Source organism: Bifidobacterium oedipodis (assembly GCF_012932425.1).
Lineage (GTDB): Bacteria > Actinomycetota > Actinomycetes > Actinomycetales > Bifidobacteriaceae > Bifidobacterium > Bifidobacterium oedipodis.
Window position 1 is genome coordinate 284,142 of record NZ_JAAIII010000003.1, and the last position, 57,671, is coordinate 341,812.

General features: G+C 58.4%; 44 protein-coding genes, 1 tRNA gene and 1 pseudogene (2 of these 46 cut by a window edge). 13 read left to right on the forward strand and 33 right to left on the reverse strand.

The features are described 5' to 3' along the window. On the reverse strand, window positions 1-1,422 hold the 5' portion of the coding sequence (locus G1C95_RS06285; protein ID WP_240947457.1) for an LTA synthase family protein. It extends 741 nt beyond the left edge of the window; 1,422 of the gene's 2,163 nt are visible here — the first part of the coding sequence; it begins with the start codon at window positions 1,420-1,422; its stop codon lies off the left edge, out of view. A 290-nt stretch (window positions 1,423-1,712) separates the two neighbouring features. Here G1C95_RS06285 and G1C95_RS06290 point away from each other — a divergent pair, with 290 nt between their 5' ends. Further along, window positions 1,713-2,996 (forward strand): alpha-amylase family protein, encoded by a 1,284-nt coding sequence (locus G1C95_RS06290; RefSeq protein ID WP_240947458.1) that lies wholly within the window; start codon window positions 1,713-1,715, stop codon window positions 2,994-2,996. A 92-nt stretch (window positions 2,997-3,088) separates the two neighbouring features. Here G1C95_RS06290 and G1C95_RS06295 read toward each other — a convergent pair whose 3' ends face one another. The 5 genes from G1C95_RS06295 to G1C95_RS06315 form a co-directional block, all read right to left on the reverse strand. Then, complete coding sequence (locus G1C95_RS06295; RefSeq protein WP_169172109.1) at window positions 3,089-4,012, reverse strand: metal ABC transporter solute-binding protein, Zn/Mn family; 924 nt, start codon at window positions 4,010-4,012, stop codon at window positions 3,089-3,091. A gap of 538 nt (window positions 4,013-4,550) precedes the next feature. Further along, entirely contained in the window at window positions 4,551-4,958 is a 408-nt protein-coding gene (locus tag G1C95_RS06300; RefSeq protein ID WP_335341409.1) for a Fur family transcriptional regulator, read from the reverse strand. After that, complete coding sequence (gene purK / locus G1C95_RS06305) at window positions 4,955-6,130, reverse strand: 5-(carboxyamino)imidazole ribonucleotide synthase (protein WP_169172110.1); 1,176 nt, start codon at window positions 6,128-6,130, stop codon at window positions 4,955-4,957. Before purK ends, G1C95_RS06300 begins: the two co-directional genes overlap by 4 nt. Then, entirely contained in the window at window positions 6,114-6,614 is a 501-nt protein-coding gene (gene purE / locus G1C95_RS06310; RefSeq protein WP_169172111.1) for a 5-(carboxyamino)imidazole ribonucleotide mutase, read from the reverse strand. The genes purK and purE overlap by 17 nt, the downstream gene beginning before the upstream one ends. A gap of 70 nt (window positions 6,615-6,684) precedes the next feature. Further along, window positions 6,685-7,677, reverse strand: a complete 993-nt coding sequence (locus G1C95_RS06315) for a zinc-binding dehydrogenase (protein ID WP_169172112.1) — start codon at window positions 7,675-7,677, stop codon at window positions 6,685-6,687. Window positions 7,678-7,782: 105 nt separating this feature from the next. Here G1C95_RS06315 and G1C95_RS06320 point away from each other — a divergent pair, with 105 nt between their 5' ends. Beyond that, entirely contained in the window at window positions 7,783-10,023 is a 2,241-nt protein-coding gene (locus G1C95_RS06320) for a 1-deoxy-D-xylulose-5-phosphate synthase (protein WP_169172113.1), read from the forward strand. Window positions 10,024-10,252: 229 nt separating this feature from the next. Here the strand turns inward: G1C95_RS06320 and G1C95_RS06325 are convergent, their stop codons facing one another. Genes G1C95_RS06325 through G1C95_RS06335 form a run of 3 tightly spaced genes read right to left on the reverse strand, consistent with a single transcriptional unit; the run spans window position 10,253 to window position 13,860 of the window. Continuing rightward, the gene (locus G1C95_RS06325; protein ID WP_169172114.1) at window positions 10,253-11,785 is read right to left on the reverse strand and encodes an ABC transporter permease; all 1,533 of its coding nucleotides are present in this window, start codon (window positions 11,783-11,785) and stop codon (window positions 10,253-10,255) included. Window positions 11,786-11,800: 15 nt separating this feature from the next. After that, window positions 11,801-13,075 carry a COG1361 S-layer family protein gene (locus G1C95_RS06330; protein WP_240947476.1) on the reverse strand — a complete coding sequence of 425 codons (1,275 nt, stop codon included), beginning with the start codon at window positions 13,073-13,075 and terminating at the stop codon, window positions 11,801-11,803. Window positions 13,076-13,095: 20 nt separating this feature from the next. Next, window positions 13,096-13,860: an ABC transporter ATP-binding protein gene (locus G1C95_RS06335; RefSeq protein WP_169172222.1), complete on the reverse strand. Its 765-nt coding sequence runs from the start codon at window positions 13,858-13,860 to the stop codon at window positions 13,096-13,098. A gap of 328 nt (window positions 13,861-14,188) precedes the next feature. Here G1C95_RS06335 and G1C95_RS06340 point away from each other — a divergent pair. Together G1C95_RS06340 and G1C95_RS06345 are read left to right on the forward strand one after the other, a co-directional pair. Beyond that, window positions 14,189-14,265: transfer RNA gene (locus tag G1C95_RS06340), tRNA-Arg, on the forward strand. 100 nt (window positions 14,266-14,365) lie between these two features. After that, window positions 14,366-15,406, forward strand: a complete 1,041-nt coding sequence (locus G1C95_RS06345) for a threonine aldolase family protein (protein WP_169172115.1) — start codon at window positions 14,366-14,368, stop codon at window positions 15,404-15,406. Here the strand turns inward: G1C95_RS06345 and G1C95_RS06350 are convergent. Further along, entirely contained in the window at window positions 15,390-16,532 is a 1,143-nt protein-coding gene (locus tag G1C95_RS06350) for a glycosyltransferase (protein ID WP_169172223.1), read from the reverse strand. The genes G1C95_RS06345 and G1C95_RS06350 overlap by 17 nt on opposite strands. 178 nt (window positions 16,533-16,710) lie before the next feature. On the opposite strand from G1C95_RS06350, the gene purT reads away from it, so the two are divergent. Then, a complete protein-coding gene (gene purT, locus G1C95_RS06355) occupies window positions 16,711-18,000 on the forward strand; it encodes a formate-dependent phosphoribosylglycinamide formyltransferase (protein WP_169172116.1) in 1,290 nt (429 codons plus the stop codon). 112 nt (window positions 18,001-18,112) lie between these two features. Beyond that, window positions 18,113-19,567 (forward strand): NADP-dependent phosphogluconate dehydrogenase, encoded by a 1,455-nt coding sequence (gndA, locus tag G1C95_RS06360; protein WP_169172117.1) that lies wholly within the window; start codon window positions 18,113-18,115, stop codon window positions 19,565-19,567. A gap of 335 nt (window positions 19,568-19,902) precedes the next feature. On the opposite strand, the gene pgl is transcribed toward gndA, so the two are convergent. The 4 genes from pgl to G1C95_RS06380 form a co-directional block, all read right to left on the reverse strand. Continuing rightward, window positions 19,903-20,697 (reverse strand): 6-phosphogluconolactonase, encoded by a 795-nt coding sequence (pgl, locus tag G1C95_RS06365; RefSeq protein WP_169172118.1) that lies wholly within the window; start codon window positions 20,695-20,697, stop codon window positions 19,903-19,905. 22 nt (window positions 20,698-20,719) lie between these two features. After that, entirely contained in the window at window positions 20,720-21,772 is a 1,053-nt protein-coding gene (locus G1C95_RS06370) for a glucose-6-phosphate dehydrogenase assembly protein OpcA (protein WP_169172119.1), read from the reverse strand. Further along, window positions 21,769-23,331 (reverse strand): glucose-6-phosphate dehydrogenase, encoded by a 1,563-nt coding sequence (gene zwf, locus G1C95_RS06375; protein WP_169172120.1) that lies wholly within the window; start codon window positions 23,329-23,331, stop codon window positions 21,769-21,771. The genes G1C95_RS06370 and zwf overlap by 4 nt, the downstream gene beginning before the upstream one ends. Before the next feature lie 152 nt (window positions 23,332-23,483). Then, window positions 23,484-24,767, reverse strand: coding sequence for an MFS transporter (locus G1C95_RS06380; protein ID WP_169172121.1), 1,284 nt, complete (start codon window positions 24,765-24,767; stop codon window positions 23,484-23,486). A 721-nt stretch (window positions 24,768-25,488) separates the two neighbouring features. Between G1C95_RS06380 and purC the strand changes: the two genes are divergently transcribed. From purC to G1C95_RS06405, 5 genes are all read left to right on the forward strand, one after another. Next, entirely contained in the window at window positions 25,489-26,238 is a 750-nt protein-coding gene (gene purC / locus G1C95_RS06385) for a phosphoribosylaminoimidazolesuccinocarboxamide synthase (RefSeq protein WP_169172122.1), read from the forward strand. A 63-nt stretch (window positions 26,239-26,301) separates the two neighbouring features. Beyond that, complete coding sequence (locus tag G1C95_RS06390; protein WP_169172123.1) at window positions 26,302-30,054, forward strand: phosphoribosylformylglycinamidine synthase; 3,753 nt, start codon at window positions 26,302-26,304, stop codon at window positions 30,052-30,054. A gap of 235 nt (window positions 30,055-30,289) precedes the next feature. Next, a complete protein-coding gene (locus tag G1C95_RS06395; protein ID WP_169172124.1) occupies window positions 30,290-30,559 on the forward strand; it encodes a FitA-like ribbon-helix-helix domain-containing protein in 270 nt (89 codons plus the stop codon). Beyond that, window positions 30,556-30,984, forward strand: a complete 429-nt coding sequence (locus tag G1C95_RS06400) for a type II toxin-antitoxin system VapC family toxin (RefSeq protein WP_169172125.1) — start codon at window positions 30,556-30,558, stop codon at window positions 30,982-30,984. The genes G1C95_RS06395 and G1C95_RS06400 overlap by 4 nt, the downstream gene beginning before the upstream one ends. Then, complete coding sequence (locus G1C95_RS06405; protein WP_240947460.1) at window positions 30,981-31,196, forward strand: hypothetical protein; 216 nt, start codon at window positions 30,981-30,983, stop codon at window positions 31,194-31,196. The genes G1C95_RS06400 and G1C95_RS06405 overlap by 4 nt, the downstream gene beginning before the upstream one ends. Before the next feature lie 15 nt (window positions 31,197-31,211). Here G1C95_RS06405 and G1C95_RS06410 read toward each other — a convergent pair whose 3' ends face one another. From G1C95_RS06410 to G1C95_RS06455, 9 genes are all read right to left on the reverse strand, one after another. Beyond that, window positions 31,212-31,517 carry a HigA family addiction module antitoxin gene (locus G1C95_RS06410; RefSeq protein ID WP_240947461.1) on the reverse strand — a complete coding sequence of 102 codons (306 nt, stop codon included), beginning with the start codon at window positions 31,515-31,517 and terminating at the stop codon, window positions 31,212-31,214. A 53-nt stretch (window positions 31,518-31,570) separates the two neighbouring features. Then, on the reverse strand, window positions 31,571-31,789 hold the full coding sequence (locus G1C95_RS06415; protein ID WP_169172126.1) for a hypothetical protein: 219 nt from the start codon (window positions 31,787-31,789) through the stop codon (window positions 31,571-31,573). Further along, window positions 31,786-33,501 carry a Y-family DNA polymerase gene (locus G1C95_RS06420; protein WP_335341410.1) on the reverse strand — a complete coding sequence of 572 codons (1,716 nt, stop codon included), beginning with the start codon at window positions 33,499-33,501 and terminating at the stop codon, window positions 31,786-31,788. The genes G1C95_RS06415 and G1C95_RS06420 overlap by 4 nt, the downstream gene beginning before the upstream one ends. Before the next feature lie 517 nt (window positions 33,502-34,018). Further along, window positions 34,019-35,512: a glycoside-pentoside-hexuronide (GPH):cation symporter gene (locus tag G1C95_RS06425; RefSeq protein ID WP_169172127.1), complete on the reverse strand. Its 1,494-nt coding sequence runs from the start codon at window positions 35,510-35,512 to the stop codon at window positions 34,019-34,021. Between the two features lie 111 nt (window positions 35,513-35,623). Continuing rightward, window positions 35,624-36,760 carry an ATP-binding cassette domain-containing protein gene (locus G1C95_RS06435; protein ID WP_417852261.1) on the reverse strand — a complete coding sequence of 379 codons (1,137 nt, stop codon included), beginning with the start codon at window positions 36,758-36,760 and terminating at the stop codon, window positions 35,624-35,626. 109 nt (window positions 36,761-36,869) lie between these two features. Continuing rightward, the gene (locus G1C95_RS06440) at window positions 36,870-37,694 is read right to left on the reverse strand and encodes an ATP-binding cassette domain-containing protein (protein ID WP_169172128.1); all 825 of its coding nucleotides are present in this window, start codon (window positions 37,692-37,694) and stop codon (window positions 36,870-36,872) included. After that, complete coding sequence (locus G1C95_RS06445) at window positions 37,684-38,553, reverse strand: ABC transporter permease (RefSeq protein ID WP_169172129.1); 870 nt, start codon at window positions 38,551-38,553, stop codon at window positions 37,684-37,686. The genes G1C95_RS06440 and G1C95_RS06445 overlap by 11 nt, the downstream gene beginning before the upstream one ends. Next, complete coding sequence (locus G1C95_RS06450; RefSeq protein ID WP_169172130.1) at window positions 38,553-39,533, reverse strand: ABC transporter permease; 981 nt, start codon at window positions 39,531-39,533, stop codon at window positions 38,553-38,555. The genes G1C95_RS06445 and G1C95_RS06450 overlap by 1 nt, the downstream gene beginning before the upstream one ends. A 184-nt stretch (window positions 39,534-39,717) precedes the next feature. After that, window positions 39,718-41,367 (reverse strand): ABC transporter substrate-binding protein, encoded by a 1,650-nt coding sequence (locus tag G1C95_RS06455; protein ID WP_169172131.1) that lies wholly within the window; start codon window positions 41,365-41,367, stop codon window positions 39,718-39,720. A 181-nt stretch (window positions 41,368-41,548) separates the two neighbouring features. Here G1C95_RS06455 and G1C95_RS06460 point away from each other — a divergent pair, with 181 nt between their 5' ends. Beyond that, window positions 41,549-42,337 (forward strand): type III pantothenate kinase, encoded by a 789-nt coding sequence (locus G1C95_RS06460; protein ID WP_169172132.1) that lies wholly within the window; start codon window positions 41,549-41,551, stop codon window positions 42,335-42,337. Window positions 42,338-42,506: 169 nt separating this feature from the next. Here the strand turns inward: G1C95_RS06460 and G1C95_RS06465 are convergent, their stop codons facing one another. From G1C95_RS06465 to G1C95_RS06490, 6 genes and pseudogenes are all read right to left on the reverse strand, one after another. Then, a complete protein-coding gene (locus tag G1C95_RS06465; protein ID WP_417852262.1) occupies window positions 42,507-43,868 on the reverse strand; it encodes an ABC transporter substrate-binding protein in 1,362 nt (453 codons plus the stop codon). 734 nt (window positions 43,869-44,602) lie between these two features. Further along, window positions 44,603-45,850: pseudogene (locus G1C95_RS06470) on the reverse strand (AGE family epimerase/isomerase); the annotation flags it as partial. A 288-nt stretch (window positions 45,851-46,138) separates the two neighbouring features. After that, window positions 46,139-47,647, reverse strand: coding sequence for a glycosyl hydrolase family 28 protein (locus G1C95_RS06475; protein ID WP_169172135.1), 1,509 nt, complete (start codon window positions 47,645-47,647; stop codon window positions 46,139-46,141). A gap of 229 nt (window positions 47,648-47,876) precedes the next feature. Further along, window positions 47,877-48,821 carry a carbohydrate ABC transporter permease gene (locus G1C95_RS06480; RefSeq protein ID WP_169172136.1) on the reverse strand — a complete coding sequence of 315 codons (945 nt, stop codon included), beginning with the start codon at window positions 48,819-48,821 and terminating at the stop codon, window positions 47,877-47,879. After that, on the reverse strand, window positions 48,821-49,732 hold the full coding sequence (locus tag G1C95_RS06485; protein ID WP_205832737.1) for a carbohydrate ABC transporter permease: 912 nt from the start codon (window positions 49,730-49,732) through the stop codon (window positions 48,821-48,823). Before G1C95_RS06485 ends, G1C95_RS06480 begins: the two co-directional genes overlap by 1 nt. A 152-nt stretch (window positions 49,733-49,884) precedes the next feature. Next, entirely contained in the window at window positions 49,885-51,231 is a 1,347-nt protein-coding gene (locus G1C95_RS06490) for an ABC transporter substrate-binding protein (protein ID WP_169172137.1), read from the reverse strand. A gap of 246 nt (window positions 51,232-51,477) precedes the next feature. Here G1C95_RS06490 and G1C95_RS06495 point away from each other — a divergent pair, with 246 nt between their 5' ends. Then, window positions 51,478-52,512: a LacI family DNA-binding transcriptional regulator gene (locus G1C95_RS06495; protein WP_169172138.1), complete on the forward strand. Its 1,035-nt coding sequence runs from the start codon at window positions 51,478-51,480 to the stop codon at window positions 52,510-52,512. 118 nt (window positions 52,513-52,630) lie between these two features. On the opposite strand, the gene G1C95_RS06500 is transcribed toward G1C95_RS06495, so the two are convergent. From G1C95_RS06500 to G1C95_RS06515, 4 genes are all read right to left on the reverse strand, one after another. Beyond that, window positions 52,631-53,698, reverse strand: a complete 1,068-nt coding sequence (locus tag G1C95_RS06500) for a LacI family DNA-binding transcriptional regulator (protein ID WP_240947462.1) — start codon at window positions 53,696-53,698, stop codon at window positions 52,631-52,633. Between the two features lie 103 nt (window positions 53,699-53,801). After that, the gene (locus G1C95_RS06505) at window positions 53,802-54,833 is read right to left on the reverse strand and encodes a LacI family DNA-binding transcriptional regulator (RefSeq protein ID WP_169172140.1); all 1,032 of its coding nucleotides are present in this window, start codon (window positions 54,831-54,833) and stop codon (window positions 53,802-53,804) included. Between the two features lie 49 nt (window positions 54,834-54,882). After that, window positions 54,883-55,566: a YesL family protein gene (locus G1C95_RS06510; protein ID WP_169172141.1), complete on the reverse strand. Its 684-nt coding sequence runs from the start codon at window positions 55,564-55,566 to the stop codon at window positions 54,883-54,885. Window positions 55,567-55,613: 47 nt separating this feature from the next. After that, on the reverse strand, window positions 55,614-57,671 hold the 3' portion of the coding sequence (locus G1C95_RS06515; protein ID WP_169172142.1) for a heparinase II/III domain-containing protein. It continues 1,302 nt past the right edge of the window; only the last 2,058 of its 3,360 coding nucleotides appear in the window; its start codon lies beyond the right edge, outside the window — the gene reads right to left on this strand; its stop codon occupies window positions 55,614-55,616.

Below are 57,671 nucleotides of genomic sequence, written 5' to 3' on the forward strand. Positions count from 1 at the left end.
GCTGGAGTCGATTTTGTCCTGATACTTAATAACGTCCGGACCGGTAAGCGTGTAGAAGTGCGAGAAGCCGAACTTCTTGTAGTTCGTGGCCCTGGAATACATGCTGGATTCGTATGGATGGTAGCCGAGTGAATTGGCTGGTGCACCCCACATCTGGTTGATGGTGGGGGTCCAATGCTGGCTGGGCACCAGCTGCTGGTAGGGGCTGGTCAGCGAGGAATCGAAGTTGGCCATCGACAGGCCCGTCAATCCCATGTATTCGAGGTTGGCAGTGCCGCCGCCGTAGCCGGAGGACAGCATCAGACCGGAGGTGGTGTTCTCCTTAATCGAGCGGATGTTGGGCATCGAATCTTTGTTGACTTTGAGCCCCGGCACACGCGTGGGGTCGGAGAAGGATTCGGACAGCACATAAATCACCGTGGAATCCGTGAGGTTATTGGAGCGGTTGGCGTTGATTTTCTCGGCTTCGCTCTCGTATCGCGCGGCGACTTCCTTCATGGTCTCTTCGGAATAGTTCTCCGGCTTGGTCATAATGGAAGGATTGAGCTGCCTGGTGAAGGCGACCAGCGGGCCGTTGCGCTGCGCATCGTACACGGAATCCCACATGGAGGGCTTGTCGCCCATGGCCTGCGAGAACTTATTGGCCCACGAATCGGTAGTGCTCACCTGGGAGCAGTACAGCGCGAAGCCCAGTACCGGCAGCAGCACCATGATCAGACGCGAGGCAAGGTTGAGGCCCAGGTTATTGGTGCGGATCAGCTTGCCCCTGCGGCCATCAAAATGTCGCAGCACCAGAATCAGCGTCAGCAATACCGCGTAGACGGCGAGCGCAATCAGAATCACGATATGTGCGCCGGCGGGGATAAAGGTAAGCATGTTACCGGTGTTCGAGCCGAGGAAGTTGAGATCGGCGGGCAGCACCGCTTCGTAACGGATCTCGATTTTGAAGTGTTCGATTGCGGCGATGACGATGGCCAGCGCCAGCAGTATGGCCGTGGCTGTCCAAAACCGGTTGATCAGCATCATCAGTGCAATGTAGAGCAACGCCACCAGCAGCATGTTGAGCACGAATACGAAATTGAGGTTGCGCCACATTTTGGTGACGAAGCCGATGCCCACATCGCCGGTCGGGTTGGACAGTTCCACGCGGCTGGATGAGGTGGAGACGCCCACTTCGAGCACGATTACGGTAATAATGTCGAATACGACGAACAGGATCGCGTACAGCCAACCTGCAAACGGGCGGTGCGGATGCTGTGCGGCGAGTTCGGCGGCATCGGCCTGCTTGACTTTGCGCCACCAGCGGAAGCGGCGGGAGGATTGCCGGCTGCCGTCATCCACGTTTCTGTTGTTTCGGCTGGTACGACCTTGGGCGGCCGCTGCCTGCGGAAGCATATGCTGTGTACTACTGCTATCGCTCATACGCTGTATCGTTCCCTGTTCATGCATCCCTTGCGGTTGTTCCAAGGGCATATTCTTAGCCGTCGAACCTTGGAAAAACCACAGGGCCAACGGTTCTCTCACTGTTTCCTAACCATTCACCTTAATGCCATGGGTGCCGTGACCTCCCCTGAAACACCCTGATTTGCTTGGGGGCAGCCCTGACCGCCGTTGCGGGGAGACACCGAAATCCGCTGGAATCCGCTGGAATTCATTGGGAGACCCAACGGGCTTCGACGAGATTCACCGGCTGGCATGTCATAATGAGCCCTATGATTACGCAGCATCAACTGCCCGACTGGGTTCGTTACGGCATTTTCTGGCAGGTGTATCCCCTGGGGTTCGTGGGGGCGGATATTCGCCCCACCGGCTCGCGCACCTTCAACGGGCGTGGTCTTGACGCGCTGATCGGATGGTTGGATTACGCCGTGGAGCTTGGATGTTCCGGACTGCTGCTTGGCCCCATCTTCGAATCCTCCACCCATGGCTACGACACGCTGGACCACATGCATATTGATGTGCGTTTGGGCGGCGACGAAGCATTCGACCGGCTATCCGAGGAATGCCGATCCCGCGGACTCAAACTGCTGCTTGATGGCGTGTTCAACCATGTAAGCCGTGAGCATCCGGCCGTATTGGCGGCTCTTGACGAGGCTGCAGGCAAGGTTACGCCGCAAAATAATCCGTGGCATGGCCTAGTGCGCGCGTATTTGGACGATTCCGGCAACCCCACGCTTGACGTATTCGAGGGGCATGGTCAACTGGTCGATTTGGATCATGATTCGCCGGCCACCGCCGATTACGTAACGCGTGTGATGAACCATTGGCTTGACCGTGGCGCATCCGGCTGGCGTCTGGATGCCGCCTATGCCACCGCGCCCAGCTTCTGGACCCGTGTGCTGCCGGCCGTGCGCGCCGAGCATCCTGATGCTTGGATATTCGGTGAGGTGATTCACGGCGATTACCCGGCCATCACTACTTCCAGCGGCATGGACTCGGTTACCCAATACGAATTGTGGAAATCGATTCGCAATAGTCTTGCCACCGACAACTTCTTCGAGCTTGACTGGAATCTCAAGCGACACAACACTTTTTTGGACACATTCGTGCCTCAAACGTTCATCGGCAACCATGACGTGACGCGTATCGCCTCAGAAATCGGCGCGGATAAGGCCAGGCTTGCGCTGATCGCGCTGATGACCGTGGGCGGCGTGCCGAGTATTTACTACGGCGATGAGCAGGGCTATACGGGCGTCAAGGAGGATCGTCTTGGCGGAGACGATGACGTGCGCCCCAAGTTCCCCGACTCCCCCGCCGAACTATCGCAGCTTGGCGAAGGCATGTTCCATGCGCATCAGGCGCTGATCGCACTGCGGCGTCAGCATCCGTGGCTCGTGGAGGCGCGCACCGAGGCCGTGGAACTGACCAATCAGCGCTACACCTATCGCAGCACGGCCGCGAATGGTTCCGAAGCCCTCACCGTGACATTGGATGTCACCGGCCGTCCGGCGGCCCGCATCACCGATGCGAACGGTATGGTGCTGTACGCCTGTTGAGAGTGTTGAGCGCCGGCAATCGTCGGACTGAGGTTCAGCATGTGCTTCGCTAACGGAACACACTCGTTAGCGAAGCACATCTCTATCAACTATCAACGCAGCGCGCCAGCGAAGTCATCGACCAAAGCACCCATCCAGTCGAGCAGATTGTCATATTCCTTCGGCATCTGCTCAGTCAGCTCAACAATCGGCACGCTGACCTTCTTGGCGGCATTCGTAATCTGATCGGTAGTAGCGCTTGCTTCCTGGGAGTTGACCACCAGCAGCTTGATGGAGCCGGAGGCGAGCGTATCAGTGTATTCCTTCAAATCAGCTGGGCTTGGCTCGGATTCGTTGGCGGAAGCCTTGGCATAGCCTGCGGGCGTGGCATCCGTCATACCCAGATCATCGGCCAAATACCAGGCCACGGACTCGGTTGCCGCATACGGCTTCCCCTTCAACGTGGCGGAAGCGTCCTTGATCTTACTTTCCAGCGCATCGGACTTGGTGTGCCAAGCCTTATTCAGCTCCTCGAACTTGGCCTTGTTATCGGGCTGAGCCTGCACATAGGCGGCAGTGATGGCGTCGGCAGTGGCGCCCCGCACCTTGGACGAGAACCATACATGCGGATTGCCGCCCTCTTCAATGCCTCCGGCTTGTGCCGCATCCACCAGCGTGGCCTTGGTGCCTTCCGCGGCTTTTGAAGCCCACGAGTCATAATCGGCACCGTTGACCACGGCCACATTGGCCTTGCCGAATTTGGCGACATCTTGGCTGGTCGGCTCGTAATCATGCGCCTCCACATTGGTGGAAGTCATGATTGCAGTGACATCAACCAGATCCCCACCGAGATCCTTGGCCACGGAACCCCACTGGTTGATGGAGGTGACGACGTTGATGGTGCCGGAATCGGCGTTTTGTGCGTCAGCGGAATTCGACGTGCTTGAATTTGACGCTCCGCAAGCTGCCACGGAGATAAGAGCGGCACCGGCGGCAATGGCCGCAAGCGAACGTTTGGCAATGGACGTGAGTGACATGGTTTTCCTCTCTAGACACCGGGGAGTTTGCTCTCGGCGTTCACCAGTCACTATATCATAATGAGAACTATTATCATTATGGCGATGATGGTGTGTCGCATATACCATTATCACAACCTGTGCAATATGGGCTTATCTGTCACCTGTGATACAACGCCATAATCACTACCCCGGAAATATTGGCGCATTTCCGGGGATGTGACAGATCGGGCCATACACAGCCCACAGAATATCGGCATAATTCCGGGGTTGTGATTATGGGCCTTTGTCACAGCCCATAGAATACCGACGTATTTTCGGGGTTGTGATGAACTAGACCATTCACGACCCTCGCAATACCGGCATATCTGCAGGGTTGTGATTATGAGCCCTTATCACAACCCCTGCAATAGCCCGGTAATACCGGCATTGTGACAATGGCAAATATCACAGCCCCGGAAATATGGGAGTATTTCCGGGGCTGTGATATTGCATGGAACCGTCGTGACGGTACCATACGGAGGACGGCCGTGATTAATACGTCGATCTCACGCCTCAATTATCGGTTGCGGCAGTCGGCGCATAGGCCGAACACCTCAAGGGTGTGGTTTTCGATGGTGAAATCGTATTTGTCGGCGATGCCTTTCAGCCAGCTTTCGGATGGGGATTCGATCTCCACCGTTTTGCCGCAGTTCTTGCACACCAGATGATGGTGATGGCCGTCATCCCCGCACAGGCGGAACAGCTGCTGACCGTCAAGGCGCACGGTATCCGCCTCCCCCGTGTCAGCCAACGCATTGAGCTGGCGATACACAGTGGCGAGACCCACCTTCACGCCACCATCCTCCAGCTTGCGGTGGAGCTCCTGCGCGGAGATGAATTCGTCGCAGGCGGCCAGGGCGGCGTGAATGGCGTCTTTCTGTTTGGTGTTGCGTTCGATACGCTCGCTGCTCACGGTTCGGCTCACGCCTCCTTGAGATCGTCCCAGCAGCCGGTGGCCTCGAGCTCGGCAACCGTGCGGGCGGTGTCGTCGGTGAGCACGGTGATGTGGCCCATCTTGCGGTCATGGCGCACTTCGGCCTTGCCGTAATCATGCACATTCCATTCGGGGTGCTCGCCAATCAGCGCACGCGTCGGCTCAACGTGCTGGCCGAGCACGTTCACCATCACGGCAGGGCTTAGCAGCTTGGGCTGGCTCAACGGCCAGCCGGCGATGCCGCGAATATGTGCGTCGAACTGGTCGAAAGAGCACGCCTCGATGGTGTAATGCCCGGAATTATGCGGGCGCGGGGCAAGCTCGTTCACGATCACCCGATCATCCGGTGTGATGAACAATTCGATGGCCAGCGTGCCGGCCAGCTCAAAGCCCTTGGCCAAGCGGATAGCCAGCTCATGCGCCTCACGGGCCACATGCTCGGACACTTCCGCAGGCGCGATGGTCATGTGCAGGATGTTGTTGCGATGCTCGTTGCGCACAATCGGGAAGGTCACATAATCCTTGCCATTGCCGCACACCAGAATCGAGGCCTCGAAGGCGAAATCCACGAACCCCTCAAGAATGGACGGCGGGAAGCCGCCACCGCGGTCGGAACGCGCGCGGATTTTCTCAAGATCGGCATCGGAACGCAGCACGGTTTGGCCATGGCCGTCGTAACCGCCGGAACGGGTTTTGAGCACCGCCGGATAATGAATGTCATCCAGCGCAGCGTCAAGCTCTTCGAAATTATTCACCGCCTTCCACGGCGCGGTGGGCGTGCCATGGTCGTTGATGAACTGCTTCTCGTTAACGCGATCCTGCGTCACGCGCAGCAGATCGGTGCCCTGCGGGGCTGCGGCAAGTCCGCGCACTTCGTCGATGGCGTCGGCGTTCACATTCTCGAATTCGTAGGTGAGCACGTCGGAGCGCACGGCAAGCTCGCGAATGGCGGTAACGTCATCATATTCTGCGGTGACCTGAAAATCCGCCACCTGCGCGGTCGGGCAGTTCGGGGTGGGGTCGAGCACGCCAACTTTGAACCCCATGTATCGGGCGGACAGGGCCATCATGCGGCCGAGCTGACCGCCACCGACGATGCCGATGGTGTCGCCCGGCATCAGCATGGTCTTACGGTCGCCGGTTTCCTCAGACAAGCTGGGCATTGGATTCGGCCACCTTTTCTTTGAGGGAGTTGCGATAGTCGTCAAGCGCCTGAGCGAGATCCGCGTCGAATGCGCCCAGCATCTGCACGGCCAGCAGGCCGGCGTTGGTGGCACCCGAATTGCCCACGGCGGTGGTGGCCACGGGAATGCCGCCGGGCATCTGCACGATGGACAGCAGCGAATCCCAGCCGGACAGAGCATGCGAGCGCACCGGAACGCCGATGACGGGCAGTGTGGTCTGGGCGGCGATCATGCCGGGCAGGTGAGCGGCACCGCCGGCACCGGCGATGATGACTTTGAGGCCGTTAGCACGGGCGTTGTGCGCGAACTCGGCCATGAGTTCAGGCGTGCGATGCGCGGAAATGACCTGCTTGTGGTAAGCGACACCGAACTGATCGAGGATGTCGCAAGCGCGCTTCATGGTCTCCCAGTCGCTGGACGATCCCATCACCACGGCGACCTGGGGCTTGGATTCATTTGCCATTATCAATTACTCCCTACTTATTGAGAATATGCGTCCACTGTACGCCTGTGCGTCGAAGAAACACCGACGATTAGAGTTCGATGACCACTTTGCCGAACAGATTGCCGTCGATAACGCGTGCGAATGCGGCCGGTGCTTGGTCAAGCCCGTGCATCACCGTATCGATTGCAGGGTGCAGATCGGCATGTTCGACGAAGCGCAGCAGGCGAGCGAAATCCTCGCGCGAGCCCATGGTGTTGCCCTGCACGCGAATATCCTGGAAGAAGATACGGGTGAGTTCCGCGCCGGGCTGGTCGCCGGTGGTTGCGCCGCAAATGGCGATGGTGCCACCGGGGCGTACCGATTTGACCGAATGACTCCATGTGGCCGCGCCCACGGATTCGATTACCGCATCCACCTTGCGCGGCAATCGTGCACCGGTTTCCAACGCCAGATCGGCGCCAAGTTCGAGTGCTTTGGCGCGTTTCGCTTCGTCACGGGAGGTAACAAATACTTCAAGTCCCGCCGCGTGGGCGAGCTGGATTGCTGCCGTGGAGACGCCACCGCCGGCGCCCTGCACAAGAATCGTGTCGCCGGGTTTGACGTTCGCGGCCGTGAACACCAACGAATAGGCGGTCAGCCAGCTGGTGCCGAGCACCGCCGCCTCCGCCATAGTAAGGTTCGCGGGCTTGGCGAATACATTGGCGGAAGGCACTGAGGTTTTTTCGGCCAAAGTGCCCGGATATTGTTCGGAAAGAATTGTGCGACGCTCCCCCGGCATCACACCATTGCCGTCGGTGCCGACGAAGGTGTAAAGCACGACTTCATCCCCGGCTTTCAATCCCTTGCGCACCGGAATGTCTTCGTCGAGGATGCCGGCCGCATCGGTGCCGAGGATCATCGGGCACTGTGCGGCGGCAAGGCCCACACCTTTGAGACTCCACACGTCATGATGGTTGACGCTGGCGGCCTTCACCGAAATCGTAGACCACGCCGCACGCGGCTGGGGTTCACTTTGCTCGCCCACCGCCAGTGCGGACAAGGGATCATCGCCATTGATCGATGCTGCATATACGGCCTTCATAACACTCCTTCATCGCGAGTTATTTCACCGCCACCATTGTCCCACAGCTTTCGGCCACACTCCGGCACAATCGATTTACGGAGATGTTGGGGGCATTATTTCGCCATGCGCCCCGATTCCATTGACGGGGGCTACTCTTTCAAGGTTGGACGAGTTGAAGGGAGCAATGCGCGAATGGTCGATGCAACACACGACAACGCCATGGAAACAACCTGCGATTTGCTAAGCCGCGTCTCATCCCCGGCGGACGTCAAATCGCTCTCCCGTGAGGAATTGCATGAGTTGTGCCGTCAGATTCGTGCCACGTTGCTCACCTATGGGCACGCGCATGGGGGGCATATTGGTTCCAACCTTGGTGTTGTGGAGTTGACCGTTGCGCTGCACCGCGTGTTCGATTCCCCGCGCGACCGCATCGTATTCGACGTTTCCCATCAAAGCTATGTGCATAAAATGCTCACCGGCAGGGCCGCCGCCTACCGTAACACCGACCGTTTCGGCGAGGTCACCGGCTTCACCAATCCTGAGGAAAGCAAGCATGACCAGTTCGTGCTTGGTCACACCGGCACGTCGATTTCGCTGGCCTGCGGCTTGGCGAAAACCCGCGATATGGAGGGGGCCAGCAACAACATCAACAATGTGATCGCCGTAATCGGCGACGGTTCGCTCAGCTCGGGCGTGGCGTTCGAGGGATTGAACAACGCCGCCGAGCAGGGTGGCAATATGATTATCGTCATTAACGACAATGAGATGTCGATTGCTGGCGATTTTGGCGGCATGTATGGCCCGCTGGCACGGCTGCGCGCTTCGGGAGGCACCGCCCAGCCGAATCTGTTCGAAGCGTTCGGACTTGAATATCGATATGTTGAACAGGGCAACGATGTGGATGCGCTGGTGACCGCGTTTGAGCAAGTTCGCAACACCGACCACCCGGTGGTGGTGCATGTGCATACGCTCAAGGGAGCAGGGTTTGATGAGGCTCAGGCTTTGGCCAATACCCACGCTCTGCCAGGGGATACTCCTGCTGATTCTGCTGATTCGATGACCAACGATCCGGCAGATGACACGCCTTGGCATTCGGACCACTGCAATCTTTCCGATCATCAGCCGCACGAGGGTCAGTGCGAGGCTTCACATTGGCAGAATCCTGATGTCTCGCTAGGCAAACCGGACGATCCGCGCAAGTATTACGGCAAGCTGGCTATGGCGGCACTTGAGTCGCGGTTTGCCGACGAGCCCGGTCTGGTTGTGGTATGCCCGGCGACTCCCGGCTCGAACGGCATCACCCACGAGTTCCGCGAGCGCGCCGGCGCGCATTATGTGGATACCGGCATCACCGAACAGCATGCCGTGGCCTATGCGGCGGGTATCGCCCGTGCCGGCGGCACGCCGGTGGTGTGCACTACGGCATCGTTCTTCCAGCGCGCCTACGACCAGTTCTTCCAAGAGATGAGCCTGAACCGTTCGCGCGTCACGGTTCTTGATTTTCTAGGCGGCCTGTCCGGTTCGGACAACACCCATTCGGGTGCCTATGACGTCACCATGTTCGCCAATATTCCCGGCGTCACCATGCTCTGCCCCACCTCGCGTGAGGATTTTCTGGCTGATTTGGCTTGGGCGACCATGCCGCAGCGCTCCGATGGAACGGTTTCGCCTGACAACAACGCCGATGACAATGCCGACGTAGATAAAATGCCCGGCGCAACGTCCAACGCCCTGCCCGCCACCAGTTTGCGACAGCCTGATGGCCCCGTGGTGATTCGCATTCCCGGAGAACCGATACTGGCTGCGGAACGTGCCGAAGCCACGTACCCGCAGTACGTCGCTGACACCGCTGACACCGGCACCGCTGACACCACTGCATCCACTATCGACCCCAACGGCATTTTCACTCCCACGGATTGGAAGATATGCCACGCCGGTGCCGAAGTGGCTATCGTGGCGCTAGGCAATGCCTATCCGCTGGCTGAACAAGTGGTCGCTTCGCTGTCCGCACAGCACGATATCGATGCGACGCTTATCGACCCGAGACAGTGCAGTTCGCTGGACGAACGCACGCTTGCCATGCTGCGCGATACCAAGCATGAGCTTGTCGTAACCCTTGAAGACGGCCAGTTGGAAGGCGGATGGGGTGAGAAGGTCACAGCCTGGTATGCGAATAACGGCTGGAGTGGCCTCGCCAATGGTGGAACTGCGGCCGGTACCGATATCAGCTGTGACAATCCGCGCGTGCTGAATTTCGGTGCAACCAAGGAGTTCACCGACCGCGTGCCACTTACCGAGCTCAACGAACGCTATGGTCTGACGCCCGAAGGTGTCATCGCCCGCATACTTGATGCACTACGCTGATCAACATCTGGACCGCACTACCGACTTTCACGATTGGCCTGTCAGTCAGCACGGTTCGGCTGTCAATTGTCACGGTTCGGCTAGCGGATCGTTACGTATATATGTAACAATCCGCTAGCCGAACCGTGCCGATGAACAGGGCAATCGTGATATCCGACAGCCGAACCGTGCTAACCGATAGCTAAAGCACGTCCGCAACGCACAAGGGGCGTTCCGACATTCCTAAACGTCATTCGCTGTTCTTGATGGCGTCGAGCGCGGGAATCTTGACGGCCCTGTTGGCCGGCCCGAAGCCGAATAGCAGACCGATCAGGGTGGAGAACAGCACGGCGAACACGAACAGCCACCATGGGATCACCGAATATCGGGTCACGTCCTCGCCACCTACCAATGCCTGCCAGGCGATGGTGCCGAAGGAACTCCCCTCGCCCGACGCCGAACCGGCTGTATCGGGATATGTCGATAGGCCGCCGGCGAACATCATGCCCGCCACGTTGATGCCGAACGATATCAGCCCGCTCAGCAAGCATCCGATCAGGCCACCAAAGAAGCCGATCGCCCCCGCTTCGGTCAAAAACATAACGCGAATATCGCGCACATAGCAGCCCAACGCCTTCATAATGCCGATTTCGCGCGTGCGCTCGGTGACAGACATCACCATGGTGTTGGCGATGCCGATGGCGGCGACCAGTAGTGAAACCGCGCCAATGCCGCCCAGAATCAATTGGATCGCACGCGACTGTTCCTCCAGCGACTTGCGCATGTCTTCATAGGAGGAGGTTTCGTAGCCCATGGCTTTCAGCGCCGATTCCACATCCGGCACGGCGGACAGGCTGGCGGCCTTGACGTACACCGTATCGTAGGTGACGGCCTTTTTCGCGCTGGCCGGATCGATTTTGGCCATAATCGCCTTCAGCGCGCTTAAATCCATAACCAAGCCGGAGTTGGTGGCCCAGCCTTTGCTATCGTCGGCGGTAATAACGCCGGTGGCGCTCAGGTCGAAGGTGAGCGTTTCACTATCGCTGCCTCCGGTGCTTCCGGAGCCGCCCATGCCACCGTATCCGCCCATCGACGAGGGGTCGCCGTTATAGTTGAGCCCGGTGATCAGCGTCATGCGCGTGGTCATTGGATTGACGAACGGATCTTCCGTCTCCGGGGTGACGCATTGGCCGCTAGCGTCCATTTCGCAGTAATACCCGCCATATTGGTCGGGATTGGTGCGCATGGCGTTGCCCTTCAGCGTATCCATGAAGCTGTATGAAAAATATTCGCCGACCAGGGTCTGTATTTCGTTGGTATTGCCGGTGCCGGTGGTTTTGCCGGGTACCACACCATCGGCGAGCTTATAGCCGACCGCGTCCAGTTGGTTCATGTCAACGCCCATGATCTGCACCCACTCGGAAATGTAGCGATTGCCCGGACCGGCTTTGACGGTGGCAGTGTATCCGTAGTTCATCACCGGTGTTGCGCCGGCGACGTTGGGAATCGCCCGCATCGACTCAACGACTTTGTCATCGATGGTGATCGGCTCGCCTCCGGCGTTTCCGGAAGTGTAACTGCCGTAGTTATAAACGGTGATGATGGACAGGTCACCCATTTGCTTGAGCATCTTTTCGTTCTGTTCGTTGATGCCCTGGCCGAGCGAAATCATCAGCACAATCGAACAGCAGCCGACGATCACGCCCAGCACCGTCAGGATGGTGCGGGATTTGCGCCGCCATAGGTTCTGCCTGCATAGTCGCAGGATATCGCCGAATCGCATAGCGATCTCCTGTCCTTAGGCGTGGCGTGCAGCAGTGGGCGCGGCAACCGGCGGAATCGACTCGGTGTCGGCGGCGGTTGCATGAGCGCCGGAGGTGCTGGCCTGCGCGGCCCCTGTTCCAACAGTTCCAGTGACGCCATCGGTCGCACCAGCACCAGCACCGCCAGCAGCGGAAGGCGCACCAGTATTCGCGTCACCGGCGGACCAATCGTCCCATTCCTCGTCGATGTCAGAGGCCTTGGCCTTCTTCTTGCGGCGACGAACCACCAGCACCACGATCAGCACGATAACGGCGAGCGCCACTACAGCCAGTAGCCACGTCCACCACGGCACTGTTTGGTTGTTGGCATTCGGATCAAGGTTCGGATCGACCATGCCGCCGTTATCAGGCGTAACCGGCATGTCCATCACGGAAAGAGCGATGGGGAATTCCTTAGTTTTGCTTTGCCCGTCGGAATCCTCGTAGGTGATTTTCAGGGTGGCGTTCAAATCGCCTGCAGCCTGTGGTGTGAAGGCGTAGCCGATGGATCCGGTGGCACCGGAGGCCACGTTGCCCACATACTGGGTTTTCTGCGTGGCGTCGAAGCCTTCGCCTTCCATGGTGGCTTCGACGTTGGAAACGTCGCCTTTGCCCTTGTTGACGTATTCGAGGGTGATGGTGGTTTCCTGCCCGGCATATGCACCACCCGTGCTCTCATCCGGCAGTACGGGGTCGCTCACTTCGAAGCGGTCGGGCTGGCTGATCGGCACGGAAATCTTGATGTCGGACTGGTTCGAGGAACGCACCCCGGCATCCACATATTCGTATCGGAAGCTTACGGTGACGGGCTGCGCGCCGCTTTGCGCGGAGGCGACCGCCTGCATCGGCACGGTTTGAGTCATGAAATAGCCGGCCCACAGCGCATCGACGTAGAACGTGTTCGAGCCTCCGGCGATGGCGAAGCTTTCACCGCCGTCCACCGTGACGACCATGTTGGAGACGGCCACCTGCCCCATGTTTTGGAAGGTGAATGCCAGGTTGAAGCTGGAACCGGCCGCCACCGAATCGCCGTCATAGGTGAAGTTGGTGATGATGATATTCGGCACCGGGCCGGCGGTCGGCACATTGGTGGCGTCGCTGCCGGAATCACCGTCTTCGGCGAGTGCCACTCCGTTGTTGCTTTGCAGTTTGCCGGCCTCGCTGTCAACCGCCAAGGCCGCGCTTGGCAGGGACAACACAGCCACGACGAGCATGACAATCGCCGCCATTGCGGACAGGATGGCTGCGGCGCGCCGGCTGAGTCGGCTCAGGTGAATCATAGGTGCGGGGCTCATAGGGTAACTCCTTTCCCGGTCGCGACAGTTGTGCCGGGTGCGTTAGGTGAAGCAGGTACAACAGGTGAAGTAGATGACACAGATGAAGCAGGCACGTTGAGGCAATCGCTGGTGATATTGCCGTCAAGCAACGTGACGATGCGATCGGCGTATGAGGCCATCTGCGGATCATGCGTCACCAGCACGATGGTTTGGTGGAATTCACGGGCGAAAGCGCAGATCATCGCCATCACGTCGGCTTTGGTTTTGGAATCGAGATTGCCGGTGGGTTCGTCGGCGAACACGACCTCGGGTTTGGTGACGAAAGCCCTGGCGATGCCGACGCGCTGCTGCTGGCCGCCGGACATCTGCCTTGGGTAGTGGTTGAGCCGGTGACCTAATCCCACACGCCGCAGCACGCCGCGCGCCGCTTTTTCTCGTTCGGCTTTCGGCACGCCTCGAAACATCAACGGCATGGCCACGTTTTCGACGGCGGTCAGATTAGGAAGCAGGTTATATGACTGGAACACGAAGCCAAGATGCTTTTGGCGGAAGGCCGCCAGTTCACGCTCGTTCAGCCTGCTGACAGGCACGCCGCCGATCCGCACTCCCCCGCGGGTCGGCTTCTCCATGCCCGCAAGCTGATTGAGCAATGTTGATTTGCCGGAGCCCGATTCGCCAAAGATACAGCAGATCTGCCCTTTGGGAATGACCAGGTTCACACGGCTCAACGCCACAACGGTTTCGTCTTCGACGGGATATTCCTTGCGCAGGTTTCTCACTTCGATAATCGGACGCGCATCCAAGCGCGCGGCAATCCCGGTCTGTGCCAAGGCTCTGTTACTTCTGGTAGCTCCGGTATCCGACGGTTCCGGAGCGCTCGATGCCGGCGCATCGGCAAGATGCGACACTTGCGCCGGCTGTGCTGTCTTCATCGACGGTTCCCTTCTCTGTGGAGTCTTCCCTTCACATCTGCTGCACTGGACTATACACCCCATATGTTGCCTGCGCATCCCCTAGTGGTGTTCCCGGATGTTCGCATACACATATGTGTATACGCATGCCATGCTGGCCGCCTCTCCACCCCAGCCATTACAATCAATCAGGTTTGGCCCCGTAGCTCAGCTGGATAGAGCATGTGACTTCTAATCTCAAGGTCGCCGGTTCGAGCCCGGCCGGGGTCACCATCCAAAGGCTTCCGACTTGCATGCAAGCGGAAGCCTTACATATTGGTCAGGATTGCGTAACTTGACGCATCCGTGACATTACCGACCTCAAGGAGGCACCATGCTGTCGTTCGAAAATGATTACTCACGCGCCGCGCACCCTGCGGTTCTCGACGAACTGGCCAATATCAGCACCAATCTGTACCCCGGCTATGGTTCGGATGACCTGTGCGAGCAGGCGAAAGCGCGAATCCGCAAGGTCTGTGCCGCTCCTAAAGCCGATGTGTGGTTCCTGGTAGGCGGCACCCAGACCAATCAGGTCGTTATCGACGCAATTACTCCCGCCTGGGCCGGCGTGGTGGCGGTCGAATCCGGCCATCCGAACGTGCATGAGGCCGGTGCCATCGAATACTCCGGGCACAAGGTGCTCACCATTCCCCACCACAACGGCAAGATGGACGCTGGCGAACTCGACGAGTTCTGCGCCACGTTCTACGCGGACGGCAACTTCGAGCACATGGTGTTCCCCGGCTGTGTTTATGTGTCGCAATCCACCGAATACGGCACGATTTATTCCAAGGCCGAACTGCAGGCCATCGCCGACGTAGCGCACAAGTATGACATGCCTCTGTTCGTGGATGGCGCACGCTTGGGCTACGGCCTGACCGCCACCGGCTGCGACATGACCATCGAGGATCTGGCCGCCATCGCCGACGTGTTCTATATCGGCGGCACCAAAGTGGGCGCATTGTTCGGCGAGGCGGTGGTGTTCACGCATCATGGCGACGCATGGTCGGGCACACCGAAGCATTTCCTCACCCAGATCAAGCAGCATGGTGCGCTGCTGGCCAAGGGCTTCCTGTTGGGCGCACAATTCGATGCGTTGATGCGAGACGACCTGTATTTCACCATCGCGCGCAACGCCAACGTCGCCGCCGACCGCATCCGTGAGGCGCTGGCGGCCAAGGGCTATACGCTGACGTTCGAGGCACCCACGAATCAGATTTTCGTGACCATGGACCAGCCCACTATCGACCGCCTATCCCAGCACGTGCGCCTCGGCTTCACCGAAAAGGCCGACGACACGCATACGGTGATGCGCATCTGCACGAGCTGGGCCACCACCGATGACGAAGTGAATCAGCTTATCGAGCTGCTGTAACGGCCTCGCGCTCCATATCGGCGAACTTGTGCACCGACGCCTCCACCGAATAGTGTGCCTTCGTGTGGGCGGCGTATTCGGCGCTCCACTGGGCGCGCTCGGCCGGGTGGTCAATCCACCAGTCGATGCGTCGCGCCAGCAGGGCCGCGTCGTGCACGGGAAACAGGGATTCATCCAGCATCGCAAACTGGCTTGCGGCGCTCAGCTCACTGGCTGCGATCACCGGCACCAGCCCGCAGGCCATCGCTTCGATCACGCTTACTGATTCGATATCGGCGATCGAACAATGCACGAACAAATCGCCCGAACGCAGCAGTTCGGGCATATCGGCATGCTTATAGAAGCCGATATCGGCCTTGCGCGCGAGCAGCCGGCCCGAACGGAACTTCAGATACCGCTTCAGCGGCCCCGTACCGGCGATCACCAGCTGGATGTCGGCTGCGTGCTTGGACAATGCCACCGCTTTGATCAGCGTGATCTGATCCTTTTCCCTGGCCAGACGCCCGGAGGCGATAATGCGGAAGGGCACCGGATTGGGCGCATTGGGATCGCGGGGCGCGCCCGGCGTGTAGTCCGGCGAATAACCGTTGGAAATAACGTGCAGCTTGGCTTTGTAGCCGTGCGCCCGCAGCAGGCTGGCGGTCATTTGAGTGGGCACATGAATATGGTCGATGCGTCGGTACAGCCACTGGCGGAACAGCCAGTACAGAAAATCAGACAATCCCGGAATATGACGCAAGGGACCTGCGGAATACAGTACATTCTCCGGTTGCAGGTGGAATCCGGCGGTGACAGGAATGCCCATATCGCGCGCGATTTTGGCGGCGCGACGGCCGAATTTGAACGGCATATAGATATGCACCACATCCACTCCGGCGAAGGCTGTGCGAAACAGCGTATCGCTGGGCTCGGCGAACTGCATCAGCTGCTTGGAAGCCACCCAGCTGACGAGCGGCACTTTGTTAATACGCGCCGGATAGTCGGGCGAGCCCACACCAACCAAGCGCACATGATGCCCCTGACGCTGCAGTTCGTCGGCAAATTGCAGCGCTGAATTCGAGGTGCCGTTGCCGCGGTTGGCCAGTGTATCGATGACCAGTGCGATGGTGAGAGGCTGTTCGACCATAGGTTGCTCGGCTGTAGATTGTTCAGCTACGGACTGTTCGGTGCTCGGCTGTTCAGTGCTTGCGCGCTGTTCGACGGCGGATTGTGTGTCAGGCATGCGTTCCATCCTACGCCGGTACCGCACGATGCGCGTTGGGCCGCGTTCGGCAGCGTTCGCCTAGGCATGGCAGAATGTGAGTATGACTCAGAACGTTGATTCCGCAACTTGCGCAGTCTCTGCTGTACATAATCGTCCGCTGGGTACACCGTTGGGCAAGAAGCCCACGCGTGTGCTGTTTTTGGGGGCCGGAGAGCTCGGCAAGGAAGTCGCCATTGAACTGATGCGCTTGGGCGCATGGGTGTGTGCGGCTGATTCGTATGCCGGCGCGCCCGCACAGCAGGTCGCCCACGAGGCCCGCGTGCTGGATATGGCGAACGCCGCCAAGCTGCGCGCGCTGTTTGATGAGGTGAAGCCCGACATTATCGTGCCCGAAGTGGAAGCCATCGCAACCAGTGAGCTGGCGGATGCAGCCGCACGCGGCGTACAGGTGGTGCCCAGCGCCGAAATCGCCGCGATCTGCATGGATCGCGAACGCTTGCGCGTACTGGCACATGAGGAATTAGGGCTGCCGACCACGCCGTATCGTTTCGCTGGTTCACTGGAGGAGCTGCGCGCCGGTGCCGACGAGGTGGGCTATCCGTGCGTGGTCAAGCCGGTGATGAGCTCGTCCGGGCATGGTCAGTCCGTGGTGCGCACCCCTGAGGCGATTGACGCCGCATGGGATGAGGCGCAGATGGGCCGCCGAGCTGCGGGCGAGGGTGACGTGTCGCGCGTGATTGTGGAGGCGTTGGCACCGTTGGAGCGTGAGTTGACGGTGCTGACGGTGAGTTCGTCCGCCGGTATCGTGACCTGCGAACCGATCGGCCAGCGTCAGGAATCCGGCGATTATCGCGAATCATGGCAGCCGGCAGGTGATGACGCCACCGAGGCCGAGCGTGCCAAGTCCATCGCACGCAAGGCTGTGGAGGGGCTGGTGGCGCACGCCAAGGCCACGGGCGAAACCGGCTGGGGCGTGTTCGGCGTGGAACTCTTCGTGCTCACGGATGGCTCGATTCTGTTCAATGAGGTTTCGCCGCGCCCGCATGATACGGGTATGGTGACGATGGCTTCGCAGCGGCTGAGCGAATTCGCACTGCATGCGCGCGCGATTCTGGGCCTGCCGATTACGCCCGATCATGTGGCACTGTCCATTCCTGCAGGTTCGGTGGCCGCCAGCCATGCGATTGTTGTGGCCGGTGACGGCGAGGCGGTGTTCGCCAATGCCGCTCAGGCATTGGCCGAGCCTGGCACCGATCTGCGTGTTTTCGCCAAGCCCGAAGTGCATGGTCATCGTCGTATGGCCGTGGCTTTGGCCGTGGGAGATAACGAGGCCGATGCTCGTGCCAAGGCCACTCGAGTGGCCGACTCGCTCGATATTCAGGTGCTGTGATAACAATCATGTCCGCTCTGCGTTCGTTGGCATGCCGCTCGGAGCGAGGGGACTATAGACTATCAGAGCATTGTTTGTTCATATCATCCGATGAATCACGGAAGGAATCAGCATGACCGCTGAAGCAAACGTTGGTGTTGTGGGTCTGGCCGCCATGGGCGGCAGCCTTGCACGTAATCTCGCGCACCATGGCAATAAGGTGGCGGTGTTCAACCGTTCATGGGGCCGCACTGAGAAGCTTATGGCCGAGCACGGCTCGGAGGGCGAGTTCTATCCGGCCAAGACGATGGAAGAGTTCGTCGCAAGCCTTTCCAAGCCGCGCACCGCAATCATCATGGTGAAGGCCGGCGAGCCCACCGACTCCATGATCAACCAGCTTGCCGACCTGATGGAGCCGGGCGACATTATCGTGGATGCGGGCAACGCGCACTTCCCCGATACGATTCGCCGTGAGAAGGCCATCAGCGCACGCGGCCTGCACTTTGTGGGCTGCGGTGTGTCCGGCGGCGAAGAGGGCGCGCTTAAGGGCCCGTCGATGATGCCCGGTGGCACCAAGGAAAGCTGGGAGACCCTGAAGCCGATTCTCGAATCCATCGTGGCCAAGGCCGAGGGTGAGCCGTGCGTGACCTATATCGGCGCGAATGGTGCCGGTCATTTCGTCAAGATGGTGCACAACGGCATCGAATACTCCGATATGCAGCTGATCGCTGAAAGCTATGATCTGATGCGTCGCGGCCTGGGCATGAGCCCGTCGGAAATCGGCGACGTGTTCGAGGCGTGGAACCACACCGAGCTGGAATCGTATCTGGTGGAGATCACCGCCGAAGTGCTGCATGAGACCGATAAGAAGACCGGCAAGCCGCTGGTGGATGTGATTGTGGATCACGCCGGCATGAAGGGCACCGGTACCTGGACTGTGCAGACCGCTCTGGATCTGGCCGTGCCGGTCACCGGCATTGCCGAGGCCGTGTTCGCCCGTGGCCTGTCTTCGCAGGGTGAGCTGCGCGAAGAGGCTTTGAAGCAGCACTTCGAGGCCGGCCGCAGCGGTCTGGAATCCATGCCGCTTGAGGAGCGTCAGGCTTTCGTCAACGATATTCGCGAGGCGCTCTACGCTTCGAAGATCGTGGCCTACGCGCAGGGCTTCAACGAGATCACCGCCGCCGCCAAGGAGTACGGCTGGGATATTGATCTGGCTGCTGTGGCACGTATCTGGCGTGGCGGCTGCATTATCCGCGCGAAGTTCCTGAACCTCATCTCCGACGCCTTCGAGTCGGGCGAGGCGAATGTGTCGCTGCTGTTCGCTCCGTACTTCAAGGATGCGCTGGAGACCGCCGACCGCTCGTGGCGTCGCGTGGTGTCTCGCGCGGTGAACTTCGGCATTCCGGTGCCGGTGTTCTCTTCCTCGCTCGCCTACTTCGACGGCCTGCGCTCCGATCGTCTGCCCGCCGCCCTGATCCAGGGCCAGCGCGACTTCTTCGGCGCCCACACCTACCAGCGCACCGATGAGCCTGGTGTGTTCCATACGTTGTGGGCCGAACCGGGTCGTGAGGAAATCAAGGAATCTTGATTTCCTCACGACAGTGACAGCCCAGTGGGCTGTCACTACGGTTCGGAGCGAAACGGCTCTGCCGTTGAGCCAGAAAACAGCCTGGCCAAAGGCCAGTCCATAATTGCAGGACTGAGCCCGGCCGCTCAATAACCGAGCAAACCAATACTCGTACGACGCGTCTCCCAGCCGACAGTGACAGCCCACCGGGCTGTCACTAAGGCCAGCCAAACCCAGACCGTCAAACAACCCCCGGCCAAAGGCCGAAAACACAACAACAAAGCCCGTGAGTTCACTCCAATCCGAACTCACGGGCTTCATTCATTCTCATCCAACAATCGCCATCACAGCCGCCATCACAACCGACTAGCCGCCCCCCGATCAATCAACCACAGCAGCTCATCCTGCCCATCAGCAAACGAGCTCGGTGCATGCGGGTTGCGGGGCTCGGATAACGCGGCAGCGGCCGCCTCCGCCTTACGCTCCTCAGAGGTAAACACCCAAGTGCGCCGCGAGGCCGCGATCATCGGCACGGTAAGCGTCAAACGCAGCGGCGGCGGTTTGGGCGAATCGCGCACGCCTGCGACCAGCACGTGCGGATCATCCATCAATACCTGCGGCAATCCGGGGAACAGGGACGCGAAGTGCGCATCCGGTCCCATGCCGAACTGTGCGATATCGAGTTGCGGCCGCTCCCCCAACGCTTCGATCAGCTCGCGCTGGTAGCGTGCGGCGGCATCAGCCAATACCGCATCGGTTTGCTCGGGGCTGGCTTCGGCGATCTGCTCAGCTGAACGGTTGTCGGCGGGCATCTCGTGGATATTGGCTTCGGGCAGGGCACCTGAGGCGACCAGATCGTTCAGCAATGCTTCGCGCGCCTGCTTGGCGTTGCGATCGGCGTTGTCGGCGGGAACGAAACGCTCATCACCCCACCACACATGCACGCGCGACCAATCCACTGCCTCAGCCAAGGGCGAGGCTTTGATTGCCGCGAATACGCGATTGCCATCGGTGCCACCGGTTACCGCAATATCGAAGCGTTCACGCCCGGCTTCGGCGAGCGTGTCGATCATGGTCAGCAGCGTGCGCGCGGCCACCGCTTCGGCCAATACCTGCGGGTTCGGATATACGATTATGCGACGTTCAGCCATGGAATATGTCCTCTTCGCTCGTTCAGTCGGCGGGGTGGATCAGTGCCCAGCCTCGGGTGATGACCTCGGCGTAGACCTCGTCGGGGTCGAGGCGGCGTAGTTCCTCGCTCAGGCATTCCTCCAGCGTGCGGGCGGGCACCGAAATGGTTTGCGGTGCCTGGCCGGGCATGCTGATGGTGGCGACGCCTTCCTCAACCGAGGGCCTCTCGAGGCTGAGGGTGCCGTCGGCGCGGGTCAGGTATACGCCGGTGACCGCATCGGTGCCGGGATCATCTTCGATGGTCACGGAAACGCCGAGTTTCAGACGCAGCCATGCGGCGAGCATGCTCAGGGAGATGAAGTCCTTGGGGCCGGTGACGCGCGCGGAGATGACGGGCAGATGCGGCGGCTGGTCGAGCATGGTGGCCACCATCGCGCGCCAGACGGTCAGGCGTGTCCACGACATGTCGATGTTGTGGCTTGACCAGTTGCGGCGCAGGTCGTTGAAGGTGCGCCACGGGTTGCTGGACCGCTTCGCATCGGTGATGCGGCGACGGGCCATTGCTCCCAACAGGTCGGTTTTCGGGTTGGCGGGCGCTTCGGTGGGCCACCACGCCACCACGGGAGCGTCAGGCACCAGCAGCGGAATCACCAGCGTATCCGGGTGGTGAACCAGTCCACCGCGCGGGCGCAGCACGATCACTTCGCCGGCACCGGCGTCAGCGCCGAAGCGGATTTCAGCGTCCAGATAGGTACCGCAGGTTCCGATGCCACCGGCGGGTACAGAGGAGGCACCGGTGGCATCCGTCGTGCTCCCCTGTGTCTCAGCAGATGTTTCAGCAGCCTTGGCGCCAGACGCATCAGCTTCCGCCGAGCGCCCGGCTTTGCCGGCCTGCGGCACAATGGCGATTACACGGCAGGGGTGCTCGCGGCTGGCACCGTTCGCCAGTGAGAGCGCATGCTCCAGCTCCTTCTCATCAGTGGAGATGAGCAGGGTGAGCACGCGGCCTTGGGCCGCCTCGCCGCGCTCTTCGTGCAGTTCGTCGATTTTCGCCGAAATCTCGCGGGTTTCGGTGTTGCGCAATGTGATGATCATGGCATCCTCCACTGCCGCCCGTCGCGGGCGAGCATCTCATCGGCTTCCGCCGGCCCCCAAGTGCCGGAACGGTAGGGCTGGGGCTGGCCAAGCGTGGCCCAGAACTGTTCGATCGGATCAAGAATCTTCCACGACAATTCAACCTCGCGCGTGGTCGGGAACAGCGGCGGATCGCCCAGCAAAACGTCGAGGATCAGTCGTTCGTAGGCTTCCGGAGAGCTTTCGGTGAACGACTGGCCGTAGCTGAAGTCCATCGACACATCACGCACCTCCATCGACGTGCCGCCCGGCACCTTGGCACCGAAGCGGATGGTCACGCCTTCGTCCGGCTGCACACGAATCACGATGGCGTTCTTGCCCAGCTCGCGCGTGGCGGTGGATTCGAACGGCAGATGCGGGGCACGCTTGAACACCACGGCGATTTCGGTCACGCGCTTGCCCAAGCGCTTGCCGCAGCGCAGATAGAACGGCACACCGGCCCAACGGCGAGTGTCGATATCCAGTCGAATGGCCGCATAGGTTTCGGTGGTGGAGTTCGGGTCGATGCCCTTCTCGTCCAAATACCCGGCGACTTCGTGGGAGCCCTGCCAGCCTGCGGCATACTGGCCGCGTGCGGTATGAGCCGCCAGATCGCGCGGCAGGCGCACTGCGGATAGCAGCTTGGTTTTCTCGGCGGTCAGATCATCGGCGCGGAAGGAGACCGGCTCCTCCATGGCGGTCAGTGCCATAAGCTGCAGCAAGTGGTTCTGGATCACGTCACGCGCCGCACCGATGCCGTCGTAGTAGCCGGCACGTCCGGCCACGCCGATGTCTTCGGCCATGGTGATCTGCACGTGGTCAACGTAATTGGCGTTCCAAATCGGCTCATACATGGCGTTGGCGAAACGCAGGGCCAACAAGTTCTGCACCGTTTCCTTACCGAGGTAATGGTCGATACGGAACACAGACGAGGGGTCGAACACCTCGGAGACCACACGGTCGAGCTCCTTGGCGGACTGCAGATCATGGCCGAAAGGCTTCTCGATGATCACACGACGCCACGCGCCCTCGGCGGACCGTGCCAGACCGCAGTCGGCAAGCTGGCGGGATACGACAGGGAACGCCCTGGGCGGCACAGACATATAGAAGGCATGATTGCCGCGCGTACCGCGCTCACGGTCGAGTTCGGAAACGGTGTCGGAAAGGCGGGCGAACGCTTGGGGATCGTCGAATGCGCCCTGCACGAAGCGGATGCCGTCGGCCAGTTGCTTCCACGTGTTCTCGCGGAACGGGGTGCGGCAGCGGGCTTCGACGTTTTCACGCACAAAGGCCTTGAACTGATCCTCGCTCCAGTCGCGGCGGGCGAAGCCGGTCAGGCCGAAGCTTGGCGGCAACAGACCGCGGTTGGCAAGATCGTAGATGGCGGGCAACAGCTTTTTGCGCGACAAATCACCGGTCACACCGAAAATCACGATGCTGCAGGGGCCGGCGATGCGCGGCAGGCGCAAATCGCGCGGATCGCGCAACGGGTTGGTCCACCCTTCGGCCGTGGAGGCCGTATTGTTTGTGGATTGAGTCATGTTTCCAGTCTAAACCGCCGCAATCATCCCACAGCCGAATCGTTCCACGATGTTGCCGTTCATTTCATCACATCCAGCCTTGCCGGTCATCATAGGCAGGTTGTTCAGGACTCATGCCCAAGCAGACAACAAGTATAATCCAGCAATATCGATTATCTTTGTACGCGCCTGCGAGAACCCGCACATACCCAAATGGCAACAGGAAGTGTCAGCAATCCCCCCATAACGAATACCGCTTGTACCGGGATGGCATCGGACAAAGGGCCAAACACAAGCATGCCGATAGGAGTGCCAAAGGTGGAGAATGCGGTAAGCAAGCCAAACGTTCTGCCGAGCATCGATTCATCAGTTTCCGTCTGCAACATGGTAAATACCGGAGAACTCGCAAAGGACGTAGCTACACCTACGAGAAAATCGATAATCAAATATGCCAGTAAATTCGGAGCAATGCCTAATCCAATCGTGAACAAGCCCATGCAACCAAAGGCGATTCCCACGGTGACCATGGTATTGCGTATCCGTGTGCTTCCCACCGAGGACAAGAACGCTCCGCCTAATACCATGCCCAGGCTCCATGCAAATTGATCGGCACCAAGCTTATCGGCCGATGTGCTCAGAGACACGAATCCTAGTTGCAAAGTCGCATGCTGCCAAACTCGGTTGATCAGCAACAATGTCAAGTTCATGGGTGCTGTATTGACAATGCACATCACCATGTATCCAATAATGATGATGCGAACGCGGGTATGTGTCCACACGTAGGCCATGCCGGCGCGTAAATCTTGCCAGACGCCTGCAATTGATTGCGTTGCATCCACAGACGTTATTCGATCGGTTTGTGCAGAAGATTGAACTGCGGGACATCTGATAGCAGCGACCAGCACAATACCCACCACAGCCGTGCAGACATCCACAAGCATGATTGACCAAATCGGCAGTACATTGACCAAAACAGCTGCAATGGCAGGAGAGGCTATCATGTTTATTGATTGAAGCGTGCCATTAATGGCATTAACCCGCAGCAACTTGTCCTCCGGAGTGATTTCCGGAATAAATGCTTGCACGGCCGGCGTTTGGATGCCAGCCCCGGCGGATCGTAATGCCAACGCGCATAAAATGAACGGCACACCGACATCTCCTAGCGCAAAGCCAATGGAAAGAAATACTGTAATTATGGCGATAACGGCATCAGGCAATATAATCAATAATTTTCGATTCCAACGATCCGCCCACACTCCGCCCAATAATGAAATCAAAGACTGCGGCAGACATTGAATGATAAGCACCAGCGTCATGGTAAGTCCTGAATTGGTGGACATTACTATATACCAAACAATTGCGTATTGCACGATGCTTGAACCCAGCAAGGAAGCCGTCTGCCCCGCTAACAACATCGGCACTTGCACATGCCGGAACCCCTCTTTTTTTATACGCATAATTCCCTTTTCTCAATTTTGCTAGCTACAAAATATACACCTAAGCAGCTTGACAAACATTCATGTTCACTATTTGAACACCATCTGCAGATATCTCAGACAACTCCTATTGTCCATATGCCGAAAGGAGGCAAACAATGGACAACAATCATGCCAACAATTATGAAATCCCACTTGAGGAAGTAAAGATTACCTATCAACCCTATAAATATAATTATTAAAGCAGCAGATTCTCCTTCATCGGGAGAAATATCAGCATTAGTGTCAGAGACCGCCAATATGTGTCAAATCCCTTACATCATCAATTCAGGATATATTGGCAGCGCAGTCACCTTCCCAGAATTTTATTACCCCAATCAAAGATATTCATATTTATCCTCACATAAATCTTGGAACGCTGAATTTCTATTTCAATTCCAAAGAGAGAAAATACCTTATAGATTTTCCAGCATCCTCAGCTGTCTCGTGGCCCAACAAGTCGAGGACTATCGACATATGCGGGTTCCTACAGGATACGGACTTAAGGGCTGCTTTGACCCTGAAACATTTCAATGGAGAGTGGAACGGATAGCCGCACAGCCGGATCAGGAGCCCACCGACTTTCAACCGACAACGCAACAAGAAGCAGCAACAATCGCCACAATGTAGCCGGCGCTTGGTAACCTGAATGGCGTTAGTTTACCCGTATTTCCATGTCTTTTGACGCATAGGAAGGCGATTCATGGAGAAGTTGGAGAAGCTCTACGAGGGCAAGGCCAAGCAGCTGTTCGCAACCGACGACCCGGAGGTGCTTTGGGTCGAATACAAGAACTCCGCCACCGCCGGCGACGGTGAGAAGAAGGAGGATTTCGAAGGCAAGGGCCGTCTCAACAATCTCATCACCACGCTCATCTTCGGTCTGCTTGCCAAGCGCGGCATTCCCTCCCATCTTGTCAAGCGTGTGAACGACACCGCCCAGCTGGTCAAGAAGATGGACATGTTCCCGCTGGAAATCGTGCTGCGCAACACCGCTGCCGGCCACTTCTCCTCGCGCCTGGGCGTTGAAGAGGGCATCGACTTCGACGAGCCCGTGCTCGAATACTTCCTGAAGAACGATGATCTGCACGATCCGTTCGTCAATGACGACGATCTCGTGGTGCTGCACGTGTGCACCCGCGAGGATCTCGCCGAAATCGCACCGCTGGCCAAGCGCATCAACGAGGCGCTGATCGACATCTTCACCAAGATCGACGTCAAGCTCGTGGACTTCAAGATCGAGATGGGCCGCACGTCGGATGGCACGCTGCTGCTGGCCGACGAAATCACCCCCGATTCCTGCCGTCTGTGGGATCAGCGCGACAAGTCCGGCAAGGTCGAGCATCTGGACAAGGATCTCTTCCGCCGCGACTTGGGCGACATCATCCCCGCCTATGAGGAGATCGAGCGTCGTCTCGCAGCCCTCGCCGACGCTGAGGGCGTCACCCTCGACTGATTGGTTTAATTCGCCCGCACCCAGCCAACGGATGCGGGCGTATTCGTCGTTAAGGAGATTTACGTGGTTTATCGCGTATATGTGGAAAAGAAGCCGGGCTTCGACGTTGAAGCGCAGCAGCTCGGCAACGAATTGAAGACGATTCTGGGCATTGCGGCGCTTGAAGGCGTGCGCATCGTCAACCGTTACGATGTGGAGGGCATCAGCGAGGATCTGTTCGCCGCCACCGTACCCACCGTGTTCAGCGAACCGCAGGTCGACAACGTGACCTATGACCTGCCGGATTTCAACGGCAACGCGGTGTTCGCCACCGAGTTCCTGCCCGGCCAGTTCGATCAGCGTGCCGATTCGGCCGCCGAGTGTATTCAGCTCATTTCCCAGGGCGAGCGCCCCACCGTACGTTCCGCCAAGGTGTATGCGCTGGCCGGTTCCCTGAGTGATGCGGACGTTCAGGCCATCAAGCATTACGTGATCAACCCTGTTGAATCGCGTGAGGCTTCGCTTGATACGCGCGATACGCTGAAAACCGCCGTGCCTACGCCGGCCAAGGTTGAAATCATCGCCGGATTCCGTGACATGAGCCCCGAAGAGGGCCAGCGTTTCATCGACGAGCGCGGTCTGGCCATGGATCTGGCCGATCTTGAGTTCTGCCAGCGTTACTTCACCGAACAGCAGCGTGACCCCACGATCACCGAAATCAAGGTGATCGACACCTACTGGTCTGATCACTGCCGTCACACCACCTTCGGCACCGAGCTGACCGACGTGGATATTGACGACGCCACGGTAAAGGCCGCGTTCGAAAAGTATCTTGAACTGCGCCATGAGCTGGGCCGCGACGCCAAGCCTGTATGCCTGATGGATATGGGCACCATCGGTGCGAAGTGGCTGAAGAAGAACGGCATTCTTACTGGCCTGGACGAGAGCGAGGAAATCAACGCCTGCACCGTCAAGGTCAAGGTGGACGTCAACGGCCACGACGAAGACTGGCTGTTCCTGTTCAAGAACGAGACCCACAACCATCCCACCGAAATCGAACCCTTCGGCGGCGCGGCCACCTGTATCGGCGGCTGCATCCGCGATCCTCTGTCGGGCCGCTCCTACGTATATCAGGCGATGCGTGTGACCGGTGCCGGAGACCCGACCGTGCCGGTTTCCGAAACGCTTAAGGGCAAGCTGCCGCAACGTAAGCTCGTGACCACCGCGGCCGCCGGCTACAGCTCCTACGGCAACCAGATCGGTCTGGCCACCGGTCAGGTCAATGAAATCTATCATCCCGGCTATGTGGCCAAGCGTATGGAGGTGGGCGCGGTTGTGGCCGCCACCCCGGCCGACCATGTGCGCCGCGAAACCCCGGCCCCCGGCGACAAGCTGATCCTGCTGGGCGGTCGCACCGGCCGTGACGGCATCGGCGGTGCCACCGGCTCCTCCAAGGCTCACAACGTGGAATCTTTGGAGCTTGACGGCGCCGAAGTGCAGAAGGGTAATGCTCCCGTGGAGCGCAAGCTGCAGCGTCTGTTCCGCCGCAAGGACGCCTGCCGTCTGATCAAGCGCTGCAACGATTTCGGCGCGGGCGGCGTGTCGGTGGCGTGCGGCGAAATCGCCGACGGCCTGACCATCGACCTCAACACCGTGCCCAAGAAGTACGAGGGCCTGGACGGCACCGAACTGGCGATTTCCGAATCGCAGGAGCGTATGGCCGTGGACGTGGCCGCCGATGATGTCGAGGAATTCCTGGGCTACGCCCGCGAGGAAAACCTCGAGGCTGTGGTGGTGGGCACCGTCACCGAGGATCCGCGCATGGTGATGACGTGGGATGGCGACGAAATCGTGAATCTCACCCGTGAATTCCTGGCCTCCAATGGTGCGCCGAAGCAGCAGCGCGTGCATGTCGAGGCGCAGGGTGCCTACGAGGTGCCGGCCGCTTGGATGACCGGTTCGCTGGATTCGCGCATGAAGGCGCTGGTGAGCGACCTTAACGTGGCGTCCAACAAGGGTCTGTCCGAGCGCTTCGACTCCACCATCGGCGCGGGCACCGTGCTTATGCCCTTCGGCGGCGTCAAGCAGCTGACCCCGAACGAGGCCATGGTGGCCAAGTTCCCGGTGTTCGGCGAGACCACCACCGCTTCCGCGATGGCGTGGGGCTTCAACCCGTACATTATGAGCGCCAACCAGTTCACTGGTGCGTACCTGTCCGTGGTCGAGTCGCTGTCCAAGCTCGTGGCTGCCGGTTTCGAGCATGAGAAGGCGTACCTGAGCTTCCAGGAGTATTTCGAGAAACTACGCGACGAGCCGGAACGCTGGGGCAAGCCGATGGCCGCCGTGCTGGGCGCGCTGATGGCGCAGATCGAGCTCGGTGCTGGTGCCATCGGTGGTAAGGATTCCATGTCTGGCTCCTTCGAGGATCTGGACGTGCCGCCGACGCTGGTCTCCTTCGCTGTGGCCGTGGGCAATATGAAGCGCGCCACCTCCCCTGAGTTCAAGGGTGCCGGCCACCGTGTGGTGCGTATTGCGCCGCGCTATCAGGCCGATGGTCTTACCCCGGATCCCGAAGCGCTGGCCGAAGCGTTCAAGCTGGTCGAGGAGCTCACCGAGTTCCACACCGCGCTGGCCGTCTCCACGCCGGGCTACGGCGGCACCGCCGAGGCGATCTTCAAGATGACCGTGGGCAATGGCATTGGCGTGACGCTCGATGATGCGATCGCCGCCGACGATCTGTTCAAGCCCGCTTACGGCTCGTTCATCATCGAACTCGCCGACAATGAGAAGATCCCGGCCGTCTCCAACTTGGTCGAAGTGGGCGAGATCGGCGTGACCAGCGCCGAATACCAGTTCACGGCCTGCGGAGAAACGCTGGATCTGGCTGAGATTCAGGAAGCGTGGGAGTCCGGCATCGAATCCGTGTTCCCCTACCGCTCCCATGGTGCTGAAGCTGGCGAAACCGTGGAAACCGTTGATTTCCATGCTGCCGACCATGGTGTGACCAAGCGCGTGTACGCGGGTGCCCCGGTGGCCAAGCCGCGCGTCATCATCCCGGTGTTCCCCGGCAACAACTGCGAATACGATACCGCTGCGGCCTTCGAGCGTGCTGGTGCCGAAGCGCACACGCTGGTGATCAACAACCTCACCCCCGCTGCTGTGGCCGAATCCACCGAAGCGCTGGTGCGTGAGATTCGCGAATCCCAGATCGTGATGATTCCGGGCGGCTTCTCGGGCGGCGACGAGCCGGATGGTTCCGCCAAGTTCATCACCGCGTTCTTCCGTGCGCCGGCCGTCACCGAAGCCGTGCGCGACCTGTTGAAGAACCGCGACGGTCTGATGCTGGGCATCTGCAACGGTTTCCAGGCGCTGATCAAGCTGGGCCTCGTGCCGTACGGCGATATCGTGGATATGACCGACGCTTGCCCGACGCTGACCTTCAACACCATCGGCCGTCACCAGAGCCGTCTGGTGCGCACGCGCGTGGCCTCCGACCTGTCGCCGTGGCTGGCCAAGACGAACGTGGGCGATGTGCACACGGTCGCCATCTCGCACGGCGAGGGCCGCTTCGTGGCCTCCGATGAGCTGCTGGCGTCTCTGAAGGCCAATGGTCAGATCGCCACGCAGTATGTGTCCGAAGCTGGCGTGCCCGGTATGGATCTGGATGTGAACCCGAACGGTTCGCTGCTGGCCATCGAAGGCATCACCAGCCCCGACGGCCGCGTGTTCGGCAAGATGGGCCACTCCGAGCGTTCCGGCAGCGGCCTGTATGCCAACGTGCCGGGCGACAAGTACCAGCCGATCTTCGAAGCCGGCGTGGAATACTTCGCAGGCTGATTGAGCGAGGCCATGACCGAGTAAGTCGGGCTTTCCCGACTTCATAAGCCCCATCAGCTCATATCAGGGAACCATCCAAACGGATGGTTCCCTTTTTTGTTGCGATTATGGCCTCTCAGTGTGGCATTACGACCACACGTGGACTCAAAACCACGCTGAACGCCACAAATGGCAGATGCACTCAGGGCAAACACTAGTGATATCATTGTGATATCACTGCGTCAAAGGAGCCTTGATGACCACTTCACTGCTGATTCGCAAGCTACCCGATGCAGTCAAAGACACGTTGGCCGAAGCCGCCAAAGCCAATGGGCGCTCCACCGAAGCCCAAGCACGATCGGTGCTGGAAGAATTCACCGCCTCGTGGATTGCGCACAAAACGTCCGATGCGGATTTCTTCGCACAAATCCGTGAAGAGTTGCTCGCCGGCGGCATTGATGACGATGAATTCCAACCAATGCCCCGCGATCCCAACGACCAGCCAAGGCCGGTGAGCTTTGAGTGAATACGCAATATCAGCGAATCATCATCGACACCAATGTGGTCTCAGAACTCTACAAGCCATGTCCGAATCCAACGGTAGTTCAGTGGCTGCGCGACAATAATCGCACTTATCTCACATCCATCACCATTATGGAGCTTATGTATGGCATGTGGCGCATGCCGAAAGGCAAACGTCGCAATGCCGTATCCGCAGCGATCGAAGCCACACTGGAACAGTATGACGGACGAATCCTGCCGTTCGACACGAAGGCGAGCATACAATGTTCGCTTATCCGTGCCGATTTGGACGGCAAAGGCCTTCACGTCAGCCTGCCAGACATGCAAATCGCCGCCATCGCCCACGTCAACGCGTGCGCAATAGCCACGCGCAACCCCAAAGACTTCGCATACGCCGGAATCCCCCTCATCAACCCATGGGAGCAATGAAATTCAAAATGGCCTGCATCAAATCTTCAACCAATGGCATGGACACCAATAGCGAGACCGGCCGTCGCACGGTCGATGTGGTTGACGCCATGGACTACCAACGCCAAGAACGCGAGCGTATGCGGGCATCCTTGTCGGCAATGCGCCAAGCCGCGCAAGAGATTGCGATGAACGATGACGAACTGGCTTCCTACGTTGCACAGTTCGATTAACAGGAGAAATCCACATCACGCGTCAATGAGCGGGCGAATGTCACCGAGACTGCTGGGGTCGAAGCTGAGTAGATCGTAATCGCGTTGAAGGTTCGACCAAAATTCAGGTGTGGTGCCAAATGCCTTGGCAAGACGATAGGCCATGGACACACTGATGGAGCGTTTACCATTGATGATTTCGCTCACGGCGGTCTGAGACACGCCTATGGTTTTGGCAAGACGATAGGCAGTCACACCAAGTGGTTGCAAGAATTCCTCATTAAGAACCTCGCCAGGTGTGCTGAGATACTGATCAGTGGTAGTCGTCGAAGTAGACATCATATGCCTCCTTTGCCTCATCATCCCATTGGAAAACGAGTCTGTCATACGCCAATTCAGGCGCCGGGGTCGAGTGCGGCGGGGGTGTCGGCTTGGGCTATTGCTTCTGCGTTGCGCTGCGCGGCTTGGGCAATGACGGCCTCGTAGCCGGTGAGGGCGGCGAAGGGCATGAATTGGGCTGCTCGATTGTGCGCGCTCATGGGCGGATGCCTGCGCGAGCGCGGATGCGGCATATCGATAATGTCATCGTAACGATGGGTGTTTTCCAAGCTCATGCAGCATGGCCTCCAATCTGATGATTGCGATCCTGGCCGGTGGCCCCCTCTTCCATGTCCATGGCCTTAATCACCGCATTCCGCCCAAACTTCTGTTTTACCGCCAGCAACGTTTGCTGAATCATCTGCGACTGATGCTCATCAACCGCGTTGCCACCCCGCGGCTGAGATGCCGCAATCCCCGATCGACTCCATGCCCCAGCACCAGAACCAGCACCAATACTCATCTCAGACCCAGAAGATCCAACAGTCCCATGTCCGGCAGACTCAGTTCCAGCGACACCAACGCCAGCACCAGCGCTCCGCCCAAGCCCAGCACCGACCTCGCCCTCACCTTGCTCGGCAAACAAATCAAGTTGTTCATATCCAGCGGCACCAGCCTCAAGTTCCTGCGCCGTATGCAGATCATCGGCGACAACGGTGAGGCGACGAACCAGCAACCGTGGGTCGGCGATGCGATCAAATAACGTGGCGACAGCCTCGCGAATGCGGGTGTCCGAAACGGTGTACCCGCCCAGCCCAATCGAACCTGCAGCAGGCTTAGGTACCTTGCGGCCGTAATAATCAACGGAAACCGGCCCTCTATAGGATTGCGCAGCCTGCCTGGCTTGTGCTTTCAAATCCTCTGACGCGCATTCTTCGAGCCGATCTGGCTCTATACTGCCCGTGTCATAACCGATCACCAAAGCAACCCTGTTGGCAAGCACGCCCTTTTCCATCAGATCGAGAGCCAACGCATCAGCCATTTCTTTGGCAATCAGACGCGCGGTAGAGCTCAATGCGGGCCCAGTCAGCACCTGGCCGGAGCTGATGGAGTGACCGTCAGGCGTGTAATGCTTGATATCCGCGATAGTGCAGGGTTCCCAGCCCCACGCATGGTCAATCAGTAGTTCGGCGTTGACGCCGAACATGCGGTACAGCAGATCCTCGTTGTAATAGTCATGCGACCGGCCGACGGAGCATCGCGCGATATCGCCCATGGTCAGCAGCCCCTGGCGCTCCAACTTGTTCGCATAACCGCGCCCCACGCGCCAAAAATCGGTAAGTGGCCGGTGCGCCCACAATCGCTCCCGATAGGTTCGCTCGTTAAGTTCGGCCACACGCACACCATATTCGTCGGCTTCTTCATGTTTGGCGACGATATCCATCGCTACTTTGGCCAAATACAGATTCGTGCCGATGCCGGCGGTAGCCGTTAAACCAGTTGTCTCCCTAATATCGCGCACAATGGCGGTGGCCATCTGACGTGGCGTCATACCCAGCGCCCGCAAATACCGCGTCGCATCGATAAACACCTCATCGATGGAATACACATGAATGTCCTCAGCCGCGGCATACCGCAGATACACGCCATACACTTTTGCACTGGCGTTCATATAATGCCGCATGCGAGGTTTGGCCGCGATATACGACACCGCCAGCCGCGCATCAGCGTTCAGCTCGCCGATATTGCATGACGTACCCACCAATCGATGCCCCGGCGCCGCCAACCGCCGTGCGGCATTGACCAGACGCACCTTCTCCTCGACTTCGAACAGTCGGGCACGCCCCGGAATACCGTAGCTTTTCAGCGATGGCGAGACGGCTAAGCAGATGGTTTTCTGCGTACGTTCCACATCCGCCACCACCAGATGCGTGGTTAACGGATCAAGGCCACGCTCCACGCATTCCACTGAGGCATAAAACGATTTCAGGTCGATGGCAATATACACACGCTCGCGCTCGTTGCGCGCACTTCGCTCGTTGCGCTCATTTCGTTGGACTTGTCCGTTTCGTTGGTCCCGTCCCCTTTGCTCATCTCGACCAGTCTCGCCATTGCCCGACACCATTGCCACGCCTGTCACCTCCTCACGCTTGTTCTTGGCCCAACTATCATACCAGAATATAGAACAAATGTTCGATTCAGGGCGTGGCGCTATTCCATAAAACACGGCACCATCCATGCCACGTCCCCACGCAATGTCACACCACACTGTCCAATCCAACACAACGCCACCCACCCAACAAACAACGACACACAACCCCACATAACAGCAAATAGAAAACAGAAAAGCCGCCCGACACGCACCTATTGCAGGCGCGCACCGAACGGCTTTCAACGACGACAATCGTCAGACATACCGGGCATCAGATGAACGAATCAACCCAACACCTTGTCACAAACCAATAGTCATCAGCCAATAGCCACCAATCAACAATTATCAATCAGCAACTATCAGCCAATAGTCATCAGTCAGCAGACTTCGCAGGAGCATCCTCATCAGCAAGCTTGCGCTGCAGCTCAGCAACAATCTCGGCATGCTTCTTCTCCGATAGCTTGACGAAGAACATGAACACGAGGAAGCCGGCCACAATCACCACCAGCGGAGCGATGAACGCCCATGTCTTGAAAGTGGCGATATTGGCGGCGGTCATATCGTCGGCGCTGGCACCGGCAATCATACCGGCGGCCACGGTGATGAAGCCGACCATGCCGTTGGACAGTGCACCAGCGATCTTGTCGAGCATCGGGCGCACGGAAAGAATCACAGCCTCATTGCGTCGACCGTTGCGCAGCTGACCATATTCGATGGAATCGGTCATGGTCAGGATGGCGGTGGTGGAGATCATCGTCTCAGGAATGTAGAACAGGATCAGCGCGAGAATCACCATCGGCAGGCTGTCGGAGCTGAAGATGAACACCAGATAACCGCAGGCCATCATCGCCATACCACCGAGGAACAGGAATCGACGCGGCACGAACTGGTTGACGATCGGGTACAGGGAGGCCACGATCAGATCGGCGACCCACGGCACCAGACCGGCGATCCAGAACATGGATTCCATGTCAAGCACGAACTTGAACAGCAGCATCAGCACACCGGTGGTGGCGACCTTGGCGATGGAGTACAGCAGGTAGCTCAGCGCCGTCCACAGCAGCTGGTCGTTCTGGAAGATGGCCTTGAACGCCTGCAGCGGACTGCCGGACTTCTGCGCCTTGGCGCGCAGTTCGCTGGTGCTTTCCGTGGTGCCGAACACCACGGAAAGGCAGGTGAGCACGGCGAGAATAGCAACGATCACAGCGAAGGAGGTCCAGCCAGCCTGGCCTTCCGTATCCTTCTGGCCGGTGAACATGAAGGTGAATCCGGTGACGATCGGCACAACGACCATAGTCAGACCGTTGTAGCCCAAGGTGCCGGCGAGGTTGCCGAGCGAAGCATAGATGGAGCGCTCGTGAGAGTCGGAGCTCAGGGCCGGGATCATGCCCCAGTAGGAGATGTCACGCAGGGAGTAGAACACGTCGAGCACGATGAACACCACGACGAACAGCACGATGAACACAGTGGTGTTGACGTTGACCAGACCGAACAGACCGGTGTAAACCATAACGATCAGCACGGCGGAAACGATGCCGCCGACGAACTGCCAAGGATGGAAACGGCCCCACTTGGTATCGGTGTTGTCGATGAGGTTGCCCAGCAGCGGATCCAGGAAGATTTCGGCGATACGAATGATCACAATCAGACCGGTGATGACGCCGATTAGCTTGGCGGACAGCGCTTTGTCGACGCCAGCGAACAGCGTCTGGGTGACATACAGCACGAAATAGGTGCTCAGTGCGTTATAGAACGCGGACTGACCGAAATTACCGAAGGCGTAGGCCACTTTCTGCCGAACGCCCATACCTGACGACTTGGTTCCGGATGCGTTTGCTCCGGCCACCCCTTGCGCCTGATTGCTCATGGTGGTTCCTCTCTTCCACACAATGTTTGCGTTACCATCACGCAATACTATCACTGGTGAAGACAAAATCGCACAATTATGAACAAATCAGAGCGATGACAATCATCATAATCACATTGATGCAGCTGCGATAAGCTGTTTGGTGTAAGGATGTTGCGGATTGCCCAACACCGTCGCCGTCTCACCCTGCTCCACCACATGCCCTTTATGGAGCACCACAATTCGATCCGCCAGATGCTGCACCACGCCTAGATCATGGGAGACGATAATCAGCGCCGGCCTGTCGGCAGTTCTCGACGCACTGCTATTACGGCCACGATCTTCATCGAGCAACGCTTGCGATCCGCGTGATCCATCGATATCGCTCGCATCATCATTATCAAGCGATTCGCCCACGCCATCCATGCCGGATGCATCACCGCCCACACCGTGCACGATGGTCTGCAACGCGTCAAGAATCTGCACGCGCGCAGCCACATCGATGGCACTCATCGGCTCATCGGCCAGAATCAGCCGCGGCCGTTTAACAATGGCTCTGGCAATGGCCACACGCTGAGCCTGCCCGCCAGACAAATCACACGGATAACGGTGCATGAATTCCGCCGGATCAAGCGCCACCGACCGCAACACATCAGCCACACGCTCGGCAATCGCATCGCTGCTCTGCCCACCAGACCTATGCCACCCACGCACGCCATGTTCACCACGTGCACTGTTTGCCGGCCTACTTTGCCCGTTAGCCTGCTCGCTCCCGTTTTCGCTTAATTTCAGGGGTTCGGCGACGGAACGCTCCACCGTCCAACGAGGATCCAGCGAGCCGAACGGATCTTGAAACACCAATCCAGATTCCTGCCTCAGCATCTGGAAGCCCGGCAACCTGCGCATGCCAGCTAGCGTCAAAGGCTTGGCACTCGATGCTGTGCCGCTAGCAAACGCACCGCCAACAGCCGCACTATCCTCAGCCACACTATCCTCAGCCGCACCACCAGCCGTCACACCGCCAGACAGCACAGAACCGGCAGACGAGCCTTCCGCCACGTTCACCGGCAGTCCGCGATATTCCACGATTCCTGAATCAGCCGTCTCAAGTCCCAGCAGAATGCGCGTCAACGTTGATTTGCCCGAACCGGAGCCGCCAATCACGGCAAGGCACTCCCCCGCCTTCACTTCGACGCTCACATCGAACAGCACCTGCTCGCGCTTCGCGCCACGACCAAAAGACTTGTTGATGCCACGACCACGCAGCAATACACCACCGTCGCCATCGCTGGTACCAGTACCGACGCCAGTACCCGCACCAGCAGGCCCGCCAGTCAATCCGCCGTCCAATCCGCCAGCCAGCACTTCAGCCGAGTCATCAGTCATGATGCACCTCCAATGTCAGCATGCGGGCGGCCTCCACCAGCCGAGTCGTTTGTGCGGTCTTGGGCTCGGCAAGCAGTCGCATGGTGTCACCTTCCTCAACCACGCGCCCCTCATCCAACACATAGCAGCGTGTGGTGGCGCGGGCAAGCACGGAGAAATCATGGGTAATGAACAACATCGATGCGCCAGCATCATCCACCAACGACACCAGCAGATCCACAATCTGGCGCTGCGTAATGGAGTCAAGCGCCGTAGTCGGCTCATCCGCAATGATGAATCTGGGCGAGGTAATCAGCGCAGTAGCCAATCCCACGCGCTGCTGCTGTCCACCAGAAAGTTCGCAAGGATATTTACCGGCCGCCTCCTCAGGCAAACCGACCTTGCGCAGCATGTCCATCACACGTTCCAGCCGATCAGCCTTGGTCAGGTTGTAGTGCAATCGCAACGGCAGCGCGACCTGCTTGGCCACGGTCCACACCGGGTTCAGCGTAGCCGCAGGATTCTGGAACACCGTGCCCACGTAACGACCACGCAAATCGGCAAGCTGCTGGTCGGACACAGCGTAACCAGCCCTTGCACCAGCACCAGCAACGTCACGCCCCGCAGCCGCAACAACCGTATCCCCCAGCGCAATACCACCACGAATAGCACTCTCCGCAGGCAACAGTCCAAGCAAAGCCTTGGAAATCATCGACTTGCCCGAACCGGACGAACCAATCAAACCAACACGTTCGCCATCCGCCACAGTGAGGTTGACGCCGCTAACAATCTCGCGGCCGCCGATGGCGATATGCAAATTCTGAACGTCAACGGCCATTTGCACTCACCTCGCGCAGGTTTGGATTGACTGTGGGATCGATGGCGTCGCGCAGGGCATCGCCGAACAGGTTCAGCGCAATCACCACCAGCGTGACGATCAGGCCCGGCCACAGCACAGTCAGCGGATACACATTAATGAACTTCACCGACGTGGACAGCGAATGTCCCCAACTCGGCACCCCAGACGGCACGCCGATGCCAAGATAAGTCAGCCCGGCCTCGGCAAGCACGGCCGTTCCCGCAGACAGCGACAGCTGCACGGCCAGCACCGGCACAATATTAGGAATGATGTGGCTCACCAGCACTTTGAAGCCCCCGGCGCCATTCGACAATGCCGACTCCACATAACCGGAACGTGCAGCCAAAAGTGCGGCCGGACGGGCTACACGCGCCAGATTCAACCCGTAGCCGAATCCGCAGGCCGCAACAATCACGGCGATGGAGGCGCCCATGGGCACGGCCAGCACCAGCGCAATCAAGGTGGTCGGAATGGAAATCAGCGCATCGACCACAACAACCGAAGTGCCGGCGAGCGCACTGTGACGCGAGACCATCGCGGCGATCAGCAGCAATCCCAGCACGGCGGAGACCACAATCGTCAGTATGACGATCAGCAGATTCGTGCGCGCGCCAGCCATCAGCCAGCTGAACACGTCGCTGCCGGTGCCGTCGGTGCCAAGCCAGTGGTCTGCGGAAGGTTTGGCCCAAACGTGGTAGCCGTCGGTATCCCATAATGATTGCGGCGTCCAGATCATGGAGACGAGCGAGACTGCCACCCACAGGGCCAGCACAACCAATGCGTACTTGCCTTCCGCTTTGGCCCATATGGATTTGAGCACAACAACTGCGGCACTCATCAGGACACCTCCTCACCATCGGCGGATTCGGCAGATTTCAGTCGCGGATCGAGCGCACGATGCAGCAGATCGACCACCAAACCAACGAATAGGAAGAATGCGGCGAGCATAAACAGTTCGCTTTGCACGGCGATCAGGTCGCGGTTGCCCAGATCGGTGACCAGTCCTTGGCCGATGCCGGGCAGCGCGAAGAGGTTTTCGACCACCATTACGCCGGTGATCATGGAGGCGAACGTCAGGCCGATTACGGACACCAGTTGTGCGGTCGCCAGTCGCAGCCCCACGCGCAGCACCGCTTGGGTGCGCGTCATGCCGCATGACATCGCCATATCGACGTATCCGGAAGATGCCAGATCCGCCAGCGCCGAACGTGTGTAACGCATAATCGATGCTCCCACGATGATGCCGACTGTCAATGCCGGCAGAATCAGCGACAGCATCGCGCGCGCCGGGTCGGCCCAGCCAGCTTGTGGGAATCCTTGCGAGGGGAAGATGCCGATGAGCCCTGAGCCGCGCGAAAACAACAGAATCAGCAGCAGACCACCCCATAGGGCTGGGATTGCACCGCCGATGATGGCGATTACATGCAGCAGCGAGCGCACGCGCGGCGAGCGAACCAGCACGCAGGCGCAACCCAGCGGCAGTCCGATGGCCAGCGCCACCAGCAGGCCAAGGATAATCAGCGGAAACGTCAGTGACGCACGCGCGGCCACCAGCGAACTGATTGAGCGGCCGGTCAGGATTGATGTGCCGAAGTTGCCGGTTAACAGGGCACTGGCCCAGTCAAGATATTGCAGGGGCAGCGGCTTGTTCAGCCCCAACTGTTCGCGCAGCGCGGCAACACGTTCCGGCGGCGAATTCAGCCCGGCCATCACGGTGGCCACATCGCCCGGCAGAATACGCAGGGCAATGAACACCAGTATGGAGATGCCGAAAAGCGCCGCCGCGAACAGCAGCAGCCGGCGTATCACAAATCGCATGTCGACATTTCCTTATCGTTATCGACCATTTTTCTCGTCATATTGAGCGGAGCCGAAGCATCCCGGTCGCACGAGATCCTTCGACTCCGGACTGTGTCCTCCGCTCAGGATGACATTAAGTGCACTCTCGCCACGCCGACAACACACCATCGTCATGCTGAGCGAAGTCGAAGCATCTCAACCGCTACTTGCTGGGCGTGTAGGTCACGTTGTACAGCGGCAGGATGGTCTGGTTCATATTGAACGGGAAGCCTTCCACACCCTTTGCCGTGGCGGTGGTGATGCGGTAGTTGAACAGCCAGTCGGCGGGAGCGTCCTCGGAGACAAGCTTGGCGGCCTCGGCGAACTTTTCGTCGCGCTCCTTGTCGCTGGTGGCAGCCACGCCCTCGGCGTACAGCTTCTGCACTTCCTTATTGTCGTAGCCGTAGTAATAGGTAGGATCGCTCCACTGGTAGAAGTCGTGGCTTTCGTTGTGATCCACCAAGGAAATGTCGTAATCCTTGTTCGTGTACACATCCTGCAGCCAAGTGGAGAATTCCACGACGTTGACCTTCAGATCGATGCCGACTTCCTTAAGCTGCGAGCGCAGCTGGTCGCCGATTTCGGTGCCATAGGTGTTGGCGTAGGTCAGGGTGAGCTGCAACGGATGATCGGTGGAGTAGCCAGCTTCGGCGAGCAGTTCCTTGGCCTTGGCTTGATCGAACGGATAGAGGCCGGTCAGGTCTTCGTAGCCGGGGTCGAGACTGGGGATGGGGCCGCCGAGTGGCTTGTCGGCACCGCCGCGCGAGGCGATGAGCTCGTCGTGGTTGATGGCGTAACGAATGGCCTGGCGGATGCGCTTGTCTGCAGTGGTTTTGCCGGCGGCGTTGTTAAATGCCATAACGTACTTGTCGGTGCCGTCGCCGGCCTTCACTGTGTAGTTGGCGGTGTCGTTCTTGAACGGTTCGGCGAGGTTTTCGGTGATCGGCGCGAGCACCTGCACGTCACCGGACTTCAGTGCGTTGACTGCGGCGTTGTCGTCGGTGAAGTACCGAACGATCACGTTAGGAGTCTTCGCCTTGTTCTTGCCCCAGTACTTGTCGTTGGCTTTGAGGGTGATGGAATCGTTTTCCACGAACTTGGCCACGGTGTAGGGTCCGGAGCCGAGGGCTTCGGTTTTGGCGTCGTACTTCGCATCCTTGTCGAACACCAAACCGGGGCGACCGGTCAGGGTCCACAGAAGGTTGGCGTTCGGCTGCTTCAACGTGATGACCACAGTGTTCGCATCGCTGGCCTCCACCTTGCTGACGGCTTCCAGCGCGTCGGCATCATGGTACTGCTTGTCGATGAGTTCGTTGATCGACCATGCCACATCTTCGGCGTCGAGCTTGTCGCCGTTGGAGAAGGTCATGCCATCGTTGAGATGGAAGGTGTAGGTCAAACCGTCCTTGGATTCCTCCCAGCTGGAGGCGATGGAGGGCACGACCTGGTTCTGATCGTTGCGTGCGACCAGTCCTTCATAGACGTTGCCGATCAGGATCTGATCCAGCGCCGAACCCGACTGGTTGCGAATATCAAGGTTGGTGGGGGCGAGCTTAAGGCCTACGGTTACGGTATCGGCCGCTGCGCCATCGTTCGTTGCCGCACTATCATTGCCACCCTTCTTGGCGAAGGCGTTGAAGCCGACGACAAGCGCCACTACGACCACTGCGGCGATGATGACCCACAGCCACCATTTGGGGCCACGGGATTGCGGTGCCTTGGCATGGGCTTCGAGGCTTGCGTCCGTGCTGGCTGAGGTTGTCTGGTTCTCGGTTGCGCTGCCATTGGCATGCACACCATTGTCTTGAGACATGGTTCTTCCTCTATATCTTCAGTAATATGCAAGGTTGGCCGCCGTAAGATGGTCGACCACCGTGCAGATAGTATAAGTCGCGGGCCACCCAGGGCCTCGTCGTTGCCATTGATTGGCGCTATCATGGCCTGTGAAATCCATCACAGGAGCCCTGCGGCAAGCGGGCGGAAAGAGGGTTATCATGCTGGTCGCGGTTGACATCGGCAACACGAACATCGTGCTTGGTTTTTTGGATGAATCACCCAAGGATGATGGCTATACCATCGTCGGCACCTATCGCATCACCACCAAAGCGAATCATACGTCGGACGAATACGGCATGCTGCTCAACGAGTTCCTGCATATGAGTGGCTTCGAAGCGGACGACGTGGATGACGTGATTATTTGTTCGGTGGTGCCCAAGGTTATGCATTCCTTCCGTGCTTCCATCGTCAAATTCCTTGGTTTGGAGCCAATGATTATCGGACCTGGAATCCGCACCGGCATGAACGTGCGCATCGACGACCCCAAGTCCTTGGGCGCGGACATTCTGGCCGACTGCGCCGGCGCGTATCACGTGTACGGTGGCCCTGCGCTGGTGGCCGATTTCGGCACGGCGACCACATTCACGCATGTTGACGGGCATGGTGTGATCGACGCCGGCATTATCACCACAGGCATTCGCGCAGGTGCGGCGGCTCTGTGGGGTGACACCGCGCAGCTGCCGGAGGTGGAAATCACCAAGCCGAAAACGATTCTAGGCACTAATACCAGGGATTGCATGCAGGCGGGCTTGTATTACACATTCCTAGGCGGCGTGGAACGCACCATCGAACAGTTCCGCCGTGAACTCGATGGCGAACGGTTCACGGTGATTGTCACCGGCGGCTTGGGGCGCATTTTCGCCACTGATACGGATCTGATCGACGTCTATGACCCCGATCTGATTTTCAAGGGCATGGCCTACATCTATAACCGCAATTCCCGGTAGGCCTCTGTCGAATCGCTAGATCGCTACCGGCGTTGCCGACCTATCACCGGTATCGTTTGCCATCCGACGAAACACCATTCAGTGGTGTCCCTGCCAACTGCGCCACCTGCGTTCCCTGCAGGAACACCACTGGCTCACTATCACAGGCTCACTATCACCAACCAGTCCGCTACTGGATGGTAAAGCCCTGGTTGTTGCCGTATTCTTTCAAATCCTTCTGCCAAGCGGCAAGCCCATCGGCGAGACTGAACTTTTTGCCGGGCTTTTCGAGCGACTGCAAAGGATTGCCTTCAGAGTCGGTCTGACCGGCTTTGATGGCCTCTTCACGCTGAGTATAACGCTGAAAATCGCCGGCCCAATCGTAGGCGTCACCGACGGTGCTTTTGAAATCGTTGCGGGCGTAGACCTCGAACGGTAGATACTGGTATCCTGCCGATACGTCTTCGGCGGCGTCGGACAGCACACGGTTGAATTTCTGACCGCCAAAATACGGAATTTCAATGCCACGATCGTTAGTGATGGTGGTTTTGTCAAGGAATTCCTCACTATCAAGCGTGGCATAGTCAGCGGGGAAAGCACCGCCGTCCACACGCGCGCTAATGCCCTGCTCATCGTGGGTAACGAAATCCACAAAACGATAGGCAGCATCCGGCTTGCGTGTCAACTGCAGCACGCACAGCGCCGAGCCACCGCTTTCGGCGTTGGTGGATTCACCATCGGCGGTAGGCATGGTGGTGACGCGCCAAAGGCCTGAGGCGCCGGGCACGTTGGAAAGCAACAGCGAAGGCATCCATGCGCCGGAGAATACGGAGGCGATGGTGCCCGACCCGACGCGTCGCTTCCATCTGTCGCTCCATGTGGTCGATGTGGTGTCCACCAGTCCCTCGTCGATCATCTTCTGCCAGAATTCGGTGAAGCGTTGGGTGCCGGCGTCGCCGTTGACATCGATGGTCACGGTTTTGCCGTCCTGGCTGGTGTGGAAGGGGCGTCCGCCGGCAAGCCAGATCATTGCAGCGTAGAAACTGGCGTCGCCTGCGTCGGCCGCAATATATACGCCGATTTTCTTAAGTTTTTTTGCGGCTTCGTAATAGTCATCCCAAGTTTTGATTTGGGTGGCATCCACGCCGGCCTGTTCGAAGACGTCCTTGTTATAGAAGAAGGCCATCGGCCCAGAGTCCATCGGTTGCCCGTAGACACGGCCGGCGAGCTGCACGGAGCTCCAAGTGCCGGGAGTGAAGAAGTTCGAGTAATCGGAGCCGACGCGATCGGTTATATCCAGCAGCTGTCCGGACACGGCGTACTGCGGCAGTGCATAGTATTCGATCTGTGCCACATCCGGGGTGCCGTAACCGTCCTGAATGGCGGTGTTGAGATTCTCGTAGCCGGAGATATTCGTCCATTCGACGCGAATATCCGGATTGGCGGCTTCGAATCGGCTGATAACCTTGCCCATGCTCGGCTCCCAGCTCCATACGCTGATCACCGTGCGATTATCCTGGGCAGCCACCGCCCCACAACCCGCCAAACTCATGGCCAGCAGGGATGCCGCCAAGGTAGTAGCCGTTTTAATCGCTCGATGTCCGGTTCTTCGCATGCCATCCAAGTCTACTAGGACTGTCGTATGGGTTCTGTTCGCTTCGGCTTCGACCGATACCGTTCCGCCCCCGGCCTTGGCTGTCACAACCCCCTGCCTTGGCCGTCACAACCCCACAGATATCGTGATATTTCGGAAGTTGTGATACAGCGTTTTATCACCATCGCGCAAATATACGCATAAATACAGGCTTGTGACAGGAACGATTTATCACAACCCCATAGTTATCGGCATATTTCGTGGGTAATGATAGGAGGCCGCTATCACTATCAGCAGATACAGGCGTATTTCTGGGGTTGTGATACAGCCTCCCCTATCACTACCCGGAAATACCGTCATATTCCGCAGGCTGTGACTAAGGCCATTATCACAACCCCGTAGATATGCCGATATATCGGGACTTTTGATTCATAACAAAGAACCCGAGGCTTATGGGCAGCACCCGAAAAAGGGGAAAGGCACCACTCATAAGCCCCGGGAAGTCAAGATAACGCCGTCGCTTAGCTACCGCAGGGCCGCGGAACAGGATTTCGGCGTACGACGCACAGGTTGTATTACATGCAGGTCATGATGGCCCAAGCGGCAGCGGTCGGGAAGCGACCGATATCGAAGTGCAGCTGACGCGCGGTGGCGTTGGCACCCGGAGCGGCAGCGATACCATCCACTCGGGCCTTCAGCGCGGGTGCTACGGACACGGCCGGGTCGAGGCGCGGAATCCACGTGCTTTGGAACGCGTGGTACAGGTCGGATTTGCCGGGCCATACGGTGCCGATAACCTGATTGTTGAGGTCAAGCTGATGGAACCAGGAGCCAAGCTCGTGGTCGACCAGGCAGTCGTCGATATACTGCCAGAAACGCTGGTACCATTCCTCATACTTATGGTCACCAGTCACCTTGGCGAGTGTGGCGGAGGTATTGACACCTTCGGCCAAGGTCCAGTGCATACGATCGGTAACCACCGGCACGCCCTTCCAATCGGTGGTGTAGGCCAGGCCGAGCTTGTTGCCTGCGCAAGTGGCCCAGCCATCCTTGACCGCACGGTCGAAGAGATGCTCGGCGGCGGCGATTAGACGCTGCTTCTCGGTTTCGTCGATGGCCTTGGAGCTCAGCGCGTACTGGGTGATCAGGCGCGCCCATTCAATACCGTGGCCCGGAGTGGCACCATAGGGCTTGAACTGGTCATCCTTCTTGTCGGCGTTGAATTCGAGATCCGGCGTCCAATCGGACTTGAAATGCTCAGGGATGCGCCATTCGTTGGCTTCGGCCCAAGAGACCACATGACGGGCGATACGGCCGGCACGTTCGCGCCAGGCTTCGTCCTTCAGCACGTCGGCAAGCGCAAGGAAGGCTTCGGTGGTGTGCATGTTGGCGTTGACGCCACGGTACGGATCCAGTTCGGTGAATTCGGTGTTCCACGTATCGACGGCCAGACCTTCGTCTTCGTTCCAGAAGTGCTTCATGAAGGTGTCGATGGCTTCGTCGAGGAGTTCCTTGGCACCGGGGCGTCCGATCAGCGTGGCAGAGGATGCGGCAAGCATCACGAAGGCATGCGTGTAGCAGATTTTGCCCGGATCGGGGGTGCCGTCCATAGCGATTTGCGGATACCAGCCGCCGTTCTTGTCGTCATGCAGCGGGCCGGTCAGGCCCTTGAGCGCGGCGTCGACGAGTTCTTCGGAGCCGGAGTGGCCAAGCATCGCGCCCATGGAGTAGACGTGTGCCATGCGGCAGGTGATCCAAGTTTGGATACCCTGGCTCGAGTCGGTGCTGCCATCAGCATTAAGCCACATGGAGCCACCCTGCGGTGCCGGGAAGTTGTGGCCGAAAGCGAGCAGATCCTCACCAAGGGCCTTCAGGTATTCGCGATTTTCGTCAGTGCCAAGCTGGTATGCCGCTTCTTCTGTTTGGTGCTGCACTGCCATGGTTTGTTTCCACCTTTCGTTGTTGGTTGGTCTTCGTTGACTTGTGCTGATTCATAGTATATGAAAGCGGTTTCTTATTGTCAAATCAAAATAGCTCACTACACGCCGATAAATATACGAAAATCAACTAGAAAGAAGGCAATTTTGAACTATGAAACCGCAATCACAAACAAACCATGCAATGGCAGCAGACACACCATGAGCGCACACAAAATACGCATCGGATGTACAAAAATACATCCGATGCATATCCCTGCAATCAAGCCTTCCCCCAAGATGATCCGGCGTTTAGGCTTGGATGGTGGTGTTTTGGGTGGTTGACCCGTCCACCTGGATGTTGGCCTGGGCGAAATCCTCGCAGACACGCCCGTCGCGACGCATGCGGCGCACCGTCACCCCACGCACGGGATGCCCCGCGTCGTACCCCCGGATCAGGCTCGGCTCCTCGTCCAGACAGCCGGCCGCGTCCACATCCACGTCCTCGACCAGCACGCGCTCGACCAGACGACCGGGACGCGGATTGTAGTCCCTGTTCCACTTCGTCTCGATATCCAGCACGCGCCCCCGGCGGAACCCCTCGATACGGATCCGCCGCCAGCTCACATCGCGCACCGTGTTCGCGTCGCCCGCGTTGATGGCCATCACACCCAGATACCCCGACTGGTACTCGTTGTGCTCCAGCACGTCGATGTCCTCGAAGGCCAGACGCTCCAGCACGTCGCCGTCATGCTCGTGGTCGCCGTGCGTGCCGACCATCATCGGATGCGCCACATCCGCCCACAGCACGCAGCCGCGCACGGTCAGGTCCGACGTGCCGCCCCGGTAGTCCCAGCGCGAGCCGTACACGGCGATGCAATCATCCGACGTACGCAGGAAGCACCCCTCAACCTCCACCCGGCGGCACGCCATCATATCCACGCCATCGCTCCACCCCTCGCAGCTGAACGACTTGACATTGCGGATCGCCACGCCATCGCTCGACCCCAGCATCACCGTGTAATGCGGAGGGTTCACAAACGTCACGCCATCAACCACGACATCATGGCTGAAATCGACACGCAGGCCGCTCAATCCGGTGAACCGTTTGAACCCGGACAGATCGAACACGCCACGCCCGCGCACCGACACGTCATGCGCATGCCGCACACGGAACGCGCCATCGATCACCACGCCACCCTCAAGCACCACATCCAAACCCGACGGCAGATCCATCACGCAATCCGCCACGCAATAATGCGCGCGCCTGACCAACACCTTCACCGGCCGACGTTCGGATTCCGGACGCGCCGCCATATCGGCCAGCGCCCCGCGCGCAGCCGACACCACATCAATCGTGTTCGGCCTGTTCGGATTCCCCTCGACCACCACATCCGGATCCGCCACCATCCGCTCCACCTCGGCCAAATCACCCACAAACAGGTGCAAATTATGCCGACGATCACGATTCACCTCCACCGACAGGTTCACCGGCCGATCAACCACAAACCTCACCGAGCGAGATTCAACCTGCGGCACCACGCCCAACGACAACGGCCGGATATCAGCACGATAGAAACAGCACCACCCTTGCTGGCTCACCTCAACCTCAACCGCTCCCGCAGCGAAATCAGCATCAAAATACGCCATCGACGCATCAACCGGATCATGCATATCCACACGCACACGGTAGAGATCGAGTGTCTGCCAGTCGTCATCAGAGCCGTTTAATGGCCTGACTTTCACAACGTAGTCGGAGCTCAGGCGAGCTCCAGCAGGAGCGGGGTACACGGCAAGCCGCGGAGAAGCAGAAGTGCACATAGTGAACACCTTATTTATTAATGATCGAAATCAGCTGTTGAGAAAAAGAAGGAACGACTTCATACCGACAGAACGCAGGATGAAGAAGAGCAACATACATTGCATGGCAGCAACGCAAAGGGACGACGCCCAAACGGTTCTCAGGCGAATAATAAGGAGGAGAAAGTAGGATTTTTCGCCGGATTCCCGCAGGACGTCGCCCCAAGAGGAGGAACGCGCTAGTTATGGTTCACTTCAGTGAGCCGACAGTCATGCCGGACTTCCAATAGCGCTGCATGGCAATCATAAGAATGATCACAGGAATCATTGAAATGAATGCGCCGGTAAGCACAATCATGGTCAGATCGTACTGGGAATCGGTACCACGAGCCAGCCAGGATTGCAGACCGAGCATAACCGTCCACTTGTGGTAGTCCTTCAGGAAGATCATCGGCCACATGAAGGAGTTCCACGACTGCACGAAATGCAGTAGGAAGATCGTTGCGGCAGGCGTGACCATCAGTCGCCACGAAATCGTGGTGAAGATGCGGTACTCGCCGGCACCATCGATACGGGCCGCTTCCATCAGTTCGTCCGGAACGGCGCTTTCGGCGTACACCTTGGCCAGATAGGTATCGAACGGCGTGAACATGGCCGGCAGAATCATTACCCACCAATTGTCGTACAGACCCACTTTGTTGAACAGCAGGAAGGAGGGAACCGTCAGCAATGAGCCAGGGATGATGAACGAGATGATGATGCCGGTCATAATCGCGCCACGGCCGAAGAACTTATATTTGGCCAACGCATACCCAGCAGCAACGGTAACGACCATTGCGCCGGCCGATGTTACCGAGGACAGCCAAATGGTGTTCCACAGCCAAGTAGAGTAGATGCCATCCTGATAAGTGAACAGATCATGCAAGTTCTGGAAGAGGTTGAATTTTCCAGCGAACCACAAGCCATTGGTGGTGTAAATGGTTTGCGTGCTTTTAGTGATGGCTACAATCAGCCACCACAATGGTGCCACCGCATAGAAAGCGAGGAATATCAGCACGGCAAGCACCGTGTACTTGGCCGCGCCCTTAGCCTGACCGGCCGTAGACTCTGCGGTTTCGATATCTCCGCCACGCTTGCCATGGTGGAACAAGCCGCTCTTGGTTTTTGTTACAGCGTTACTCATTGTAGTGCTCATCACTTATCCACCTTGTTCTGAATGGCGTACACGCATGCGGAAGCGAGACCGAGGATGACCGCAAGCACTAGGGACAGTGCCGTCGCATAATTCAGGTTGCCTGCCTGGAACGCCTCGTTGTAGATCTGCATGGCCGGAGTGAAATCTTTGGTGATGGTCTGCGGGCTGATGGAGCGGAAGAAGTACGGTTCGTTGAACAGCTGCAGCACACCGATGATGTTGAACATCGTGGTTAGGGACACCGCGCTGATCATGTATGGAATCTTGATGGACCAAGCGATTCTCAATTCGGAGGCACCATCAAGACGCGCCGCCTCGATGATTTCGCCGGGAATCGACTGCAGGGAGCCGTATTGAATCAGCATGTTGAAGCCGAGTCCCGCCCAGATGGCCATCTGGCCCATAGATACCCATACCATGTTCGAATCGAAGAAATTGACGCCCAATCCCTTGAACGGGCTCGTTGCCGGGGAATACAGGTAAATCCAGATAATAGTGGAGACAATGCCTGGGGTCATGTACGGCAGCAGGAGCAGCACACGGAAACGGTTTGCGGTTTTGCGGCTGGCAGCATCGATAAGTAACGCCATCAACATAGACAGACCTTGAGTCAACGGCACAACGATGATCGCATATACAGCAACTCGGCCGAGACCAGTCCAGAAGGTGGTGTCTTGCAAAGCCTGAGCGATATTGTCAAAACCGACAAACGACCGTGTGGCCTTACCAAGTCCCAAGCCGGATTTCTTTTCGGCATACAGCGATTCCACCAACGCGATACCGATGGGGATAAAAACAAAGAAGATAAAGCCACCGACGAAAGGCAGCGCAAATGTTGAGCCTTTCATGGCCTGCAACGTGCGCCACGATAGCCCTTTCGAGCGAGTGACAGTTGATGTTGAGGATGACATGGTGAATCCTTGGTAGACCAATACTGAATATGGATACCGGTTATGCGTGAGACGACACGCAGCCGCGAATTGGAAACGGAGCCTCTCCCGAAGGAGGTAGCAACAAGGAAGAGACTCCGTTATCTACAACTTGTTAGCTTGATGCCAAGCTGTCAGCCGATGGTGTAGTTGATGCCCTTGGACTTGAGATCATCAGCAACGAACTGCTGGGTGTTCTCCAGCGCCTGCTTGACGGTCTGCTGCTTGGCAACGGCCTTGCCCCACTGATCCTGCAGTTCCGGGAACCACGCATCATAGTTCGGACCAAGGTTGAATTCGCCGAGCACGGTTTCGGTGGCATTCTTCACCACATCGAAGGCCTTGTCATCATCGGAGTAGAAGTTCTCGGGGATATTGGCCTTGATGTACTTGTCGATGTCAATGGTGTCAGCGCTGCGTCCCTGCGGCACACCAGTGGTCTTGGTCTCCGGATCACGACCTGCTTCGATGCCTTCTTCGGTGTTGGTGAAGTGGATGTACTTCATCACCGCATCCTGATGCGTGCGATCGGTGCCGGCCGGTACGAAGGCCACCTGGCTGACGATACCCGGGGTCTTGGAACCGGAATCGTCGATTGCCGGGTATTCGAACGGTTCCCATTTGCCGGATGTGTTCGGCATATTCGTCTTGTAGCCGTTGATGGACCAGTACTGGGTGGTCATGAACGCCAGGTTACCGGAATCGAAGAAGCTGTACAGCGACGGCCTGTCCTTATAGGTCTGGTTGGAGACCATATCGCCATCAATCATCTGCTGAATAACATCCGCGGCCTTCAGCGTGCCCTTATCAAGGAAGTTCACCTTCCACTGGTCGCCGTCGATCTGGAACCAGTTGGCACCGGCCTCCTGGGCGAGCGCCTCGAGAACGGAAGGGTCCTCGCCGGCAAGGTTGAACACCTTGACACCATCGGCCTGCGCCTTCTTGCCGAGCTCGAGCACTTCATCCCAAGTCTTCGGATCCTCAACGCCATACTTGGCCTTCACATCGGTGTTAATCAGCGAGAACTGACCAGAACCCACCGTGGGGAAGCCATAATAGGTACCGTCCAATTGCGCGTTGGACTTGGCGGCGTCGGTGTAATCGCCCAGAATGGACTTGATGGACTCGCTGATATCCTCAGCCCAGCCGTTGGCCACGTTGGTGGTCAGCGGGGCAAAGCCCTGCACATAGTCGGGCAGTCCGCTTTCTGCCTTGAACGCGTTGCGGAAGTTCTGTTGGATTGCGGTGTTGGAGGCCTGAAGCACAAACTTCGCCTTCACTTCGTCCTGAGATTTGTTGAACGCGTCCACCACGTTCTGGCCATTCTTGTCCCAGCTCCAGATTTCGATTTCGACAGGGCCATCGGACTTGGTATCACCCGCAGTGGTATCCGCCGTATTGCCGCAAGCGGCCATAGACACAGTCAGCGCACCAGCCAGAATAGCGGCACTCACGTTCTTCAAAGTCTTCCATGACTTCATTATGTTCTCCTTTAGATAGCGTATCGATAAGCTTTGTTTGTCTCAGTAAAGTCACTGCCTTAATGGCTTTACTTTCACACTTAACGGCTTCTTGAACCTTATCGATAAGGTAATTATGTGACTGAAATCGCTTTCTTGCAACTACGGAGTGTCGCGACTTTAAATCGCAGTTAATACAGTACAACAAGGCGTATGATAACCTTATCGATAAGGCACAGCAAACGCATTGCAACAACTGGGGGTCTCATGGTCACGATGAAGGACATTGCCAAAAAAGCCGGCGTCTCCGCAACCACCGTTTCAGCGGCGTTGCGCGGCACGGAAGGCGTAAGCAGCGAAGTGGCGGCTCGCATTCGCACGATTGCCGAACGCATGAACTATCGCGTCAATGCCTCAGCTCAAGCACTACGCAGCGGGCATACGAACACCATTACCCTGTTCACCGCCAGCATGGCCACGCAGTATTACCATTCACTGGCCACCAGCCTGTCATATGAGGCGACCACACAAGGATTCGAAACTCGCATTCAACAGTCGCGATTCATCACCCACGATGAAGCCGATATCATCCGCAACGCCTCGGCCAGCCAATCAGATGGCCTTATTTTCATTTCCACATCCCTTACCCCTAGGCAAGTACTCGACTGCGTCGGAGGCAAGCCCGTAGTGATGTTCGAGAATTATATGGACGATCAATTGATCGATAGCGTCAACACCCCCAGCCGACGTGGCGCACAGACCGCCATCAAACATTTGGTCGATCAAGGGTGCACACGCATCGGAATCATCGGCAAAGACACCTTGCCATACAACGCCTACAGGCCAAGTCCATTGGCCGGCCGCTCACGTAACGCACGTATACTGGCCGCGCAACAGGCCATCACCGACCTTGGGCTGCCCCACGCCCAAACCTCATGCGAAGACGTAGACTGGTCGGCCGAAGGGGGAATTGAGGCGGCCTATCGCATGGCCGACGCCGGACTGCCCTACGACGGTGTGTTCTGCGCCAACGACATCACCGCTTTGGGCGTGTTGCGCGGGTTGGCCGACCGAGGAGTGCGCGTGCCCCAGGATGTTGCCGTCATCGGTTTCGACGGCATCGACACTTCTACGTACAGTGTTCCGCGCCTAAGCACCATCGCCCTCGACTACCAAGGCATGGCACGCTCGGCAGTGATGCTGCTCCTGCAGCAGATCAATCACCCAGACACCCCCTCACTGCCCCAAACTGTTACCGCAGGATTCACATTAGAGGTTCGTGAGTCTTCTCTGCGTCGGTGACATACGCCACACAACTGTGCGGCTACGCCACTACATAACATCCACCCTGTAAACGCTGCATAGCAGCGGTCGCAGCTACATACCTTACAACTGCGACCACTGCTGTAGCCTTCCTTACCTATGCTTTGGCACGCGGGGCTGCGGTGGAGTCACGCACGACTAGACGGCCTTCCACCACACGGCATTCGGGTGTTGGCATCTCATCGCCGGCACGCTTGGCTTCGATTTGTGCGTACAACATATCGAAGGCTTCCTGACCCAGTTCCACAAAATTCTGGCTGTAGCTGGTCAGGGCCGGCTCCCAGAGCGGAGCGAAGATCTGATCGTTGTATCCCGCTACAGAAATATCCTCGGGGACTTTTCGGCCGCCCTCATGCAATCCCTTAATCAGAGAAATAGCGGTTTCATCGTTACCGGCAAAAATTGCAGTGATAGTGTCGCTTGCAGCGAGCCGACGGCCCAGTTCGACGCTTTCGTTCAAATCAGGGCCGACTTGATACGCTTCAGTGGCCACGATGCCGGCGGCGGCCATGGCGTCACGCCAGCCCATCGTACGAGTGTTATTGTTCGGGCCTTCGGCACGATGCACGTGCACCACGCTTTGATGGCCAAGGCCAAGCAAATGTTCAGTGACCTGCCGTCCGCCTGCACGTTCGGAGGGAATCACCTGATACGGAGCATCGCCGCGCGAACCGCCGATCAATACCATCGGCATATCCTTAGGGATCTGTCGCATCGCCTGGATGGCGATTTCGTCGGATTCGTTGACGATCACGCCCGCAGGATTGGCAGACAGCACGCGGCTAACGATATTGTTCACTTCATCCGCATCTACACCATCCAGCGAGGTGACGCCATAGAGAAAGCCCTTATCACGGGCCCCATGTTCCACGCCGCCGCTGACCTGTGTGGTGGCCCAGTAGCCAGACAGCGAGGTGAGCATCATCACCGAGTCCATCACCTTGTTGGCCAGGGCGCGCGCAACAAAACTCGGCTTGTATCCCAACAGTTCGATGGCCTGCGCGATGCGTTCGCGCTTATCGTCGCTCACGCGCGCGGTACCGTTCAGGTAGCGCGACACCGTGGGCACCGACACGCCCGCCAAACGGGCCACATCCTTAATAACCGGGGTGCCTCGCTGCTTGCCCGATCGCGTCGTTGCGCCGGTTGTACCCTGTGCCATCATGCCCGCCTTTCGCCGCTTTCACCCATATGCGTCTATCAGCATTATGACACGGGCTCCAACCTGCGATAGCGCTTGCATACTGCGGCGCGGCAGCACCCCAACCTCAGTCGCGCGGTGCGGCAGTCGATTCGCGCACAATCAACTCGCCTTCAATAATGCGACATTGCGGCTCAGGGGCCATCTGTCCGGCACGCTTCGCCTCAATCTGCGCATACAGCATATCGAAAGCCGCGCGCCCCAATTCCACGAAGTTCTGGCTGTAGGTGGTCAGAGCCGGCTCCCATATCATGGAAAACAGCTGATCGTTGTACCCTGCCACAGACACATCCTGCGGCACGCGTTTGCCTTCGTCGCGCAGCCCACGAATCAGGGCGATAGCTGTCTCGTCGTTGCCGGCGAACAGGGCGGTCACGCTCGGATCATGGGCGAGACGACGGCCAAGTTCACGCGAATCCTCCAGATGTTCAGATATCTGATAACTGCGATTGGCAGGCAAACCAGCTGCAGCCATGGCATCACGCCAGCCCAACGTACGAGTGTTGTTGTTCGGACCTTCGGCACGGTGCACATGCACCACATTCTGATGCCCGAGGCCAAGCAGATGCTCGGTGACACAACGTCCGCCGGCGCGTTCGGAGGGCATGACCTGGTAAGGTGCGTCGCCTCGCGAGCCGCCGACCAGCACCATCGGCACGTCCTTGGGGATCAAGCGCATGGCCTGAATAGCGATTTCGTCGGATTCGCTGACGATCACACCCGCAGGATTGGCCGACATCACACGTCCCACGGTGCTTTCCAACTCGCTGTCTGAAATACCGTCCAGTGAGGTGACGCCGAACAGGAATCCTTTGTCGCGCGCGGCGCTTTCCACGCCACTGTTGATCTGTGTGGTGGCCCAAAACGTGCTCAGCGAGGTGAGCATGGTGACCGAATCCATTACTTTGTTGGCCAAAGCACGCGCCACAAAACTCGGCTGGTAGCCAAGCAGTTTGATGGCTTGTGCGATTTTCTCGCGCTTGTCGTCGCTGACGCGCGCGGTGCCGTTGAGATAGCGCGACACCGTGGGCACGGACACGCCCGCCAAACGGGCCACATCCTTGATGACCGGTGTGTTGCGCGTGGTTGTTGGAGGCATGCGCGTCTCCTTTCATTACTGATTATGGAAAAGTTGGTCCGTGCAACCGCTACATGGTGGCGACGCTACCGCCCTGGTTACGATCCTGCTCAGCGGCAATGGGCAGCAGCGGCGAGCCGATGGATTTCAATTGCTTGTTCCAGCGCACGGTCAGGAACGCCGAGGCGAGAAACAGCGGCACGGATACCGCGAATATGGGAAGCAGTCCCGGTACCATCCAGCAGATGGCAGTAACCGCGACCTCGACGGCCAGAATCTTCAGAGAAGTCAGCGGCCACATCAGCGGCAGTTGCAGCGAGTTCTTGACCAAGGCAAGCCGCGTGATGTCGAAGTTCGCCTCATTGGCCGCCGCGAACGGCAGCACAAGGCCGAACAAATACACCAGCACAATCAGCAGCACCCAAGCGAATGGGTTGGATTGGAATTCCAGCACCTGCCAGCTGAGCACACCGGAGACCATCACCAGCGAAAAGCCCGCTGACAGCAGCCAGAAGCGTTTGATGTTGGCTTTATAGTATTGCCACGAACGCTTGGCCCATGCGAATGCGTCGCCTTCGCGCTCGTAAGCGCGGAACACTTCGACCACAGTGATGGTGGCGGGAACGATACCGAACACGACCAGCCCCAGCAGCGTGTAGGCAATCCACAGCAGGTTCATCATCACCAGCCGGCAAATCAGCAGGCAGATGTTATATATGCTTTGCGCGGCGCGCTGCTTCATGTTCATGGCCATCGGTATCGCTCCCGTCATCATTAGCGTCACACTATATGATACCGGTTTCAGAATGTCGCAACGCCGTGCCACGCACCCTTAGTCAGATATACAGCACCGTCGGCACCAATCGTTGCGTTTGCTTCAGGCTCTCCGGCGCGCATTGCGTTGATGAGCACGGTGAAACCATTGGCGGCGTCCGTTTCGGCGCGCAGGAACTCCAGTTGATCCTTGCCATCAACCTTGGGTGCCACAGGCGAGCTCAATCCCCATTCGGTGCTGATTGCTGTCAGCGGGGTTAGGAACGTGGTCTGCAACGACAGGCCATAGTTGCAGACATGGCGAACATCAACAGGAGCGCCGCTCTTTCCCGACTGCGACGGCAACTGCGGCAGCTGCGGCAGCACACGCGCGGCAATCGGCAGATTGAAGCGAATCGTCCCATCGAAATCGCTCATGCTGTCATGCACCAGCATCAGTTCGGGTTCGGGGAACCACAGCACTGTGCGACGATGCTTGGCAACCGGCATGTGACCGGTTTCAACATCCTGGGCATTGTCGATTTCGATATCGATACGCTCCACGTCCCCACCGAACGACGTGTTCAGCACGCGAGCGGTGCGCGGGGTGTCAACCCAACCGCGCTCGATGCTGTAATTGCTCAGATCCAGTCTGTCGGCGCGCACTTCGCCACGGGCTCGAGCACCGGTTCGTGAGGCGAACTGCATGGTGGCGTGAGCCGAGGAGCTGACCAGCCAGTCCTTGGAGGAGTCGAAATAGCCGATAATGCCGGGGTCGGCCACCGTCAGCACACGATCCTTGTACAGAATAAACGAGCCTTCGTCAAAATGCCCGTGCCCGATGGGCTTGGGGCTGGCCATAACGGCGAGCATCTGCTCGTGCGGCTGGTCGAAGCCCTTACGGAACAGGCAGATGCCGGAATCCGGGTAATCGAGATTAGAGGTCAGCGGACCCCAATCCCCTGCACCGGTTGTATCAATGGTGTCGGCGGCGGTTGCGTCGAGCAGCAGATGTTCGAATGCTACCGATTCAGTCCAGAATGGGGCAACCGGCTTGCCTGCACGCTTCCAAGTGGCGAGCATCTGCCGCGACAAAGTGCCATCCACACGCGCCACATCGCCGGCGCACAAGCCCAGTTGCGCGAATTCGGAGCCGTTGCCGACCTGATGATCACCGAAGGTGGGCGTGGAAGGCACGCCGCATCCAGCCTCGTAGCTTGCAGCAGACAATGGTTCGGCCTCGCCCGGCTGGGAGGGAATCTTTGTGTTGGAGAACGGGTAATCGGGCGTGACCATGTCAGCGTAATACTGGAACATATCGCGCAGACGGGTCGTTTTATACCAATCCGCACCCGTGCAATGCCCCAGCACACGCGCCACGAACGTGTAACGAGACAATGCGGCCATATGGTAGCGCAAGGATTCAGGGAACGAACCATCAGGGTTAACGTGGTCGTTGAGCTGACTGGAAAGGAACCATGCGGAGTCCTGCACTGTGCGACGAGCCTTAAGCTTGCGTTCCTCGCTTGGCAGCACGCCGGCCTGCAGCAGCACCAAAGATAGTACGGCCGCGCCGGCCATCATATCGGTTTGCCAGTTCGTGGCACCCAGCTGCACCTCGTCGCCGGTCAATGCCGTGCGATCGCGGGAGTCGGTGACATACAGCAGCATGTAGTCGCACAGATTAAGCAGTCGGCGGGTTTCATCGCTGCTGAATAATCCGGGGAAACGCTCATTGTCGCAGATCAGGGAGTATGCGGCGGCTACTGAGCACATGATGCGCCCGGCCTGCACGGCACCGTATGCGTCTGCACCGTAGGGACGGCAGTTGTTGACCATCCAATGCTCCGCGCCCTGGCAGAATTCGTCGAGTTCAAGGAAGATCTCGCGCTTGGCCTTTTCGGCGTATGCCTGATTGTGCTCCACGAACGCAACGATGGCGTCCGCCTGGCAGCTCAAGGCCATGCCCGGCCCGCGTCTGAGATAGCTCGAACGGTTGATGGTGCGTTCGAACACACCGCACTCTTCGCCGCTAGCGTTGAGGAAGTGGATGGTGAAATCCAAGCCCACCGGCATCACGCCATCAATTTTGAGCATGAAGGTCGC

Coding starts and splice junctions, on each gene's coding strand:
- G1C95_RS06345 (WP_169172115.1), top strand. CDS start 14,366: ATGCTGTCGTTCGAAAATGATTACTCACGCGCCGCGCACCCTGCGGTT.
- G1C95_RS06290 (WP_240947458.1), top strand. CDS start 1,713: ATGATTACGCAGCATCAACTGCCCGACTGGGTTCGTTACGGCATTTTC.
- purC (WP_169172122.1), top strand. CDS start 25,489: ATGGAGAAGTTGGAGAAGCTCTACGAGGGCAAGGCCAAGCAGCTGTTC.
- G1C95_RS06480 (WP_169172136.1), bottom strand. CDS start 48,821: ATGAGCACTACAATGAGTAACGCTGTAACAAAAACCAAGAGCGGCTTG.
- G1C95_RS06460 (WP_169172132.1), top strand. CDS start 41,549: ATGCTGGTCGCGGTTGACATCGGCAACACGAACATCGTGCTTGGTTTT.
- purE (WP_169172111.1), bottom strand. CDS start 6,614: ATGGCAAATGAATCCAAGCCCCAGGTCGCCGTGGTGATGGGATCGTCC.
- G1C95_RS06475 (WP_169172135.1), bottom strand. CDS start 47,647: ATGTGCACTTCTGCTTCTCCGCGGCTTGCCGTGTACCCCGCTCCTGCT.
- G1C95_RS06485 (WP_205832737.1), bottom strand. CDS start 49,732: ATGTCATCCTCAACATCAACTGTCACTCGCTCGAAAGGGCTATCGTGG.
- zwf (WP_169172120.1), bottom strand. CDS start 23,331: ATGACTCAATCCACAAACAATACGGCCTCCACGGCCGAAGGGTGGACC.
- G1C95_RS06320 (WP_169172113.1), top strand. CDS start 7,783: ATGCGCCCCGATTCCATTGACGGGGGCTACTCTTTCAAGGTTGGACGA.
- pgl (WP_169172118.1), bottom strand. CDS start 20,697: ATGGCTGAACGTCGCATAATCGTATATCCGAACCCGCAGGTATTGGCC.
- G1C95_RS06370 (WP_169172119.1), bottom strand. CDS start 21,772: ATGATCATCACATTGCGCAACACCGAAACCCGCGAGATTTCGGCGAAA.
- G1C95_RS06500 (WP_240947462.1), bottom strand. CDS start 53,698: ATGATGGCACAGGGTACAACCGGCGCAACGACGCGATCGGGCAAGCAG.
- G1C95_RS06505 (WP_169172140.1), bottom strand. CDS start 54,833: ATGCCTCCAACAACCACGCGCAACACACCGGTCATCAAGGATGTGGCC.
- G1C95_RS06510 (WP_169172141.1), bottom strand. CDS start 55,566: ATGGCCATGAACATGAAGCAGCGCGCCGCGCAAAGCATATATAACATC.
- purT (WP_169172116.1), top strand. CDS start 16,711: ATGACTCAGAACGTTGATTCCGCAACTTGCGCAGTCTCTGCTGTACAT.
- gndA (WP_169172117.1), top strand. CDS start 18,113: ATGACCGCTGAAGCAAACGTTGGTGTTGTGGGTCTGGCCGCCATGGGC.
- G1C95_RS06445 (WP_169172129.1), bottom strand. CDS start 38,553: ATGAGTGCCGCAGTTGTTGTGCTCAAATCCATATGGGCCAAAGCGGAA.
- G1C95_RS06450 (WP_169172130.1), bottom strand. CDS start 39,533: ATGCGATTTGTGATACGCCGGCTGCTGCTGTTCGCGGCGGCGCTTTTC.
- G1C95_RS06425 (WP_169172127.1), bottom strand. CDS start 35,512: ATGAGCAATCAGGCGCAAGGGGTGGCCGGAGCAAACGCATCCGGAACC.
- G1C95_RS06490 (WP_169172137.1), bottom strand. CDS start 51,231: ATGAAGTCATGGAAGACTTTGAAGAACGTGAGTGCCGCTATTCTGGCT.
- G1C95_RS06380 (WP_169172121.1), bottom strand. CDS start 24,767: ATGCGTATAAAAAAAGAGGGGTTCCGGCATGTGCAAGTGCCGATGTTG.
- G1C95_RS06495 (WP_169172138.1), top strand. CDS start 51,478: ATGGTCACGATGAAGGACATTGCCAAAAAAGCCGGCGTCTCCGCAACC.
- G1C95_RS06395 (WP_169172124.1), top strand. CDS start 30,290: ATGACCACTTCACTGCTGATTCGCAAGCTACCCGATGCAGTCAAAGAC.
- G1C95_RS06465 (WP_417852262.1), bottom strand. CDS start 43,868: ATGAGTTTGGCGGGTTGTGGGGCGGTGGCTGCCCAGGATAATCGCACG.
- G1C95_RS06350 (WP_169172223.1), bottom strand. CDS start 16,532: ATGGTCGAACAGCCTCTCACCATCGCACTGGTCATCGATACACTGGCC.
- G1C95_RS06405 (WP_240947460.1), top strand. CDS start 30,981: ATGAAATTCAAAATGGCCTGCATCAAATCTTCAACCAATGGCATGGAC.
- G1C95_RS06455 (WP_169172131.1), bottom strand. CDS start 41,367: ATGTCTCAAGACAATGGTGTGCATGCCAATGGCAGCGCAACCGAGAAC.
- G1C95_RS06295 (WP_169172109.1), bottom strand. CDS start 4,012: ATGTCACTCACGTCCATTGCCAAACGTTCGCTTGCGGCCATTGCCGCC.
- G1C95_RS06410 (WP_240947461.1), bottom strand. CDS start 31,517: ATGATGTCTACTTCGACGACTACCACTGATCAGTATCTCAGCACACCT.
- G1C95_RS06415 (WP_169172126.1), bottom strand. CDS start 31,789: ATGAGCTTGGAAAACACCCATCGTTACGATGACATTATCGATATGCCG.
- purK (WP_169172110.1), bottom strand. CDS start 6,130: ATGCCCAGCTTGTCTGAGGAAACCGGCGACCGTAAGACCATGCTGATG.
- G1C95_RS06315 (WP_169172112.1), bottom strand. CDS start 7,677: ATGAAGGCCGTATATGCAGCATCGATCAATGGCGATGATCCCTTGTCC.
- G1C95_RS06325 (WP_169172114.1), bottom strand. CDS start 11,785: ATGCGATTCGGCGATATCCTGCGACTATGCAGGCAGAACCTATGGCGG.
- G1C95_RS06440 (WP_169172128.1), bottom strand. CDS start 37,694: ATGGCCGTTGACGTTCAGAATTTGCATATCGCCATCGGCGGCCGCGAG.